The organism is Streptomyces sp. NPDC001222, assembly GCF_042896945.1.
In the GTDB taxonomy this organism is placed as follows: Bacteria; Actinomycetota; Actinomycetes; order Streptomycetales; family Streptomycetaceae; genus Streptomyces; species Streptomyces gibsoniae.
This window is the reverse complement of record NZ_JBIAXT010000020.1, coordinates 56,242-112,447: the sequence shown is the minus strand read 5'-3', so window position 1 is coordinate 112,447 and position 56,206 is coordinate 56,242. Positions and strand designations below refer to the sequence as shown.

Below are 56,206 nucleotides of genomic sequence, written 5' to 3'. Positions count from 1 at the left end.
TGGACCTGCTGGTCAGCAACGCGTTCACCGTCGATGTCACCCCCGCCCACGAGATGCCCCTCGCATCCTGGCAGCGGCAGCTCGCGGTCAACCTCACGGGCAGCTTCCTCGGCTTCAGGGCGGCGCTGCCCGATCTGCGCTCCCGCCGCGGAGCGGTCGTCCTCACCTCCTCCGTCCACGCCCACAAAGGCATCCCCGGGCATCCCGCCTACGCAGCCGCCAAGGGGGCCCTGCTGTCCCTGTGCGGGCAGCTCGCCGTCGAGTACGGGCCCGAGGTACGCGTCAACGCGGTCCTGCCCGGCCCGATCCTCACCGCCGCCTGGGGCAGGGTGCCGCCCGAGGAGCGGGAACGCAGCATCGCCGAGACGGCGGCCCGCCGCTTCGGCACCCCGGAGGAGGTGGCCGCGGCCATCGCGTTCCTCGGCGCGGACGAGGCCTCCTACATCACCGGGTCGCATCTCGTCGTGGACGGCGGCTGGAGCGTAGTGAAGGCCTCCGCTTGAGCACCGCCGCGCCCTCTCCCGAGCAGAAAGGCCGTACGACATGACGCCCTACGCCCGCCGCGGCGTCCACGGTCAGACCGTGGAAGCCCTCGCCCGCCGCATCCTGGGCGGTGACATCCCCGAGGGCGCCACACTCGACCTGGTGGCGCTGCAGAGCGAACTGGACGTCAGCCTCACCGCCCTGCGCGAGTCCCTCAAGGTGCTCGCCGCCAAGGGGATGGTCGACGCCCGTCAGAAACGCGGCACGTTCGTGCGGGCCCGCGCCGACTGGAACCTGCTGGACGCCGACGTCCTGCGCTGGCAGTTCGAGGGCGGCGACCACACCACCGACGCCGACCGCGCGCTGCTGCGCAACCTCGCCGAAGTACGCTCCATCATCGAACCGGCCGCGGTGCGGCTGGCCGCCGAGCGCCGCACCGACGCCGACCTCGCAGCCCTGGACGGCGCCCTCACGGCGATGGGGGAGCAGGACAACGACGCGGCCCACGCCGTCGAGGCCGACCTCTCCTTCCACCGCGCGCTGCTCATGGCGACGCACAACGAACTCCTCGAACGCATGGTGATGGTGATCGAGTCCGGCCTGGCGCACCGCGACCGCATCGTGCACAACTCCCCGCACAGCGAGGACCCCGTACCGGCCCACCGTGCCGTCCTGGAGGCCGTACGCGCCCAGAACCCGTCGGCCGCCGAGGCCGCCATGCACGCCCTGCTCGACCAGGCCGGCCGCGATCTGGACCGGATCGACGGCCCCGACGACACGAAAGGCACCGGCGGCAAGTGAAGATCACCCGCGTCGAAACCTTCCTCGTCCCGCCGCGCTGGCTGTTCTGCCGGATCGAGACCGACGACGGTGTGGCCGGCTGGGGCGAACCCGTCGTCGAGGGCCGGGCCGAGCCTGTCCGTGCCGCCGTCGACGTGCTGGCCGAATACCTGATCGGCCAGGACCCGCTGCGCATCGAGGACCACTGGCAGGTGCTCACCAAGGGCGGCTTCTACCGCGGCGGCCCCGTTCTCTCCAGCGCCGTCGCCGGCCTCGACCAGGCCCTGTGGGACATCGCGGGCAGAACCTACGGCGCCCCGGTGCACGCCCTGCTGGGCGGACCCGTACGCGACCGGGTCCGTGTCTACGCCTGGGTCGGCGGCGACGAACCCGCCGAACTGACCGAACAGGTGATCGCCCAGGTGGAGGCCGGCTTCACCGCGGTGAAGATGAACGCCGCCGGCCTGACGTCCCCGGTCGTCACGGCGGCCGAGACGGCGGCGGTCGTCGCCCGTGTCAGCGCCGCCCGCGAGGTGCTCGGCCCGGACCGCGATGTCGCGGTCGACTTCCATGGCCGCTTCAGCGCCGCGGCCGCCCGCCGTGTACTCGCCGAACTCGCCCCGCTGTACCCCCTGTTCGTGGAGGAGCCGGTCGTGCCCGAGCAGAGCCATCTGCTGCCCGGCCTGGTCGCGGCGAGCCCCGTACCCCTGGCCACCGGGGAGCGCCTGTACTCGCGCAGCGACTTCCTCGCCCCGCTCACCGCCGGCGTGGCCGTCGCCCAGCCCGACCTGTCCCACGCCGGCGGGATCTCCGAGGTGCACCGCATCGCCTCGCTCGCCGACGTCTACGGCGCCCACCTCGCCCCGCACTGTCCGCTCGGCCCGATCGCGCTCGCCGCCAGCCTTCAGATGGCGTTCGCGACCCCCAACTTCCTCATCCAGGAACAGAGCCGGGGCATCCACTACAACAAGGACGCCGATCTGCTGTCCTACGTGATCGACCCCGAGCCGTTCCGCTTCGTCGCCGGACACGCGCAGCGCGGCGACATACCCGGCCTCGGCATCACCGTCGACGAGGACGCCGTACGCGCCGCGGACCGCACCGGCCACGCCTGGCGCAATCCGGTGTGGCGGCGCGACGACGGCTCCTTCGCCGAATGGTGAGCCGATCGGCGGACGCCCGGCCGGACATCACGACCGACCCCGCGCACGGCGGCCGCTGGACCTCGCTGCGCGCGCACGGCCGTGAATGGCTGTGGCACCGGGCGGCACCCGAACGGGAGACGGTCCGGCCGGGCGACGCGTTCGTGGACGCGGGCGGGCTGGAGGAATGCATCCCCACCGTCCGCGGCACACCGGACCACGGCGACGCCTGGTCCCGCCCGTGGACCCGGGAGGGCGACACGGAGCGCGTCCGGTGCGACGACTTCACCCTCGCCCGCACCCTGCGCAGCACGGCCGACGGCGCCGTCGCCGACTACACCCTGACGGCAGAGCCGGGCTTCCGCTTCATCTGGGCCGCCCACGCCCTGCTCGCTCTGTCCGCCGACACGACCGTACGCATCCGCCCCGGAGCGACCACCCGCCTGTTCCCGGAGGCCGCCTCGCAGCTGGGAGGCGCCTGGCCCGCCGGCGCCCCGTGGATCGCGGACTCCTGGCCGGCCCCCCAGGGTTTGCCCCTGGACCGGTTCGGCCCCGACGACGGAACCGCGGTGGGGGCCGTCGTGGACGCCCCACGGGTCTGCGTCCACGACGGTCCCGACCGGCTGGCGCTGGAGGTTCAGGCGCAGGGGCAGCCGACCTCGATCGCCCTGTGGCGCAACCTCGGCGGCTTTCCCGCACCGCATCCCTATCGAAGTACAGGCGTGGAACCGATGCTCGGCCGCGTCTTCGACCTCGCCGACGCGGGCCCCGACGACGCGGCCGGTGTACCGGAGTCGGGCCTGGTGAGCTGGCGGCTCGCGCTCACCGCCGTCTGCCACTGCGCCTCGACCGATGCCCTGGACCAAGGAGATTCCGTCCGTGGAACTGCAAGCCGCCCTCGCAGCACGCCGCCTGGTCGCCATCGTGCGCGGGAGTGACGCCGACGCCGCGCTGCGCACCGTGCTGACCCTGGCCGAGGAGGGCATCGACCTCATAGAGGTGTCGCTCACCGGGACCGATGCCCTCACCGTCATCGAGCGCGCCCGCGAAGCGCTGGGCCCCGACCGGTCCTTGGGCGCGGGCACCGTGCTGACCGCCGACGACGCCCGCGCCGCCCACCGAGCGGGCGCCGCCTTCGTGGTCACCCCCGGCCTGGGAGCGGGCGTCGGCGCGGCACGCGAACTGGGCATGCCGGTCCTCGCCGGAGTGCTGACCCCCACCGAGATCGTCACCGCTCGCGCCCTCGGCGTCTCGGCGTTGAAGATCTTCCCGGCGGCCCAGGCCGGGGGACCGGCCTACCTCAAGGCCCTGCGCGGCCCCTTCCCCGACGCCCCGTTCGTCCCGGTGGGCGGAGTCGACGCGGACGCCGCTCGCGCCTACCTCGCCGCCGGAGCGATCGCCGTGGGCGTCGGCTCACCGCTCGTCGGCGACGCCGCCGACGGAGGCAGCCTCGACTCCCTCACCGAGCGCGCGCGTGCCTTCCGCGCCGTCGTGGAGGAGGCCGCACGGTGACCACTGACCCGCGCCCCACCCGCCCCGACCGCCTGGAACTGGGCGAGGGGATCCGCTGGACCGGCACCCGGCTCGTCCTGGTGGACCTCCTCGCCGGCCGCCTGCTCACCGCTCCCGACGATCCGGGCGCCGCCCTGCTGACACTTCTCCGACTGCCCGTCCCGCTGGGCGCGGTGGCACCCGTGGCCGGTCGCCCCGACCTCTGGATGGCCGCCGCGGACACCGGCATCTGTCTGCTGCGCGCCGACGGCTCCCTCGACTGGCTGGCCCGGCCCGAGGAGCACACGACACCGCGTATGCGCATGAACGACGCGGTCGCCGACCCGGCGGGCCGCTTCTGGGCCGGCAGCATGTCCTACGACGCCGACGAACGGGCCGGCTCCCTCTACCGGGTCGACCACGACGGGACGGTCCACCGGGTCCTGGAGGGCATCACCGTGCCCAACGGGCCCGCCTTCACCGGCGACGGCCGGCTGATGTATCTGGCCGACAGCGCCCGCGGCGTCATCCGGCGCTACCCCGTCGACCCGGTGACGGGCGCGCTCGGCACGCCCGAGACGTTCGCCGCCCTCGACGACGGCAGCCCCGACGGTATGGCGGTCGACGTCGAGGGTGCCCTGTGGGTCGCCGTGTGGGGCACGGCGACCGTGCACCGCTACCGGCCGGACGGCACGCTCGACGGTATGTTGCACCTGCCGGCGGCCCAGCCGGCCGGAGTGTGCCTGTGGGGCAGCACGCTCCACATCACCTCGGCCCGCGTGGGCCTGGCCGCACCCGGTCCGTCCGACGGCGCGGTCTTCGCGGTGCCGGTCGACGTACCGGGCCCGCCCACGCCCGCGTTCCGGCCCGATCCGGCCTGGCGCCTGCCCGCGCCGGTCGCGCAGGAGCCCGTATGACGCCCCCGTGGCGTCCGCGACCCGGACGCGTCGTGTGCGTCGGCGAGACCATGGCCGCCCTGACTCCCGACCCGCCCCGGCCGCTGGCCGACGCCGGGACCCTGCGCCTGTCCGTGGCGGGAGCGGAGTCGAACGTGGCGATGTACCTCGCCGACCACAAGGTACCCGTCAGTTGGCTCTCGGCCCTGGGGGACGATGCCCTGGGACACCGCGTCCGCACCACCGTCGCCAACGCCGGGGTCGATGTCTCCCAGGTCCGCACCGATCCCCACCGTCCCACCGGCCTCCTGGTGAAGGACCCGGGGCCCGGCGGAACACGCGTCCACTACTACCGACGTGGCTCGGCCGCCTCGGCGCTCGGCCCCGGGCTGCTGGACCAGGAGCCGGTGACCACGGCCGCGCTGTTGCACCTCACGGGCATCACTCCCGCGCTGTCCCCCTCCTGCCGGAGCCTGGTGACGCAGGCCCTGGCCGTCCCCGCGGACGAGCGGCCGTACGCGGTCAGCTTCGACGTCAACCACCGTGCCGCCCTGTGGCCGGGCGGCACGGCCGCGTCCGTGCTGCGCGAGCTGGCCGACCGGGCGGACGTAGTCTTCGTCGGCCTCGACGAGGCCCAGGTCCTGTGGGGCGCCGACGTGACGGTGCCGGGCATACGGGAGTTGCTCCCTCGTCCCCGGACGGTCGTCGTGAAGGACGGCGCCCGCGCCGCGACCGCCCTCACCACCGAAGGGATGTGCACGGTGCCCGCCCTGCGGACGACGGTGGTCGAGCCCGTCGGCGCCGGCGACGCCTTCGCGGCCGGATTTCTGGCGGGGCTGCTCCGGGGAACGACCACCGTGCGCGCGCTGCGACTAGGACACATCACGGCCGTCAGTGCCCTCCAAGTGACCGGTGACCACGGTCCGTTGCCCGACCCGGCCGAGATCGAACGCCTCCTCGGTCTCTCGGCCGGTGCGTGGGAGCGGCTCGATGAGCTCCGGGCGGACGCGTGAACGTCATCCGGTGCCCGGCACGCCCGCGGACCAGGTTCACGGGCACAGGATGAAGTCGGGAAAGGCGCGTCGAGCGGGCCGGTCACCGACCTCCGCGAGCGCCGCACGGATCTCACGCAGATGGCGTGTGGTCATCTGCAGCGGGGGCTCGTCGGGCTGGTAGGTGGTACGGATCGGGTAGTCCACGCCCGGCTCACGGGTCATCTCGATATGACAGCCGAGCACGTGGGTGACCGGCCTCCCGTCGCTGAACTCGATCAGGCGGTCGACGGTCCGGGTGAAGGCGGCCCGGTCCTGGATGTAGAGCCTGCCGGGGTAGACCGTGTCGCCCGTGAGCAGGAACCCGGTCCACGGGTCGTAGAAGGTGACCGCCGCGTCGTGATGACCCGGGGTGGCCAGACACTCCAGCACCCGACCGCCCAGATCGATGCGCACCACGGCGTCGGGGTCCTCGGTGAACCCGAAGTACTCCCAGGCGGTGGACCGGTCCGCGGCCACCACCGTGGTGGCGGGACGGTCGGCGAACTGGGCGTCGCCCGCGACGTGGTCGCCGTGCGGGTGGGTGTGCAGGACCAGCAGGCCGTATCCGTCCCGGGGGTTCCGGGTGAGCCACTCCGCGACGAGTTCGTCGACCGTCCGGCGCAAGGGGAAGTACTCCGCGGACGCGGTGGCACCGGTGTCGATCAACACCGCCTGATCATTGCCGAACAGCAGAAACAGAAAAGGCGCTTCATAGTTGACCGCCATGTTCTGCCGCAGGATGAACGTGTGCTCGTCGTAGCCGTGGACCTGGATGTCCGGGTCCGAGTTGTGCTTGGCCGACGGCGAACCATGGATCCACCGGACGTCGAGCGCACGCGGCTCGGGCATCCCTGCGGCGAAATCGACCCACGACATGCCCGTATCCATGACGACTCCTTCAGTGCGTCGTCTTGGCAGGCCGGGTACGGCGCACATCTCGTCCGGGGCAGGCACGGGTACGAGCCGCCGCGGCGAAGCTACCACGAGGCCGGGCCGACTGATCATGGCAATGACAGGCGGCGAGGCCGGTGCGGCGGTGGCGCACCAGAGCCGGCGCTTGTCAGTCCTTAATCGATACTAGTCGGTTCGATTCATAGGAGGACGAGATGTTCGCGGCTGCCGGTCGCCGCTCGTGTCAGTGCCACGTCAGCGTCCGCTCCGTAGTCGTCAGCATCGCGTCATGAGCCGGCGCTGGACCGGGGTGGGCGGGCATACCGTCAGCGATGCCCCGTCCCGCAGCCGCGTGTCCGGGGCCGTCAAGCGGTTCGACCTGGACCCACACGGGTCCCCTCGGAGGTATCCCATGGCACAACTCCCGTGCGGCGAAGACCCGGAACCCTCTGATCGGTTCCCGGCCGGGCCTCTGCTCGTTCCGGTCCGGCCGGGACCATCGGGGTGTGTGGCGCGTATCTTCCGCACACCTCTCGGCCACCGTACGGCCGTCGGCTTCACCTCCGAACACCGGCTGATCGCGGCACTCGGGCCCGAGCAGACATGGATCAGGCTCGCCGAGCCGGCGCTGCGTGCGCTGACCGCGTTGCTCGGCGTCACCACCGTCACGGTGGATCCCGCATTCACGGCCCGGGCCTCCCGGCCGCTGAAACCCGTCGTTCCCGCGCTCGCGCTGCGCGCCGGCTGAGCGGCGAAGCCCCCTGATCCGCCTCCGGGCGGGCGACGGCCCGGCCCTCGCCCGGAGGCGTTCCACCCATCCCCATTCCGTACGACATGTGAGGTCCCTGTGGCGGCCGAGAACATTGTCGGGCTGATCGTCTCGATCGGCCTGCTGGCCTACCTTGTGGTGGCCCTGATCCAGCCGGAGCGCTTCTGATGAGCGCGCCCGCACCCGTGAGAGAGAGAACCGAAGAGGCCGTACAACCCACCCTCCCGGGCCCCACTCGGCGGATCGGCGCCGGGCTGCTCGATCCGAAGCAACTGTGGCTCGCTCTGCCCGCCGCGTTGCGCAAGCTCAACCCGGTGACGCTGGCCCGCAACCCGGTCATGTTCGTCACCGAGATCGGCGCGGCGCTGACCACCGGCATCGCGGTCGTGCACCCGTCGCCGTTCGGCTGGCTGATCACTGTCTGGCTGTGGCTCACGGTCGTATTCGCGGGTCTCGCGGAAGCCGTCGCCGAGAGCCGCGGCCGCGCGCAGGCCGACAGTCTGCGCGGTATGCGCCGCCAGACCGTCGCCCGACGGCTCACCGGCTGGCGTCCGGGGGCCGCGGAGGGCGCGTACACCGAAGAGGCCGTCGGCGCAGGGGAGTTGCGCCGCGGTGATGTCGTGGTCGTCGAGGCCGGGCAGTCGGTGCCCGGCGACGGTGACGTCATCGAGGGTGTGGCCAGCATCGACGAGTCGGCCATCACCGGAGAATCGGCGCCGGTGATCCGCGAGTCGGGCGGCGACCGCTCGGCCGTGACCGGCGGCACTCGCGTGCTGTCGGACAGGATCGTCGTACGTATCACGCAGGACCCGGGCGAGTCGTTCCTGGACCGGATGATCTCCCTGGTGGAGGGCGCCGACCGGCAGAAGACGCCCAACGAACTGGCTCTGAACCTGCTGCTGGTGATGATGACGTTCGTCTTCCTGGTGGCGGTCCTCACGCTCCAGCCGATGGCGATCTTCTCCAAGAACTTCATGGCGGCGGCGCACGACACACAGGCGCTCACCGCCAACGGTGTCACCGGGATCGTGCTCGTCTCCCTGCTCGTCTGTCTGATCCCCACGACCATCGGCGGACTGCTCTCCGCGATCGGTATCGCGGGCATGGACCGGCTGGTGCAGCGCAACGTGCTCGCCATGTCCGGACGCGCGGTCGAGGCGGCCGGCGATGTCAACACCCTCCTGCTCGACAAGACGGGCACGATCACCTACGGCAACCGGCGCGCGAGCGAGCTGCTGCCGCTCGGTTCGGTGACCGGTCGGCAACTCGCCGACGCCGCACTGCTGTCGAGCCTCGCGGACGAGACGCCCGAGGGCCGCTCGATCGTCGAGTACGTGCACGAGCAGTTCTCCCTGGAGCGGGAGACGCCCGAGGACGCCGAGTGGGTGGCCTTCTCCGCCACCACCCGTATGTCCGGCGTGGATCTGCCCGGCCGCCGCCGGCTGCGCAAGGGCGCGGCCTCCGCGGTCGCGGGCTGGGCCGCGGACAACGGCGGCACCGTTCCGGTGGCCCTGGACGCCAGTGTGGAGCAGGTCTCGGCCTCCGGCGGCACTCCGCTCGCGGTCGCCGAGTGCGTCGGTGACGGACCGGCCCGACTGCTCGGTGTCGTCCACCTCAAGGACGTCGTCAAGCCCGGCCTGCGCGAACGCTTCACCGAGCTGCGCCGGATGGGCATCCGGACGGTCATGATCACCGGTGACAACCCGGTCACCGCGAAGGCCATCGCCGAAGAGGCGGGCGTCGACGACTTCCTCGCCGAGGCCACCCCGGAGGACAAGCTCGCCCTGATCAGGAAGGAACAGGCGGGCGGCCATCTCATCGCCATGACCGGCGACGGCACCAATGACGCGCCGGCCCTCGCGCAGGCCGATGTCGGCGTGGCCATGAACACGGGCACGTCGGCCGCCAAGGAGGCCGGCAACATGGTCGACCTCGACTCCGACCCCACGAAGATCATCGACATCGTCGAGATCGGCAAGCAACTTCTCATCACCCGGGGCGCGTTGACCGCGTTCTCCGTCGCCAATGACATCGCCAAGTACTTCGCGATCCTCCCGGCCATGTTCGGCGGGGTCTACCCGGCGCTCGACGCGATCAACATCATGCGGCTGCACTCGCCGACGTCCGCGGTCCTGTCGGCCGTCATCTTCAACGCCGTGATCATCGTCGCCCTGATCCCGCTGGCCCTGCGCGGCGTGCGCTACCGGCCCAGCGGCGCCGACGCCCTGCTCACCCGCAATCTGTGGATCTACGGCCTGGGCGGGCTGATCCTGCCCTTCCTCGCGATCAAGTCCATCGACGTCGCCGTCGTCCAGTTCATCCCCGGGATCTAGAGGGCCCGACCATGAACCTTCTGTCCAGAATGCACCCCTGGGTGGGCCACCACGTGGCCGCGATCCGGGTGGTCATCGTGCTCACGCTGGTCCTCGGACTCGCCTACCCGCTGGCGATGACCGCCATCGCCCAGATCCCCGGTCTGCACGACAACGCCCACGGCTCCCGGATCGCCGGGGGCGGCAGCAAGCTGATCGGGCAGTCCTTCCTCGACAAGAAGGGCGACCCGATCCCGTCCTACTTCCAGCCCCGGCCCTCCGACGCCGGTACCGGCTACGACGCCTCGGCGTCGGCGGCCGGCAACCTCGGCCCGGAGTCGACCGTCGACGTCCTGCCGGTCAAGGGGCAGCCCGACTCCGGGAAGCAGAGCCTGCTCACCCAGGTCTGCTCGCGCAGCAAGGCGGTGGGTGAGCTGGAGCACGTCGACGGCTCCCGCCCGTACTGCACGGCCGACGGAGTCGGCGCGGTCCTCGGCGTGTTCCGTGACGGCGGCACGACCGGGAAGGCCACCGGTGTGGTCAGCCTCGACCAGGCATGCCCGGCCAAGCCCTTCCTGGCCACGTACGAGGGGGTGACGGTCGAGTGCGCCAAGCCCGGCGCCGACTACAGCAAGGCTCTCGTCACCCCGATCCGCGGTGACGCCCCGGCGCACCCTGCGGTCCCGGCCGACGCGGTCACCGCGAGTGCCAGCGGCCTCGACCCGCAGATCAGCCCCGCCTACGCGGAGCTTCAGACGCCCAGGATCGCCCACGCCCGTGGGATGAGCGAGACGGCCGTGCGCAAGCTCATCGACCGGTACACCAGCGGACGCGGTCTGGGCATCCTCGGGGAACCCGCCGTCAACGTCGTGGAGCTGAACGCAGCCCTCGACCGCACCCAGCCCGTGAAGGGGGCCTGAACACCATGTACGGCTGGCTCCAGGCCACCCTGATCCTCGCGGTCGTCGTCGGACTCCATGTCCCGCTCGGCGACTACATGGCGCGCGCCCTCGACGGCGGCCCCCACAAGCGTGCCGAACGCGTTCTGTACAAGGTCTGCGGCATCGACCCGGACAGCGAACAGGACTGGCGGCACTATCTGTTCGCCCTGCTGGCCTTCAGCCTGGCGGGTATCGCCGCGCTCTTCGCCCTCTTCACCCTCCAGGCCGAGCTGCCCTGGTCCACCGGTCACGCGGGCATGCCGTGGCGGCTGGCGCTGCACACCGCGGTCAGCTTCACCACCAACACCAGCTGGCAGAACTACGCCGGCGAGTCCACCACCGGCCATCTCGCGGTGATGGCGGGCCTCGGCGTCCAGGCGTTCGCCTCGGCGGCCGTCGGCATCTGCGCCGCGCTCGCCCTCATCCGGGGGCTCGTGCGCCGCGACACCGATCGCCTCGGCAACTTCTGGGTCGACCTCATTCGCACGACCTTCCGGATCATCCTCCCCCTGTCGATCGTCTTCGGCCTCGTCCTGATCGCTCTGGGAGTACCGCAGAACCTCGACGGCGCCCACACCGCCACCACCCTCGCGGGCGGACAGCAGACGCTGCTCGGCGGCCCGGTCGGCTCGTGGGAGCCGCTGAAGCTGATGTCGGGCGACGGCGGCGGCATCTTCAACGCCAACAGCGCGCACCCCTTCGAGAACCCGACGGCGTACACCAACGCCCTCGAGATCGTGCTGATGCTGCTGATCCCGACCGCGTTCATCCGCACCTACGGCCGCATGATCGGCTCGCTGCGCCAGGCCTGGACCCTGCTGGCGGTCGTCGGCATCCTCTTCGGCCTGCTCCTGGCCGTCGGCAGCATCGCTCAGAGCGCCCACAACGGCACGGTGACGCAAGCCGTCGGCGGACAGTACGAAGGCACCGAGACCCGCGTCGGCATCCCCGGCTCGACCCTCTTCGGTGTCGCGGCCACCGGCTCGGCGGACGGTGCGGCGAACGCGTCGTACGACAGCTTCTCCAGCATCGGCGGCGGGGTGCTGCTGTCGGCGATGATGCTCGGCGAGATAGCCCCCGGCGGCACCGGCAGCGGACTGTACGGCCTGATCGTGGCGGTGATGATCGCGGTCTTCATCGGCGGCCTGATGGTCGGCCGCACCCCCGAGTACCTGCGCAAGCGGATCGGGTTCCCGGAGATGCGGTACGTCGTCCTGTACGCACTGGTGGCCCCGACGGCGATCCTCGGCTGCTCGGCGATCGCGGTGGCCCTCGGCGAGGGCCAGTCGTCCATGGGCAACCCCGGGCCGCACGGCTTGACCGAGCTGGTCTACGCCTACACCTCCAACGTCCAGAGCAACGGCAGCGCGATGGCGGGCTTCAACGGCGCCACCGACTTCCACAACCTGCTCATGACCGCGGCGATGCTGATCGGCCGATACGTCCCGATGGTGTTCCTGCTCGCCCTCGCCGGACGGCTGGCCCGCCGGCAGCCGGGGGTGGTCACGGTCGGCACCCTCCAGGCCCGCGGCGTCAACTTCGTGGCCCTGGCCACCGGAGCCGCCCTCATCCTGGCGCTGCTCAACTTCCTGCCGGCCCTCTCCCTGGGGCCGCTGGCGGAGGGGCTGCTCTAGCGTCCCTGACTCCCGGTCGGGTCGGCCCTCCCTCACTCACACCGGCCGACCCGACCGGGCTCACACCCTGGCGCACGCAAACGCCGGGCGGAGGACACCAGTGTCATGCGCCCGGCCGCTGCCTTTGTGGGACTCGCGAGATCAGGAAAGCCCCGACGCCCGGAGCACCGCCTCCATCGCCTCGTCGTCGATGCGCCGGCCCAGCCGTTCCAGTACGTCCGCACCGTGCCGCAGCGTTCCGCGCTCCAGGGAGCGGCGGACACCCGTGTCGAGCAGGTGCCAGAGCAGGGGGTTGGCCACGAGGACGCGGGGATCGAGTTGCATGCGGTGGCCGTGGACGTCCCGCAGGACGAGATGGCAGGAGACGCCGTCGTACTTCCGCACGGCTGCCAGCGCATCGGTGTGGACGATGTGCCGACGCCATGGGGTGCGTACCGCGATCCAGCCCGGACCCGCGCTCACCCGGTGCGGCAGCAGAACGGTGCACACCGCGGCCGACAGGGTGCCCCAGAGCAGGGCGCGCGGTGCCGTCAGGGTGCCGGCGTCCCAGTCGACGAGAAAGGCCAGCGCGCCGAACAGCACGGCGCAGCTCACCGCGAGCCAGGCGCTCCCACGCCAGTGGCGGTCGTCGGCCGGGTCCACAGGTCCACTCCATCGCATGTCGCGGAGGCTAAGGGGCCGTATGGGGCGCGGCGACCGCTGCTGACGGAGCCTGACGCCGTACGAGCCGTCCCTGACGGTTTCCATACGCACTTCCTCGACCCGGCCCGCCTCGACGCGCGGTCCGGTGGGCGCGGTCCGGTTCCGTCGGGCCCTAGACGCTGAGCCGGTCGTGTGACACAGGGCTGCCCACCGCGTAGTGGACGTACTCGCGGACCAGGCGGAAACCGGCGTTCCAGGCCAGGAGGCGGCTGGCGCGGTTGTGGAGCGAGCAGTTCCAGCTGGGCATGTGGCCGCGGGCCGCGATGTCCGCGCACAGGGAGGTGACGCAGGCCAGCGCGAGATGGTGGCGTCTGCGGTCGGGGACGGTGTAGACGGCCACGTCCTCATAGCGGCTGCCGCGGAAATAGGTGCAGGCCACCGCCAGGATGCGACCGCTGGGGCCCACGGCGGCCCAGGCGTGCCCGGAGGCGGCGAGGCCACGCGTCCCGCCCCAGCTGGCCGAGAGCCAGGACGCGTCCGGGCCGAGGGTGTGCACGGCGTCGGCGTCCGCCGGAACCAGGTGCCGTACGGTCACCGCGTGCGGCACGGTGGCGGGCTGGGGCGTGGCTTGGAGCGTCCAGACCATGCGCTCCCAGGGGGTGAGCCGGTCGAAGGCGGCCCCGAGGGCGGGCAGGAACCGTGGCGAAGCCTCGACACGGTTGCCGGCCAGTGGCGCGAAAAGATTCGGAGTCAGCTTCTCGGGGCTACCGCGCAACACGACATGGCCGGCGCAGGAGACGGCGACCGCGCTCGGCCGGACGGGGTGGTCGGCCCACCAGCGGCCGATGCTCGTCTCCGCGACGTGCTCGCCGATCGTGGCGGGACCGGGGGACCCCGAGGGGAACCAGTGTGCGAGCGCCCGGGGGTCCGGCGGCGAGATCTCGATCATCAATGCCTCGTGAGGTCGGGGAGGGGATACGGATCGGGCGGGCGACCCGGACATCGCTGTCCCCGGTCGCCCGCCCCTCACATGGACGGCGTGCGCCGCCGCGTTCGGTCAGCCCCCGTTGGCCTTGTTGCCGTGGTTGGCCTTCTTCTTGCGGCGGGCCTTCTTCTTGCGTGCGCGCTTGGACACGTACAACTCCTTCTGTTCGAAAGGCGCTTCAGATGGCGCTTCGGCCGACCAGCAGGTCCGCCAGCTTGTTCAGACGCTTGACCGTGCGGTCCTCGGTCGCGGCCGGCGCCGGTTCGACCCGCTCGTCACGGTCGTAGTAGGCGCCGTTGACGATCTCCACGGCCGGGTCGCACAGCCGGACCATGTGCCCGGCACCCACGGCGGCGGAGACACCCTCGTGCGCGTAGAGCGGCAGCAGGGCGGTGTCGCAGACACCCGGGTGCACGGAGACGGCGGTGACCCGCGGGTCGGCCGCGAAGACCGTGAGGGCGAGCTGCGACTGGGCGTAGGCCGCGATACGGGAGTAGCGGCGGGCGCGGTTCGGGTCGGCCCACTGGATGGAGGCCGTGCGGTGCAGGGAGGACGAGACGTTGACGACGCGGCCGCCCGGCTCGGAGATCAGCGCCGGCTCCAGCAGACAGGTCAGCAGGTAGTGGGCGAGGAAGTTGACCTGGAAGGCGATCTCGTTGCCGTCGTCGGTGACCGTGTGCCGCTCGGGCGCGGCCATCCCCGCGTTGTTGACGAGGACGTCGAGGTGCGGGTGTGCGGCGACGATCGTGTGCGCCAGCGACTCCACCTCGTCGAGGTGCGCGAAGTCGGCCCCGTACGGGCGCAGTTGGCCCTCCGGGACACCTGCCGTGGCGACCAGGCGGTCCGCCGCCGCGTGCGCCTCCTCGGCGGTACGGCCGTGCACCAGCACGGTGGCGCCGCGCTCGGCGAGCTGACGGGCGGTCTCGTAGCCGATGCCTGAGGTGGCGCCGGTGACCAGGACGGTACGGGAGGAAAGGGTGGAGTCGGGCATGATGCCATCCGTAGTTGCGGGCACGCCTGCACGGCCCCGGCGCGGGGCGGTGGGCGTGCGGTGAGAAAGGAAGAACGAGGAGCGCCGGAGCCGATCACGGCGCCCCTCGGGTTCACGGAAAGCGGCGTCCCTGGGACGCGGGGGTCGGCGGGACGCGGACGCTTCCGGTCAGCGCGGCGCGCGACACGACGGCCGAGTGGGACTCGGCGGTCGGTCGAAGAGAAGCCAGGCGCTGTTCACGAGAACCATGGAAACCGGGGCGCACGGTCCGGGCAAGAAGAAACGCCGTGCCCTGACACAGCTCTGACGTGCGCTTACGGCTCCTTGACAGGTGGGTCGGGCCATCGGGCGCGGCTCAGCCGAGGCCGGGCGCACCCGAGATCAGCAGGTCGATCAGCTTGATGCCCACGAAGGGCAGGACGAGGCCGCCGAGGTCGTAGACGAGCAGGTTGCGGTGCAGCAGGTGGTGCGCGGACGCGGGGGTGTAGCGGACGCCGCGCAGCGCCGGCGGGATCAGCGCGCCCGGTCTTCGCCCTCAAGGCGTGACGCCGGGGCCTTCTCGGGGGCAGCGGGAAGTATGGACACCTTCGTGTCTGGAGGGTGACAAGGACAGCGGCCGGGGTCCGTGCGGTGCCGGGGCCCCGGCACCGCACGGTGACGCACGGACGCCGCGCGGGACGACGACAGACGCCGTGCACGGGCCTGCCCCGCGGACACGCGGCGGACCGGCTGCGTGCCGCTACGGAGTGACGACCTCTCACTCGGGGGCCGCTGACGTCCGCGGCCCCCGTGGGCGGCCGACAGCGAATCTAGCCCCCTTCCCCGTCACGACCGTCCTGCTCGGCAGGGAATTCGCGGCACCTGTACGGGCCCGCGCCGAGGCCGTCAAGGGCGCGTCAAACGAACCTGTCACGGCGTCAGGAGCACATCAACGCGGGCCGTTGACGGCCTGAACCCGTCGCAGACTGATCGGCAACGGGGGACGGGCGACCGTCCGTGGCGTGATGTTGGAGGGACCGTGACTCTCACGGCCGGAACAGCGCAGGGTCCTCGGACCGAGGGGAGCGCGTCGCCACGGCAAGGGCTGGTCGCCTCGTCGGGGGGCGGCCCCGGACCGCTCAGAAGAGGGAGTTCGCGGACGGGCGGACGCGGTCCGGGGCACCGCCTCCGACAGCGGGCCGTGGCCGCGCGGGCCGCTCTGCGCCGCCGCTACTGGGCATCCGTGCCCGCGCGGCTGCGCCTTCTGCGCGCGGTCACGGTACTGCTCGCCGCCGCCCTCGCCGTCCTGCTGACGGGGGCCGGGTTCGCCGTTCTGGGTGCGTGGAGCAGCGTCGCCGATCGCGACGCGCCCCGCACCACCAGCGCCGCCGATCTCGATCTGGCCCTGAACGACATGGACGCCCAGGCCGCCAACATCCTGCTGTCGAACGGCGATGCGGGCAAAGGGCGCCTGCAGACGCCGTACACCAAAGCCGTCGGCCACTACGGCGACGCCCGGCGCGAGATCGGCCACGATCTGCGCACCCTGGCCGTCGCCGCGCAGGGCAGCCGCGCCGACGAGCGGACCGTGGAATCGCTGACCGACGACTTCGCCGAGTACCAGGAGCTGATCGGCCGGGCTCTGGAGAACGACGGCCACAGCGGAGGCAAGGCCGCCGCTCTCGCGGACCACCGCCGCGCGACCGACCTCCTGCGGACGCAACTCCTGCCCGCCGCAAGCACCCTGGTGTCCTCGAACAACGCGGCCTTCGGCACCGAGTACGCCTCGGCCCGCTCCACCCTGGACACGCAGCTCGCCGCCGTCCTCGCCCTCGGCGCGCTGCTGCTGGCCGTGCTCGGCGTCCTGCAGTGGTACCTGACCCGCCGCTTCCGGCGCATCCTCAGCCCCGGGGTGCTCGCCGCCACCCTCTGCACCCTGCTCGCAGTGATCCTTGGCTCCCAGATGCTGTCCGCCTCCGCCGCACATCTGCGTGTGGCCCGGCACGACGCCTTCGACTCCGTCGTCGCCCTCTCCCGCGCCCGCGCCATCGCCTACGACGCCAACGCCGACGAGAGCCGCTATCTGCTCGATCCGCAGCGCCGCGCGCAGTACGAGGAGTCGTTCCTCGCCAAGTCCCAGCAGCTGTACGGCCTGAAGGACACCACGCTGTCGACGTACAACGCGAAACTGGACACCACCTGGCAGGCGTACCGCACCGATCATCACGCCCTCCGCTTCGCCGGCGAGTTCCGCCGCGAGCTGGACAACATCACCTTCCCCGGCGAGCGGGCCGCGGCCGAGCAGACGGTGGAGACGTACGCGGTCTACCAGCGCGACGACCGGAAGATCCGCGCGCTGCTGGCGGCCGGCAAGGAGCGGGAGGCGGCCGAGTTCTGCATGGGCTGGGAGCCGGGCACCTCCAACGCGCACTTCGGAGAGTGGATGGCCGCCCTGGACAAGGTCGCGGGCATCAACCGCGCCCACTTCACCTCCTCCGTCAGCGAGGGCCGTTCGGCGGTGAACGGCCTGCTTCCGTGGGCCGCCGGGTTGTCGGTGGCGGCTGCCCTGCTGTGCGTGCTCGGGCTGCGCCCCAGGCTGGCCGAATTCGCCTAGGCGTCCGTCAGCCGGGCCTCCTCCAGGTCCAGGGCGCGCTGGAGCCGTCGGCGGGTGGTGTCGCTGATGCGGTGTGCGTCGTACAGGCTCTGCAGTTCCGCCGTCTCCACCGCTATCAGGTCGCGGCGCAGCTGGCGGTAGACCCGGTCGGCGGACTCGGTGGCCACGCCGGCGGTGCCCTCGCTCTCCGTGAGGCGGTCGCGGGCGTCCTCCAGGCGGGCGGCCAGGCCTCGGCGGAGCCGGTCGAGGACGACATCCGGTACGACCTCCAGCTCCGCGAGTTCCTCCAGACGGGCAAGGCCGGCATGGGCCAGTCGGGAACGGGCCTGGGCCTCCTCGCGCGCTGTGTGGGCGGGCTCCAGGGCGATGCCGGAGGCATGGACGACCGGGGCGAGGGTGAAGCCCTGGACGACGAGGGTGACGACCACGACCGCGGTGGTCAGGACCAGCACCAGCGGCCGCCCGGCGAGCAGTGTGCCGTTCCCGGCGATCTCGGGGATGGACAGGGCGGCGGCCAGCGGCATCACCCCGCGAGTACCGGCCCAGGTCAGCACGACCGGGACACGCCAGTTGGGCCGGCCGATCCCACCTTTGCGCTGCACGACCGCCGACAGGGGAGCGAGCCACAGCAGGCGTACGGCGACGAGCGTGGCGGCGACCGCGAGGGCGTACAGCGGCCAGGACCGGTCACCGTCCGCCAGCGCCCGCACCTGGGAGGGGAGGGCCAGCCCGATGAGGCTGAACACCACGCTCTCCAGAAGGAACACCACCGTGCCGTAGACCGCGTGCAACTGGAGCCGTATGCGGGCGTTGGTGAGCCGGTCGCCGCGTCCGCCGAGGACCACGCCGGCCACCACGCACGAGGTGACGCCGGAGGTGTGTGCCGCCTCGGCCAGCAGATAGGCGGCATACGGGGTGACCAGCGCGATCACCGTCTCCAGCACCGGGTCCTCGGTACGGCGCCGGATCAGCGCGATCACCCCCGCCACCGCCGCCCCGATCACCGTGCCGCCGCCCGCGAGCACCAGGAACTGCGAGCCTGCGGCGCCCCAGTTCGCGGCCGTCGAGGCCACGGCGATGCCCGCCGCCACCCGGACCAGCACCAGCGAGGTGGCGTCGTTGAACAGGCTCTCCGCCTGCACCAGGACCTGCACCCTGGGCGGGAGGGCGAGCCGGCGGCCGAGTGCGGTCACCGCCACCGGGTCGGTGCTGGCGAGCACGGCGCCCAGCACGAACGCCATCTGCCAGGACAGGGGAGTCGCGAGCGCCGCCACCGCTCCGACGGCCGCCGCGGAGGCGAGGACCAGACCGATGGCGAGGATGCCGACCGGTTTCCACACCGCGCGCAGCTCCCGCCAGGGCATGTCCTCCGCGCTCGCGTACAGCAGCGGCGGCAGTACGACGAGGCCGATGACCTCGGGGCTGATCCGGATCTCGGGGGTGCCCGGGAGCAGGGCCACGGCGAGACCGGCGACCACGAGTAGAGAGGGGGCGGGGATGCGCCATCGGCGCGCGAAGGTGGATACCACCGTGGCGAGCACCACGAGGGCGAGTACCGTACCGACGCTGCGCATGCCGTCCCCCTGGGAATACGGAAGCCACCCTGGCCCCCGGCCGACCAGACTTCCCGGCACACCGGCCCCCACCCTATCGGGCCAAGCCATATCAAGACAGTGTCAAGGTCGCCGGGACCGGCGCCAAGGAACCGCTAACAACCGCACCGACCGCCCGGCGGAACGGCTTCCTTGAGAGGAGGAGCCCTCCCGCGAAGGGGAGTTGGATCAGTGAGCGGAGCGCGTCGGCGGCGATGAGTGACGTACGGCCCGGACGACTGAAGGTCTACCTCGGGGCGGCCCCGGGGGTGGGCAAGACCTATCGGATGCTCGACGAGGGGCGGCGCCGTGCCGCCCGCGGTGCCGACGTGGTGATCGGTTTCGCGGAGTGCCACGGACGCCCGCACACGGAGGCGATGCTGGACGGCCTGGAGACGGTCTCCCGGGCCTCCTGCACCTACCGGGGCGGGCAGTTCCAGGAGATGGACGTGGCCGCGGTGCTCGCCCGGCGTCCGCAGGTCGCGATCGTGGACGAGTTCGCCCACAGCAACGTCCCCGGCGAGGGCCGCAACCCCAAGCGCTGGCAGGACATCGAGGAACTCCTCGCGGCGGGCATCGATGTGATCACCGCGCTGAACATCCAGCACCTGGAGTCCCTCAACGACGTGGTCGAGAAGATCACCGGGGTGCCCCAGCACGAGACCGTGCCGGACGAGATCGTACGACGGGCCTGGCAGATCGAGCTGGTGGACATGCCGCCCGAGGGGCTGCGCCGACGTATGGCGCACGGCAACGTCTACGCCCCGGAGAAGATCGACGCGGCCCTCGCCAACTACTTCCGGCCGGGCAATCTCACCGCCCTGCGACAGCTGGCGCTGCTGTGGGTGGCCGACCGGGTCGACGAAGCGCTCCAGGAGTACCGGTCGCAGCACGGCATAGGCCGGGTGTGGGAGACACGCGAGCGGGTGGTCGTCGCCCTGACCGGCGGCCCGGAGGGCGACACCCTGGTCCGCCGTGCCGCACGGATCGCGGACCGGTCGGCCGGCGGGGATCTGCTCGCCGTGCATGTGGCGCGCAGCGACGGGCTCGCGGCCGGTGTCTCGCACGCCTCGCTGGCCCGCCAGCGCAGGCTCGTGGAGGACCTCGGCGGCAGCTACCACTCGATCGTCGGCGACGACGTCGCCACCGCCCTGGTGGAGTTCGCCCGCGCCGAGAACGCCACCCAGCTCGTGCTGGGCACCAGCCGCCGCAGCCGGCTGGCCCGGTTCCTCACCGGGCACGGCACCGGGGAGACGGTCACCGAGCTCTCCGGAGACATCGACATTCATCGCGTCACGCACGAGCGGGCCGGACGCGGCACCCTGCTGCCGTCCCGACGGCGCACGCTGTCGACCGCCCGGCTGATCGCCGGCCCGGTGGCCGGCCTGGTGCTGCCGCTGCTCCTCACAGCCCTCCTCGCCCAGCTGCGCGGCACGCTGAATCTGACCAGCGAGGCCCTGCTGTTCCTGCTCGCCGTGGTGGGCGTGGCCTGTATAGGCGGCGTCGCCTCGGCGGTGATCGCCTCGGTGACGGCGTCCCTGCTTCTGAACTACTGGTTCATCCCGCCCGTCGGACAGTTCACCCTGGACGACCCGAACGCGCTGGTGGCCCTGTCGGTTTTCGCGATCGTGGCGGCGACCGTGGCCGCGGTCGTCGACCGGTCCCTGCGCCTGTCGCGCCGCTCCGCCCGGGCGACGGCCGAGGCGGAGACCATGTCGTCCCTGGCCGGCAGCATCGTGCGCGGAGAAGCCACCATCCCGGCCCTGCTGGACCGGACGCGCGAGACCTTCGGCATGGAGTCGGCGGACCTGGTGGAAGAGCCACCCGATACGGCCGGGGTCACGGCCGTACCCGCGGGCCCCGGTGCCTACCTCGCGCTGCGCGGCCGTACTCTCTCCTCCTCCGAACGGCGGGTGCTCGCCGCGTTCGCCGCACACGTCGGCTCCGCCGTCGAGCGGGCCCGGCTGGCCGAGGCGGCCGCCGAGGTCGAACCCGTGAAGGCCGCCGACCGGCTGCGCACGGCCCTGCTGCGGGCCGTCGGCCACGATCTGCGCACCCCGCTCGCCGCCGGCTGGGCCGCCGTCACCTCCCTGCGCAGCCGCGACGTCGCCTTCTCCGAACAGGACCGCGACGAACTCCTCGCCACCGCGGACGAGTCCATGGCCAAGCTCAATCGCCTGGTGGAGAACCTCCTCGACCTCAGCCGCCTGGAGGCCGGCGTCCTCACCCTGAATCTTCGGGCGACCTTCCTGGAGGAGGTGCTGCCCCCGGCCCTGGCGGACGTGCCGGAGGTCGAGGTGGCCGACATGGAGGAAATCCCGCCGGTGGTGACCGACCCGCCCCTGCTGGAGCGCGTGATAGCCAACCTGGTCGGCAACGCCGCCCGCCACACACCGCCCGGGAAGAAGGTGCTGGTCACCGCCAGCGCCCTGGCGGGCAGGGTGGAGCTGCGGATCGTGGACCGGGGGCCCGGTCTGCCCGTCGACGGCCGGGAGCGGCTCTTCGAGCCGTTCCAGCGGCTGGGCGACACCGACAACACCACCGGCCTCGGCCTCGGCCTCGCGCTCGCGCGAGGCCTCACCGAGGCGATGAACGGCACTCTCAGCCCCGAGGACACCCCCGGCGGCGGCCTCACGATGGTGGTGTCGCTGCCGTTCGCGGGACCGACGACGGGTGCCGAACCGACCGGGCAGAGCGTAGGACATGCATGATGGTCCCTCGCGGGACCAGCACGCTGAGGCCTGTCGTCAAACTCCCGCCTGCCCTGCGACGCCATGCACGCCCCCCCACGCTCGGCGTCGCTCGCGCGGGCGGTGCCCCCACCGCCGCACCGGGCGAAGCCCCACGTACGTCCAGTACGACGGCTTCCGCCCGTCACTCCCGCAAGCTCTTCGAGCAGGGGGTACCCCCAGAGCACGCACCTGACGCCGCAGGGCCGCCCTCCGGGCGACGACGCGAGTTCGACGACAGGCCCTAGGGGCGCCGGGCACGAGGGGTGTTCCTTACGCGATCCTGACACCGGACCGGCCGCCCGCCGGGAACCATGCACAGCTCCGGCCGTGCACTTTCTGATGTGACGTCAACTCATCATCAGGATCGGCAGCTTGGCCGGCGTTCGCACCACATGGTGATCTGCGGTGACGACGGGCTCGCGCACCGGCTCGCCTTCGAACTGGACGCGGTGTGCGGTGAGGTCGTCACCGTGGTGCTGCCGTCCCGGGACGACGAGTACGGTGCCGGGATCGCCGCACTGCACGACGACCCGCGGTCACCGGTCGAGCTGCTCGTCTCCGCGCGCCCGGACGAACGGACCCTGCGGGCCGCCGGTGTCGAGCGGGCCGCCGCGCTCGCCCTCACCTACGGCGACGACCAGGTCAACATGACCGCCGCCCTGCTGGCACGCACCCTCAACCCGTCCGTGCGGCTGGGGACGCGGATGTTCCACCGCGAGCGCGGTCGCCGCGAGGCCGTATGGAGCGTGGGTCACCGACTGTCACGATCCGCTACCCATCGGTATGGACAGAGGCCGTAAGAATCCCGTCAAAGCCGTAGGGGCGGCCGTAAGGGACGCATCAACGGCGACCAGATCCGGCCAGCGGGGCGGTTTCCTCTAACCGTCCCGTTTCAACCGAACCTCATTCCAGGAGTTCACGATGGCCGATGTGGCCTTCGTCGTCACCGTGCTCGCGGCTTTCGCGCTGGTGGCTGTTGTCGCCAAGGGGGTGACGAAGCTGTGACTGCCGAGAACATCGTCGGTCTGGTCGTGGCCGTCGCCCTGCTGGGCTATCTCGTCCTCGCCCTGATCTTCCCGGAGAGGTTCTGAGCACAGACATGGGTCCCGAACTTGCGGCTCTTCTCCAGCTGCTGGCGCTGATAGGCGCTCTCGCGCTGGTCTATGTCCCCGTCGGCAACTACATGGCCCGGGTCTACTCCTCGGACCGGCATCTGCGTGTCGAGAAGTGGATCTACAAGGGTATCGGCGCCAATCCTGATGCGGAGATGCGCTGGCCGGCGTATCTGCGTGGTGTGCTGGCCTTCTCGGCGGTCAGTGTTCTCTTCCTCTATCTGCTGCAGCGGCTGCAGGGTGTGCTGCCCGGTTCGCTGGGTTTCTCCTCGGTGAACCCGGCGCAGTCGTTCAACACGGCTGTGTCGTTCGTGACGAACACGAACTGGCAGTCGTACTACGGCGAGCAGACCATGGGTCATGTCGTGCAGACGGCCGGTCTGGCGGTGCAGAACTTCGTGTCGGCCGCGGTGGGTATCGCGGTCGCGGTGGCTCTGGTGCGTGGCTTTGTGCGTTCGCGCACGGGCGAGCTGGGCAACTTCTGGGCCGATCTGGTGCGGGGCACGCTGCGGATCCTGGTGCCGGGTGCGGTGGTCGCCGCGGTGATCCTGGTGGCGTGTGGTGCGATCCAGAACTTCTCCGGTGTCCATGCGGTCGGCCAGTTCATGGGCGGCTCGCAGCAGTGGAACGGCGGTGCGGTGGCCTCGCAGGAGGCGATCAAGGAGCTCGGCACCAACGGTGGCGGTTATTTCAACGCCAACTCCGCTCATCCTTTTGAGAACCCGACGCCGTTCACGAACCTGTTCGAGATCTTCCTGCTGCTGGTGATCCCGTTCTCGCTGACCCGCACGTTCGGTGTGATGGTGGGTTCGGTGAAGCAGGGGTATGCGATCCTCGCCACGATGGCCACGATCTGGCTCGGTTTCACCGTGCTGATGATGTGGACGGAGTTCGCCCATCACGGTCCGGCGTTGCAGGCCGCGGGTGGGGCGATGGAGGGCAAGGAGGTCCGCTTCGGGGTCGGCGGTTCGTCGATCTTCGCGGTGTCGACCACGCTCACCTCGACCGGTGCGGTCGACTCCTTCCATTCCTCCTTCACGGGTCTGGGTGGCGGGATCACGATGCTGAGCATGATGCTCGGCGAGATCGCGCCGGGTGGTACGGGTTCCGGCCTCTACGGCATTCTGATCATGGCGGTCATCGCGGTGTTCATCGCGGGTCTGATGGTGGGGCGTACTCCGGAGTATCTGGGCAAGAAGATCGGGGCCCGGGAGATCAAGCTGGCGGCGATCTACATTCTGATCACTCCGGCTCTGGTGCTGGTGTTCACGGCGGCCTCGATGGCTCTGCCGACGCCGCCGCACTCGATGCTCAACTCCGGCGCGCACGGTTTCTCCGAGGTGTTGTACGCGTTCACCTCGGCGGCGAACAACAACGGTTCGGCGTTCGCGGGTCTGAATGCGAACACCGACTGGTACAACACGATGACCGGTCTGGCGATGCTGCTGGGCCGTTTCCTGCCCATGGTGTTCGTCCTGGCGCTGGCGGGTTCGCTGGCGGAGCAGAAGCCGGTCCCGGTCACCGCGGGCACCCTGCGCACGGAGAAGCCGTTGTTCACGGGTCTTCTCGTGGGCGCGATCCTGATCATCACCGGTCTGACCTACTTCCCGGCTCTCGCGCTGGGTCCGCTGGCCGAGGGGCTGGCGTCATGAGTACCCGTATAGAGAAGTCAGAGGACTCCATGTCCACAGCCACTCCCACTCGGGCGCCGCACACGGACGCCCCCACCGGGCACAAGCCCGCAGAGGGCCGTGTCGGCGCGGGCCTCTTCGACCCCAAGCAGTTGGTCAGGTCGCTGCCGGATGCTTTCCGCAAGCTCGATCCGCGGGTGATGGTCAAGTCGCCCGTGATGTTCGTGGTGTGGATCGGCTCGGTGCTGACCACCGTCTTCTCCTTCAAGGACCCGGGCGACTGGTTCGGCTGGGCGATCAGTGCCTGGCTGTGGCTGACCGTGATCTTTGCGAACCTGGCGGAGGCGGTCGCCGAGGGCCGTGGCAAGGCGCAGGCCGACACGTTGCGCAAGGCCAAGACGGACACGATCGCGCGGCGTCTGGCGGGGGGCACGGAGGAGCAGGTTCCGGGTACCGAGCTGAAGATCGGAGACCTGGTGGTCTGCGAGGCGGGTGACATCATCCCCGGTGACGGTGACGTCATCGAGGGTGTCGCGTCCGTCGACGAGTCCGCGATCACGGGTGAGTCCGCTCCTGTGATCCGTGAGTCCGGTGGTGACCGTTCCGCGGTCACCGGCGGCACGAAGGTCCTGTCGGACCGGATCGTCATCAAGATCACGACGAAGCCCGGTGAGACGTTCATCGACCGTATGATCAGCCTGGTCGAGGGTGCGGCGCGGCAGAAGACGCCGAACGAGATCGCGCTGAACATCCTGCTGGCCTCGCTGACGATCGTCTTCCTCCTGGCGTGTGCGACGCTGCCGCCGTTCGCCGACTACGCCGGCACCCATCTGACGATGGTGGTGCTGGTGGCGCTGCTGGTGTGTCTGATCCCGACCACGATCGGCGCGCTGCTGTCCGCGATCGGTATCGCGGGCATGGACCGCCTGGTCCAGCGCAATGTGCTGGCCATGTCCGGTCGTGCGGTCGAGGCGGCCGGTGACGTCTCCACGCTGCTGCTGGACAAGACCGGCACGATCACCCTGGGCAACCGTCAGGCCGCCGAGTTCGTGCCGGTGCGCGGGACGACGGAGGCGGAGGTCGCGGACGCCGCGCAGCTGTCGTCGCTGGCGGACGAGACGCCCGAGGGGCGTTCGATCGTGGTGCTGGCGAAGGAGAAGTACGGGCTGCGTGAGCGGCACCAGGGCGAGCTGGCGCACGCGCAGTGGATCGCCTTCACCGCCCAGACCCGTATGTCGGGTGTGGACGTGGACGGCAGGAAGATCCGCAAGGGCGCCACGGCCTCGGTCATCGCCTGGGTCCAGGAGCAGGGCGGCACCGTCGCCGACGATGCGGACGGCATCGCCAACCGCATCTCCGAGGCGGGTGGTACCCCGCTGCTGGTCGCGGTCCAGGACGGCGAGGGCGCCCGGGTGCTGGGTGTCATCCACCTGAAGGACGTCGTCAAGGACGGCATGCGGGAGCGGTTCGAGGAACTGCGCCGGATGGGTATCAAGACGGTCATGATCACGGGTGACAACCCGCTGACCGCGAAGGCCATCGCCGAAGAGGCGGGTGTGGACGACTTCCTGGCGGAGGCCACGCCCGAGGACAAAATGGCGCTGATCAAGCGGGAGCAGGCGGGCGGCAAGCTCGTCGCGATGACCGGTGACGGTACCAACGACGCTCCGGCGCTGGCGCAGGCGGACGTCGGTGTGGCGATGAACACCGGTACGTCGGCCGCCAAGGAGGCCGGCAACATGGTCGACCTGGACTCCAACCCGACCAAGCTGATCGAGATCGTGGAGATCGGCAAGCAGTTGCTGATCACGCGTGGTGCGCTGACGACGTTCTCCATCGCCAACGACGTCGCGAAGTACTTCGCGATCATCCCGGCGCTGTTCGCGGCGGTCTACCCGGGCCTGGACAGGCTGAACATCATGCATCTGTCCTCGCCGGACTCCGCGATCCTGTCCGCGGTGATCTTCAACGCGCTGATCATCATCGCGCTGGTGCCGCTGTCCCTGCGGGGCGTGCAGTACCGGCCGGTGAGTGCGGACAGGATGCTGCGGCGCAACCTTGGGATCTACGGTCTGGGCGGCCTGGTCGCCCCCTTCATCGGGATCAAGATCATCGACATGCTCATCTCCCTCATCCCCGGAATCGGCTGATCGCCATGAACAACTCGGTATCCGCCACGGTGCGGTTGCTGTGGGCGGGGCTGCGTGCCCTTCTCGTGCTGACCCTGGTGACCGGTGTCGTCTATCCGCTGGTCGTCACCGGTATCGCCCAGGGGCTGTTCCCCGGCAAGGCGAACGGTTCGCAGATCGAGGCGGACGGCAAGGTCGTCGGGTCGTCCCTGATCGGGCAGGCCTACAACCTGCCGTTGAAGAAGGGGCAGCAGACCCCGGACGCGGACCTGAAGTGGTTCCAGGGCCGGCCTGCCAACGGTCTCGGTGCGAACAGTGTGAACACCCGGTACAAGCTGTTGCTGTCGGGTGCCACCAACCTCTCCGCCGACAACAAGAACCTCATCAAGCAGGTGCAGGACGCCAAGGCCGCGGTCGTGAAGGACAACTCGGTCTCCGGTTACACGGTGCGGCCCTCGCAGGTGCCCGCGGACGCGGTGACCTCCTCGGGCTCGGGTCTGGACCCGGACATCTCCACGGCCTACGCCGACCTCCAGGTCCACCGCGTCGCGGCGAAGAACCATCTGCCGCTCGCGCAGGTGGAGAAGCTGGTCGAGGACCACACGAGCAGCCGCACCCTCGGCTTCATCGGTGAGCCCCGGGTGAACGTCCTGGAGCTCAACATCGCGCTCAAGGACCTCGCCGCGAAGCACTGATGGAGTTGTGCTACCCACACGGGAGTCGGGGTCCCGGGAGGCATCCCGGACCCCGACTCCCGCAGCCATGAAGGCGGTTGCCCCGCTTCCGGCGCACACGGCCCGACGCACGACAGGAGAGACGCACACCCATGACCCGGGTGCTCGTGGTGGAGGACGACCCGCAGCTCGTACGGGCCCTCGTCATCAACTTGCAGGCACGTCACTACGGCGTGGACCCGGCCCCGGACGGGACCACGGCCCTTCGACTCGCTGCCGCGGGCCGGCCCGACGTCGTGCTGCTCGACCTCGGCCTGCCCGACATGGACGGCGTCGACGTCATCAGAGCGCTGCGCGGCTGGACGCGGGTGCCGATCCTGGTGCTGTCGGCGCGTCAGGCGTCCGACGAGAAGGTGGCCGCGCTCGACGCCGGTGCCGACGACTACGTCACCAAGCCTTTCAGCATGGACGAGTTGCTGGCCCGGCTGCGGGCCGCCGTCCGCCGTACCGAGGACACCCCGCTCGCCCGGGAGACGACCGTGGTCGAGACGGAGCACTTCACCATCGACCTGCTCGCCAAGAAGGTCGTCAGGGACGGGCGGGACGTCCGGTTGACACCGACCGAATGGCACCTGCTGGAGATCCTGGTCACCAACCCCGGCCGGCTGGTCGCCCAGAAGCACCTCCTCCAGGAGGTATGGGGCGTATCGCAGAGCAGCAAGACCAACTATCTGCGGGTCTACATGGCTCAGTTGCGCCGCAAGTTGGAGACGGACCCCTCCCATCCCCGCTATCTGATCACCGAGCCCGGCATGGGCTACCGCTTCGAGGAATGACATGGCACGCGGCAAGCTCCGGATCTACCTCGGCGCGGCACCCGGCGTCGGCAAGACGTACGCGATGCTGTCGGAGGCACACCGTCGTATCGAGCGGGGGACCGACTGCGTGGTCGCCTTCGTGGAGCACCACCACCGGCCGCGCACGGAGGTGATGCTGCACGGCCTGGAAGAGGTGCCGCGCAAGGAGATCGAGTACCGCGGCGGCACGTTCACCGAGATGGACGTGGACGCCGTCCTCGCGCGCCGCCCTCAGGTGGCCCTGGTGGACGAGCTGCCGCACACGAACATCCCCGGCTCACGCAACACCAAGCGCTGGCAGGACGTCGAGGAGCTGCTCGCGGCCGGGATCGATGTGATCTCGACCGTCAACATCCAGCACCTGGAGTCGCTGGGCGACGTGGTCGAGTCGATCACCGGCATCCGGCAGCAGGAGACCGTCCCCGACGAGGTCGTACGGCGCGCCGACCAGATCGAACTGGTCGACATGTCACCCCAGGCGCTGCGCCGCCGTATGGCGCACGGCAACATCTACAAGCCGGACAAGGTCGACGCGGCCCTGGCCAACTACTTCCGGCCCGGCAACCTGACCGCGCTCCGGGAACTGGCGCTGCTGTGGGTGGCCGACCGGGTCGACGAGTATCTGAACGAGTACCGCAGCGAGCACCGGGTGTCGGCCATCTGGGGTTCGCGTGAGCGGATCGTGGTAGGCCTGACCGGCGGTCCCGAGGGTCGGACCCTGATACGGCGTGCCGCGCGGCTCGCCGAGAAGGGCGCGGGCGGCGAGGTGCTCGCCGTCTACATCTCCCGCAGCGACGGCCTGACCAGCGCCTCGCCGAAGGAACTTGCCGTACAGCGCACGCTGGTCGAGGATCTGGGCGGGACCTTCCATCACGTCGTCGGTGATGACGTCCCGGCGGCCCTGCTCGACTTCGCCCGCGGTGTGAACGCCACCCAGATCGTCCTCGGGGTCTCGCGCCGCAGGAGCTGGCAGTACGTTTTCGGGCCCGGTGTCGGTTCCACGGTCGCCCGCGAGTCCGGTCCCGATCTGGACGTCCACCTCATCACGCACGACGAGGTGGGCAAGGGCCGCGGACTGCCGGCGGCACGCGGGGCACGGCTCGGACGGTCGCGGCGCATCTGGGGCTGGGTCGCCGGTGTGCTCGGCCCCGCCCTCCTGACCTGGCTGCTCACCAGCCTCACTCCGGAGGTCGGACTCGCCAACGACATGCTGCTGTTCCTGGCTCTTACGGTGGCGGCGGCCCTGCTGGGCGGGCTCTTCCCCGCGCTCGCCTCCGCCGTGGTGGGCTCCCTGCTGCTCAACTGGTACTTCACCCCGCCCATCCACACCCTGACGATCGCCGACCCGAAGAACATCGTCGCCATCGCGATCTTCGTCGGTGTCGCGGTGTCGGTGGCCTCGGTGGTGGACCTCGCGGCCCGGCGCACCCAGCAGGCCGCCCGGCTGCGTGCCGAGTCGGAGATCCTGTCCTTCCTCGCCGGGAACGTGCTGCGCGGCGAGACCACGCTGGAGGCGCTGCTGGAGAGGGTCCGCGAGACCTTCGGCATGGAGTCCGTGGCGCTGCTGGAGCGCACCGGCGAGACGGCGCCCTGGACCTGCGCCGGGAGTGTGGGGCCCGAGCCCTCGGGCGTCCCGGAGGACGCGGACGTCGACGTACCCGTCGGCGACCACATGGCGCTGTCCCTGCGCGGCCGGGTGCTGCCGGCCTCCGATCGTCGGGTGCTGGCCGCGTTCGCCGCGCAGGCCGCCGTCGTCCTGGACCGCCAGCGCCTGCAGCACGAGGCGGACCAGGTCAAGGAACTGGCCGAGGGCAACCGTATAAGGACCGCGCTGCTCGCCGCCGTCAGCCACGACCTGCGCACCCCGCTCGCCGGCATCAAGGCCTCGGTGTCCTCGCTGCGCTCCGACGACGTCGAGTGGTCCGAGGAGGACCGGGCGGAGCTGCTGGCCGCGATCGAGGAGGGCGCCGACCGCCTCGACCACCTCGTCGGCAACCTGCTGGACATGTCCCGTCTCCAGACCGGCACCGTCACCCCGATCATCCGGGAGACCGACCTCGACGAGGTCGTGCCCATGGCGCTCGGCGGGGTGCCCGAGGGCAGTGTGGAACTGGACATCCCCGAGACCCTGCCCATGGTCTACGTCGACCGGGGGCTGTTGGAGCGGGCCGTCGCCAACGTCGTCGAGAACGCCGTCAAGTACAGCCCACCGGGGGAGAAGGTCCTGGTGTCGGCGAGCGCCCTCGCCGACCGGGTGGAGGTGCGGGTCATCGACCGGGGACCCGGGGTCCCGGACGAGGCCAAGGGCCAGATCTTCGAACCCTTTCAGCGGTACGGCGACTCGCCTCGCGGTGTCGGCGTGGGCCTCGGTCTGGCGGTCGCGCGCGGGTTCGTCGAGGCCGTGGGCGGCACGGTGCATGCCGAGGACACGCCCGGCGGCGGCCTGACCATGGTGCTCACGGTGCCGACCTCACCGGAGGGGCGGCCGGAGCGTCCGAGCGTGTCGGCGGCGGCGATGTCCTGAGGAGCTGGCGTCGGGCGGCACGTCTGACGCCCCGTTCCCTGCCCTCCCGTCAGACGTGTCAGCACCCCTCAAGGCCGCCCGGGGCACGCCGGGCACCGCGGGCGTAAGCCTGCGACCGGCCTGCTCCCTCCCGGCTCCCGGGTGGGAGCAGACCGCTCCTCCCGTATCCACACCGACCGACGCCCCGGGCCGCACCGGGAAGCGGACGCCCGCCCCACGACGGAGACTGACTGCGACCGTTCGACTGTCCGACCGGCCCTGACGAGGTCCCGATGGCGTATGGCCTGGCACGACGTGAGCTGAGACCGAGGGTCCCGCTGCGTCCCGGCGAGGGAGAGAAACACCACCTCACCAGCCTGGAAGGGCTGGCCGCGCTGTCACTGGACGCGCTCAGCTCGGTGGCGTACGGCCCTGAGGCGATCGTGCTGGCGCTCGTGGCCGCGGGCACCGGGGCGCTGAGTGCGACCCTGCCCATCACGCTGGCGATCACCTTCCTGCTCGCGGCACTGGTCATCTCCTACGGCCAGGTCATCGCCGTACACCCGGACGGCGGAGGCGCCTACGCCGTCTCGAAGGCCGAACTGGGCCCGACCGCCAGCCTGCTCGCCGCCGCCAGCCTGGTCGTCGACTACGTGCTCACCGTGGCCGTCAGCCTGGCCGCCGGCGCCGACGCGCTGGCCTCCGCGTTCCCCGTCCTCGCCCATGACAAGCTGCTCGTCTGCCTGGTGGGCCTCGCCCTGCTGACGGGCGTGAACCTTCGCGGCGTCACCGAGAGCGCCCGGGTGCTGATGCTGCCCACCGTGCTGTTCATCGTGGCCATCCTCGGAATCGTCGTCCTCGGCCTGCTCCGCTCACATCCCGCGGCCGTCGTCGGCACGGCCCAGTCCCTCCCGGCGCACGAGACGCTGGGTCTGCTGCTCGTCCTCAAGGCGTTCTCCTCCGGCTGCTCGGCCCTGACCGGTGTGGAGGCCATCGCCAACGCCGTGCCGACCTTCCGTACCCCCAGGTTCAGGCGCGCCCAGCGCACCGAACTCATGCTCGGTGCCCTGCTGGGGATCATGCTGGTCGGCCTGGCCGTGCTGATCCGCCGCGACCATGTGGCCCCGCGCGGCGGCGTCACCGTACTGGCACAGCTCACCGCGGGCGCCTACGGCACCGGCTGGGCCTACTACGCCACCGACATCATCGTCACCCTGGCGCTGCTTCTCGCCGCCAACACCAGCTTCGGCGGACTGCCGGTGCTGATGAGCCTGCTGGCCCGCGACCACCGGCTGCCCCACCTGTTCGGGCTGCGCGCCGAACGCCCCGTCTATCGCTACGGCGTCGTCGCCCTGGCCCTGATGGCCGCCCTGCTGCTCATCGCGGTCAACGCCGACACCCACCGGCTGATCCCTCTCTTCGCCATCGGCGTCTTCATCGGCTTCACCCTCAGCCAACTCGGCCTCGTCAGGCACTGGGCCAGGCAGAAGCCCGAGGGATGGAAGCGGCGCGCGCTGATCAACGGTACCGGGGCACTGCTGACGACCCTGGCCGGCGTCATCCTGCTCACCACGAAGTTCCTGGAAGGCGCGTGGGTCGTCGTCATCGCCGTCCCGCTGATGATGCTGCTGTTCGCCCGGATCCAGCGCTACTACACCGAGGTGGGGAAGGAGCTGGGACTCGGCCGTATCCCCGGTCCGCCCGACCGGCGTACAGCGAGCCTGGTCATCGTTCCGCTCGGCGACGTCAGCAGACTCGCGCGGCACGCCATCGGCGCCGCCCTCGCCCTGGGGGACGAGGTGATCGCCGTCGCCGTCCAGGCCGACCCCGACAGGACCCGCGCTCTGCGGGAGACGTGGGAGCGCTGGGACCCCGGTGTCCGGCTCGACATCATCGACAGTCCGCACCGCTCCCTCGTACAGCCGATCGTCGACTATGTGCAGCGCGCGGCCCAGGACGGAGACGGACGCCAGATCGCCGTCCTCATCCCGGAGGTGGAACCCCGCCACCGCCGCTACGAGATCCTCCAGAACCAGCGCGGACTGCTCCTCGCCACCGTCCTACGAGCGCGCACGGACGTGGTGGTGTGCATGCTCCCCTACCGACTACGTGTCTGAGCCTGGCGACGCCGCGGACTGCCCCCTGGCAACTGGATCACCCTGTCGGCACTCGCCCAGGCGACGCGACGACTGCGTCTGGGCACGCTGGTCACCGGCATTCACCATCGGCATCCAGCGCTGCTCGCCAACATGGCGGCCACGCTTGACGTCATCTCAGGCGGTCGGCTGGAACTCGGCATCGGGACCGGCTGGAACCAGGAGGAGTCCCACGCCTACGGCATCGAACTCGGCAGCCCACGACCGCGCAGCGGCCGCTGCGAGGAGGCCTGTGAGGTGTGACCGCCCTGCTCCTCCCGTTGCCCTACTCGCCGCACGTCCTCGAGCCGCTGGCGGACGAACTGGCCGGCATGGGCCGACCGGGAACGCCGTCCGTCACAGCTCGCGCAGCGCCCGGCCCATTCTGGTCAGGGCCTCACGCAGTACGTCTGGTGACGTCGCGAAGTTGAGTCGTACGCACCCCGCCCCGCCGGAACCGAAGACATGGCCGGAACTGAGGGCCACTCCGGCCTTGTCCAGGAACATCCTCGCCGGCCCGGCCACATCACTCACCACCCCGGGACCATCGGACCGCTGGTCGCCGTGCAGTCCCAGCTCCGTACAGTCCAGCCAGGCGAGATAGGTGCCCTGCGGCGGCCGGTAGCGAACGCCGGGGAGGTGTTCCTCGACGAGTTGACCCAGCAGACGCCGGTTGGCGTCGAGGCCGAGGAGCAGTTCGTCGAGCCAGTCCCCTCCGTCGCGAAACGCCGTGGCGTGGGCGATGACCCCCAGATGGCTGGGGCCGTGGCTGACCTCTTCGGGCATGCGGCGCAGGTCGTCGGCCGCCTCGCTGCCGGCGATCGCCAGCGCGGCCTTGAGACCGGCGAGGTTCCACGCCTTGGACGCCGAGATCAGCGCGAAGGCGTTCTCGGCGCCCGGAACGCAGAGAAAGGGCGTGAAGGCGGCCCCGGGCAGCACCAAAGGGGCGTGGATCTCGTCGGACACCACCCGTACGCCGTGCCTCCGGGCCAGCTCGGCGACGTCTCTAAGCTCCTCCCGGGTGTGGACGACACCGGTCGGGTTGTGCGGGTTGCTCAGGAGGAACGCCGCACGGCGGCCCCGGCTTCGGGCTCGTACGAAGGCGTCTTCCAGGGTGCCGAGATCGATCCTGAGATCCTGTCCGAGCCTTGCCTCGACGACCTCCCGGTCGGCGTGCGTGATGAACGCGTAGAAAGGCGGATACACCGGTGAGCACACGACCACGGCGTCACCCGGGTCGGTTGTCAGCCGGAGCACTTCGACGATCCCCATCATGACGTCCGGCACGATCGCCGTATGGGCGATACGCAGGTCCTCCCAGCCCCATCGCGCGCGGGCGAACTCCGCGAGCGCCTCGGCATAGGCGCTTCCATGCGGGTACCCGGTGTCGCCGAGGTCGATCGTCGTGTGCAGCGCTTCGACGATGGGAGGCGCGAGAGGCACGTCCATCTCCGCGACCCACAGCGGGAGCACATCCTTGGGGTACACGCGCCACTTCATGCTCGTACGCTTCTGCAGTTGCTCAAGAGACAACTGTGTGAGGGGATTCGCGCGACCGCTCTTCGCGTCGTCGGGACCCGCCCTCTCCCTGCGATCCATTGGTCTGCGCTCCCGTGGCCGTGTAGAAGCGTGCTCCTGAGTTCGTGGGCACTCTCATAGTGGCTCTGCTCGGCGCCTTCTGCTCCTCCGCGTGCGGGCACCTCTCCGCCGAACGCATCCGCAGTATGGGACATGTGTCCTTTAGTGTGGCGTTTGTGCAGGCGGGATCTTCGTGGGCGGGAGGGAGCCGGGGACGTGGCGTACGCGGAGTCGGCCGATGGCGGTGAGCCCCCGCCCCCTCCTGTGTCGGTCCCGCAGGCCGGGCGGCGGTCCCCGGCACCGCTGCTGGCGGTGTGCTCCGGGTACTTCATGGTGATCCTGGACGTGACGATCATCAACGTCGCCGTGCCGGTGGTGGGCCGGGACCTGTCCGCCTCGCTCACCGGTATCCAGTGGATCACGGACGGGTACACCATGGTCTTCGCCGGGTTGCTGATGACCGGCGGCGCGCTGGGCGACCGGCTGGGCAACCGTCGGATCTTCTGTTCGGGCGTGGCGGTGTTCACCGTGTCCTCCGCCGCGTGCGCGTTCGCGCCGACGGCCCCCTTTCTGGTTGCGGCCCGGCTGGTGGAGGGGCTCGGCGCTGCGCTGATCGTGCCCGGCTCCCTGGCCCTGCTCCAGCAGGCCTACCCGGCGCCGGCCGCACGCTCACGAGCCTTCGGTCTGTGGGGATCGATGGCCGGTATCGCGGCCTCGGCCGGGCCGCTGCTGGGCGGGCTCCTGGTCTCGACCGTGGGCTGGCGCTGGGTCTTCCTCATCAATCTGCCCGTCGGCGTGGCCTGCCTGCTGCTGACGCTGCGGCACGTGGCGCCCTCGCCCCGGAACGCCGACCGGGCTCTGGACCGGCCGGCCCAGTGCGCCGTCGTGGCGGCCGTGGGGTTGCTGACGGCCGCGCTCAACGAGGCCGGACGACGCGGCTGGTCCGACCCCGCCGTTCTCGCCGGGCTGGGCCTGGCCGCCTCAGCCGCCGTGGCGTTCGTGCTGCGCGAGCGGCTCGCCCGGTCGCCCGCCCTCCCGCTGAGCCTGCTGCGCTCACGCGCGATGAGCGGCGGGGCCGGCATCGGTCTGCTGTTCAACTTCGCCTTCTACGGGATGGTGTTCACCGCCAGCCTCTCCTTCCAGCACCAGCGCGGCTTCAGCGCCCTCGTCACCGGGGCGGCCCTGTTCCCGGCGGTGGCGATGACCATGTTCGCCTCCGTCCTGTCCGGGCGGCTCAGCCGCCGCACCGGCGATCGTCCGCTCGTCGTCTCCGGCATGCTGCTGGCCGCCCTCGGACTGGCCGGCTGGGCCGCGGCGGGAGCAGCTCCCGCCTACCCGTTGCTGGTGGCACCCATGATGGCCGCCGGGTTCGGTACGTCCTTCGCCCTCACCGGCTCGACCGCCACCGTGATGGGTGCCGCGTCACCGGCATACGCCGGGGCCGCCTCCGCCCTGTTCAACACCACCCGCCAGGTCGGCAGCGCCACCGGCGTGGCACTCGGGGGAAGCCTCCTGGCCACGCACACCGACTACGGCGCCGGGCTGCGCACCAGCATGGCCATCGGCGCACTTGCCTATCTGAGCGCCGCCTGCCTGGCATGGCGGTGCGTGCCGACGGACTCCGAAGCCGCGTAGGCCGTACCAGGGCTGCCGAACGGGCCGGAGCGGTCCCCGTCTGCGCGTAGGCCGTGCGGAGGAACCGGCCGCTCCAGGGGCACCAGGGCCGCCCGGCCGGGAAAGCACACAGGGGGAGGACCGGCAGACCCACACGGACGAGACGGAGACAGGGCGATGGCGACCACCACCGCGAGCGGGGCCCGGACCAGTCTGGAGCCGGCCAGTCTTCAGCTGCCGGGCATCGTGCTGGGGGTGGGGCTGGGCGGGTTCCTCGACGGCATCCTGCTGCACCAGCTCCTGCAGTGGCACCACATGCTGAGCAGCACCAACCACGACCGCATCGGCGTCAAGTACTACAACCCCCACACGGTCTCCGGGCTGGAGATGAACACCCTCTGGGACGGCATCTTCCACGTCGTGTGCTGGATCGCCGTCCTCATCGGCCTCGCGATCCTGTACTCCCGGGTCACCCACAACCGCCGCCGGATGTGGACGTCTCGGGTGCTGTGGGGCTGGATCCTGGTGGGCTGGGGCCTCTTCAACCTCGTGGAAGGCGTCCTGGACCACCACATCCTCGGTATCCACCATGTCCACGGCGGCCCCTACCAGGTCTGGTGGGACATCGGCTTCCTCGTCCTGGGCGCCCTGCTGGTCGCGGGCGGCTGGCTCCTTCAGCGCAGTGGGCAGCCCTTCGACCCCGACGCCCCCACCCCCCGCCTCGCGGGATCACCCGCGTGATGGGCCACGACACACATCACCTCCACCACGGCGCCGGAAGCGGCCTGCCGGAGACCCTGCTGCCGGCGCTCGCCCTGCTGGCGTGCGCCGGCGTCTACCTTCGCCTCGCCCGCCTGGCCCGGCTCCGGAACCCGGTGCGGGGCTGGAGCCCCTGGCGTACGGCCTGCTTCACCATGGGCCTGGTCCTGCTGGCGGTGGCGATCCTGCCGCCGATCGCACCCCTCGCCCACACCGACTTCCGCGGCCATATGGCCCAGCACCTGCTGATCGGCATGTACGCCCCGCTCGCCCTGGTGCTCGGCGCCCCCGTCACCCTTGTGCTGCGGACGCTGCCGGCACACCGCGCCCGCCAGGTCACCGCGGTCCTGCACAGCCGGGCCGCCCGCCGGTCGGCCCATCCGGCAGTCGCCCTGCTGCTGTCCGCCGGCAGTCTCGCGGTCCTCTACTTCACACCGCTCTACGACGCCGCCATGGCCCGTCCGGCCGGGCACTGGCTGCTGCACGCCCACTTCCTGGTGTCGGGCTGCCTGTTCGCCTACGTCATCGCCGGCCCCGACCCGGCCCCCGCCCGCCCCGGCGTCCGCGCCCGGCTGGTCTACCTCGGCTGCGCCGTCGCCCTGCACGCCGCCATCGCGCAACTGATGTACGGGGGCATCTGGGTCGACATCCACGCCCCCATCCCTGAGGTCCAGGGTGGTGCGGAAATCATGTACTACGGCGGTGACATCGCCGAGCTCCTTCTCGCCGCCGCCCTTGTGACCACCTGGCGCCCCGAACGCCGCTCCCAGCCGGCCGCGCAGGACCACCCGTCCTACCGTCCCGCGCGGACGTGACGCCCACGGGCTCGCGGCGTCCGGCACGGACGTTGATGCCCTCAGCCGTGATCTCCTGCACAAGTGGCGGGATTCGCCTGGCCGCCATCTTCGAGCCACTCCCAGGACGTGTCCGGCTGTGACGGTCGGAGAAGTTGGCTATACAACTTTGCCCGAGGAGTGAATGTGTCCCCTCTGCCCGCTTTCCCGATCGGCGACCTGCCGGTGATGTGGCTCCGCGACAACTGCCCCTGCACCCGGTGCCGCGATCCGCGCTCCGGCCAGAAGCTGTTCCAGATCGGGTCCCTTCCCGACGGGCTGCGGGTCGCTGCGGTGGCTGCCGCCGACAGCACCGGGGAGCCGGCCGTCGAGGTGACCTGGGACCCCGACGGGCACCGATCGACGTACCCGCAGGCCTGGCTGGAGGCCCATCGGCCCGGGGGACCGGAGCACCGGGACCGGCGCACCGAAGCCGGCAAGGAACTGTGGACGGCACGCGATCTGACCGGCCGGGTGCCCACGGCGGCCTGGGACGAGTACCTGGCCGAGCCGGCCCTGCGGGCGCGGTTGCTGGAGTCCGTGCTGCGGCTGGGCTTCATGGTGCTGCGCGGGGTGCCCGCGCGCGAGGGCCAGGTGCTCGCCGTGGCGGAGACCTTCGGCTACGTTCGTGAGACCAACTACGGCAAGCTCTTCGACGTACGCGTCGAGCCCGACCCGAACAACCTCGCCTTCACCTCGGTCGCCATCACACCGCACACCGACAACCCGTACCGGGACCCGGTTCCGACCCTGCAGCTGCTGCACTGCCTGGTCAACGACGCGGCCGGCGGGGACTCAGGCCTCGTCGACGGGTTCGCCGCAGCCGCGCTGCTGCGGCGCGAGGACCCGGAGGCGTTCAAGGTGCTCTCCCGTACACCCGTACCGTTCGTCTTCCGTGACGCGGGGACCGAACTGCGCGCCGACCGTCCGCTGATCGACACAGACCCGCTGGGCCGCGTACGCGAGGTGCGCTACAACAACCGTTCGATCGGCACCCTGCGGCTCTCTGCCGACGCACTGGAGGCGTTCTACGCGGCCTACCGCACCTTCGCGGAGCTGCTGCTGCGCCCGGAGCTGCGTCTGGACCTGCGCCTGGTGCCCGGTGACTGCCTGGTGTTCGACAACACCCGGCTGCTGCACGCCCGTACCGCGTTCGCCCAGGACGGGGCGCGTCACCTCCAGGGCTGCTACGCCGACCTGGACGGGCTGGCGAGCACCCTGGCCGTACTGCGCCGCGCGGACACCCTGGAACAGCTGGCCGAACTGTTCGCCGGGGCCGGGGCGACGGAGTACCTGGGCGAGCCGGTCTCCATGGCCCAGCACATGCTGCAGGCCGGGGCCAGGGCCGAGGCCGCGGGTGCCCCGCCGCATCTGGTGGCCGCCGCGCTGCTGCACGACGTCGGGCATGTCGAGGATGACGTCGTCACCGGCCGGGAGCTGATGTCCGGCAACGACAACCGGCACAGTCACACCGGTGCCGACGTGCTGGGCCGCTGGTTCGGGCCGGAGGTCACCGAGCCGGTTCGGCTGCACGTGGCCGCCAAGCGCTATCTGTGCGCGGTGGAACCGGGCTACCACGACCGGCTGTCGGAGGCGTCGAAGTACACGCTCGCGGTCCAGGGCGGCGTGATGACCGCTGCGCAGGCGGCCCAGTTCGCCGCGCTGCCGGGCGCGGCCGACGCGGTCGCCGTCCGCCGCTGGGACGACGAGGCCAAGGACCCGGACGCGGTCACCCCGCCGTTCGAACACTTCCTCCCGCTGCTGACCGCGCTGCTGCGCGGCTAAGAGCTCCGGACAAAATGGGGGTCCGATCAGCTCGCGGCGTCTGGTGCGTGCGAGCGTGCGTGCCAGACGCCGCGAGCCGGACTCCCAATTTGTCCGGAGCTCTAAGCACCAGGGGTTGCCGTGCCGGGCCGGTGGCGGCGGCCCAGGGTGGAGGTGGCCACGGAGTTGTGCACGGTGAAGGCGATGGTGCCGGGCAGGTAGCGGTCCTCGGACCACTCCACCGGCACCCCCGCCGGATCCGTCGTGCGGCGCCGCTCGCGCAGCAGGACCTGCCCGGGCGGACACTCCAGCAGCCGGGCGTCATCACCGTCGGCCCACGCGAGATCGATGGTGTGGTCGGCGTCGGTGAAGAGCACTCCGTGGGTGACAAGGGCCTCGGTGTGCGAGACGACGTCCGGCGGCAGCTCCGCCACCAGTGCGCCCACCCGGGCCGGGTAGAGGGACCGTTCGACCATGACCGGCTCCCCGGACAAGGTCCGCAGCCGCAGCACCAGATACACCTCCGCCCCCGGCTCCAGGCCCAGCTGCCCGGCTTCGAAGGGCTCGGCCGACCGGCGCACCACGCGGTCCAGCCGGCCGCCCGGCGTCTCGCCGATGGAGCGCGCCCAGTTGGTGAAGCTCAGCAGCTCCGAGAAGCTCTGCGCCCGGGGACCGCCCAGCACCGTGCGCGGAGTGCCGCGCCGGGAGGTGACCAGACCGTCCGAGCGCAGCACGGCCAGCGCGTGCCGGATCGTGCCCCGGGAGACGCCGTAGCGCTCGGCCAGCGTCCCCTCGGGAGGCAGCTTCGCACCGGTGGCGTACTCGCCCGCGATGATCGCCTCGCGTAGTTCGGCCGCGACCCTCCGGTAGCGCAGCTCGCTGTCCGGGCTGCCGTGCTCCTGCCGCACCGTGTCTCCTGGGCCGCTCATGGTCGTGCGGGCCGGAAACCCGGCCCCCAGCAGACCCTACCGGCCGAGGAGGGGCCGGATCGGGGTCGTAGCCGATGAGCGGTCATGCCACGTCGTGCCTCATCCAGGGTGCGCGGTGCCGCTCACTGGGCGGTGCCGAAGTCCTGGGTCCAGTAGCTGTTGGGCTGGGCGAGGCCGACGCCGATCTCCTTGAAGTCGCAGTCGAGAATGTTGGCCTTGTGGCCGGGGCTGGCCATCCAGCCCGCCATGACCTGCTCGGGAGTGGCGTAACCGTAGGCGACGTTCTCGCCGTAGGTGCGCCAGCTGTAGCCCGCCTGGCTGATCCGGCCGCCCGGGGAGGAGCCGTCGGAACCGGTGTGCGACATGTTCTGGTGGGCCGCCATGTCGTCGCTGTGGGCCTGCGCGACCTTGGTGAGGGTCGCGTTCACGGTCAAGGCCGAGCATCCGACCTTGGCGCGCTCGGCGTTGACGAGTTGGACGACGCGGGCGGTGACCCCGGAGGCCGTGGCGGTGGCCGCGGGCGCCGTGGGGGAGGCAGCAGCTGCCGTGGCGGTCGCCGTCGGGGTGGGGGTCGCCGTGGCCTTGGGGGTGACGGCGGTCGTCGTCGCCCGGAGCTGCTGGGCGGCCTCGCTCTGCGTGGGGCGGGGACGCACGGGAGCCTTGCGCTTGGGCGCGGCCTTCCGAGTGCGCTTGATGGTGGTCGGAGACTTCGACGGCGTCGTGCTGGGCACGACGTTCACTTCGCCGTAGAGGAGGTGCGGCCGGTCCGGGTGGCTCCAGGAAACCGAGGTCGAAGCCTTCGCGTCGTTGTGGGTCTGCTTTCCACCGCCGCCCTGCCAGTCGACACACGCCAGAGCGGCGCTCGGCGCGCCCACGACTCCCACGGCGACGGTAGCCACGATTATTCGCCGGTAACGGCTGTCCTTGCGATGCTTTCCCATGCGTGACCTCAAGATCCGCTCCTGATCTGCGGCGACCTCCTGCCGGGTCGATTCTTAGGAGCGCGCCGCAGAGAGAGCAAAGAGCCTTCTTACTACCCCGCTTAGTAGGTCAGGACGGCCCTTGCGGCGGGCGTGAGGGCATGCTGGTCCGGCCGGAGTGGCCTTGAGGCAAGTCTGTTGTCGCGTCAGAAGGCTGCGGCCTTTGCGAAATGTGCGAAGGGGCCGAGCACGCGGAACACCTCAGGGCCCGGCCTGTCATACGTGGGGATCAAGCCGGACAAATTCCGTTTTGTCGGCAAGGTGCTTTCTACTATCGGGCACGTCTAGATCGCGCATTGCTGTGAGGGATATCACCGAACCTTCAAGCCTGTCCCGAAGAAGTCGTTCAGTGTCCCGCAGCCCGGGCCAGGGCGTGGTCGGCCGGAGCGGCCGGTGCGGCGACGCGATCGGCTGGGGGAGGCCGGCCGGCGACGAGGTCGACACCCTCACCGGCCCACACCGGCAGCGGCGGCACATCGCCTCGTGCCACATCCGCCCGGGGGCCTGCCGGGCCCGGGGGTCCGCGGCGAGTTCCGCTTCCCGGCCCCGCGAGCGATCGAGGTAGGGATGGCCGAGAGTGGGAGCCAAGAGCCATCGGGACGATCCAGTTGGCGGACCGGTGCTCCTACACACTGACCACCGTGCACAACACGGGTCCCAGCCTCGACGCCAACGGGCCGCCCGTCATCACCACCCCCATCACCCTCAGGGGCGGCAGGAACACTGCGCGGGAGGTCTACCAGAGTTCCATCATGGGGGCGCATTCACGGGCGTGGGCAGGACACGGAAGGCCCGGAGCCCGTACCGTACGCACGACCGGATCCCGCACGGTCCGCGCGCGGAGCCTGCACGGCCCACGCACACGGACCTCGTACCGGGGCCCAGGGCCAGGGCGGCACCGAGGCCGCTTGCGCTCGACATGAATTTCGTGGGGCTACTCCGCAGGTGGGCGAGGACCAGCACCGCACCGTAGACATCTGCGGCACACGTACACATGCCGACACCACCGCGATGAGCGCGGCACCCCACTGATGCCTCATCACCACCCGATCGAACAGACGGGTCGGACCAGGTGGGGGCAATGCCGGAACGCCTCAAGCACCCCTTCCAATCTCGGTTGCGAGCAGAACCCGTCCTGGAGCATCGTCTTGGCATGATCGAACTGACTTCTCCGGGACCGGATGACTGGCCGCTGTGGCGCGCGCTGCGGCTGGCGGCGCTCACCGAGGCGCCGTATGCCTTCGGCTCGACGTTGGCGGAGTGGCAGGGGCACGGCGACCGGGAGGAGCGCTGGCGGGCCCGTCTCGGCATTCCCGGCGCTCGCAACGTCGTCGCAGTCTCGCAGGACGGCCCGGTCGGTATGGTCAGTGGCGTCCCGGCCGAAGATCCGGATGTCGCAGAGTTGATCTCTTTGTGGGTCAGTCCCACGGTTCGCGGTCAGGGGGTGGGAGACCTCTTGGTCGAAGAGATCGCGCGGTGGGCTGTGCTGAGAGATGCCAAGACCTTGCGGTTGTCGGTGATGCCGGACAACCGTGCCGCCATCGCGCTCTACGAGCGTCATGGTTTCAAGGACACCGGAGAGCCGGGCGACCTGTCGCCGGACGGCGTGCGCAGGGAACTGGTCCTGGCGAAGGTTCTTGATTCCGCGTAGTCACGTCACGGTTCGGTCGGCGTCGTAGTGAGGTGCGCAGGTGGGTCGGGGTGACGGTTCCACCGCATGCTCGGCCTGCTGGGCGAGAACAACGGACCGTGCGACACGGAACCCCGGGCTGTGTGGATCCCTCTCACCCCCCGAAGGGGGACACACATGAAGATCACAATTCGGCGGATGCCCGTAGTCGCGGCACTCGTCTGCCTCTGCCTGCCGCTGGTCTCCTGCGGTACGGAACACGCAGGGGCGCGAGCGGTCGCCACATCTGGACCGGGATCGTCTGCGGCGGGCGACACGAGCGACGATCAGACGCTGCCGGACACGACCTCCGACGACCAGAACCTTCCGGACGAGACGAGCGACGATCAGACGCTGCCGGACACGACCTCCGACGACCAGCAGGACCCCGGCCCTCCCATGGGGGACACCACGGACGACGACGGGGGCGTGCCGACGGCCGGTCCGCACCGCTGGTTCCCGATGCTCCGCGAATTCCGCGCGTACCTCTCAACGGACGCTCCAGAAGCGGACGCCGCCATCGCCGCCCACGTGACGGGCGCCTACATCCGCACGCCCGCGGACAGCACCCGCAGCACCGCCGTGGTCCGGGTCGACTACGGGGTGATGGAACAGGACGACGCGGACCGCACAGCCGAAGTGTTCGCCCACTGGCGGGATTCCGTCTACGGCGATCACGGCCACGTGGATGTCCTGGGCCCGGCGAAGACCACCGCCCAACGGGACTGGTAGCCGTCGACCGCTGAGGGCGAGGGCATTGCTGGACGCGTGAAGTGGCATCAGAAATCGAGACGCGGCTGTAAGCCGGCTGTGGCAGGGTGGCGGAACGTCCCTGGGCCCGTTCGACACAGGAGCGTCGATGACGACACCGCCCCGACTGCATCCCCTGCTGGAGCAGTTCGACTTCGCCCGCAAACGCCTCGCCGACCGTATGACAGGGCCGGTCATGGACAGCGGCGACGGGACGGACACGGAGGTCGGCGGCCCCATGACCGACGACGAGTACCTCTGGGAACCGGTGCCCGACTGCTGGTCCGTACGGCGGCGCGTGGACGGGCCGGGGTCGCGCGCGACTCTCCTCGCGGGCACCGGCGACTGGGGACGCGACGCCGCCTCCTACCCGCACCCTTGGCCACCGCCCTTCACCACCATCGCGTGGCGCCTGAGCCACCTCAGCGAAATGCTGGCCCTGCGCGCCGACCACACCGTCGGCAACCGCGCGCTGACCCGGGACGACTACCCCGTCAGCGGGGACGCCGCGGGGGCGGTCGCGGCCTTCGACACCGCTGCCGCGGCTTGGCGGACGGCCCTGCTGAGCGTTGACGACGCCGCACTCGACACCGTGGGGTACTGCACCTACCCGCACGGCAGCGACCCGGAGGAGCCGTTCGTCGACATCGTGTGGTGGGTCAACCAGGAATTGCTGCACCACGGGGCTGAGATCGCCCTGTTGCGCGACCTCTACCGAGCCCGACCGCAGTGACCCCGTCGCCGGCGGATTGCTTGCTGAGCGATGCCCAACTGGAGTGGGGGCGGGCAGAGGACCACGCTGAGGTGTGAAGTGGGGGATGGTGTGGTGACGGCCCGCGCGATCGCTGTCCTGGCAAGATAGGCACATGGAACGAGTGCTTGGAATCGGCGGATACTTCATGCGAGCCGCCGACCCGGTGGCCTTGAATGCGTGGTATCGCGAATGCCTGGGCCTGGACGCCGATGAGCACGGCCTGTGGCGTCAGGAAGCCGGGGCGACGGTGTTCGCGACGTTCGAGTCCGAGACCGACTACTTCGGGTCTCGCGCCCAGCAGACCATGCTCAACTTCCGAGTTCGCGACTTGGACGCGATGCTCGCGCAACTGCGCGCCAAGGGAGCGGACGTGGCCCAAGACACTCAGGAGATGGAGGGTGTCGGTCGATTCGGCTGGGTGACCGATCCTGAAGGCAATCGGATCGAGCTGTGGCAGCCCGCCTGACCATGACTGACGTGTTCGCGTGCGCCGAGGTCCAAAACGTCAGGCTGCCCATCGAGGGCGCCAAGGCCCACCAGCGCTCGGCCGGAGGTTCCCAGCCGAGCGCGAGTCGGTGTCGATGGAATCCTGCGCTCGACGAATGAACAGCCGGCGCTGAAATCGACGCAGTGAGTGGCGTTTTGAGGGGGCTGCTTACGCGCCCACTGCGGCAAGCGACAGCGCCCAAAGACGCTCGGCGGCGTCCGGATCGAGCGCGAACGGGGCTACGCCGCCGGAGGAGGTCCCCACGGCCTCAAGCGTCAGTGTCTCCGCCTCGTTGCAGTCCTCGAAGTAACGACCACCGATGCCCTCCAGCACGGCGGAGGTCGCGACCGCCACGCTCGTCGCGGCGCCCTGGGCGGTCGTCTTGAACCGGAAGGGCGCGCCGAGGATTTCTCCGGCTTCCCCGGCTGCCGCAGCGGCGCGCAGCTGTGCGGCCTGCTCCGGGTCCATGTAGCGAGAAAGGTTGGTCTCCATGATCACGCCGGGGTGGACGGCGTTGGCGGTGATCCCGTCGGCCGCCCAGTGACTGGTGGCTCCGACCGCGAAGAGCACGTTGGCGGTCTTCGACTGTCCGTAAGCGAGCCACGGGTCATAGGCACGGGAGCTGAAGTTGATGTCGTCGAATTCGACCGGCGAGGCGTGGTGGCCTCGGGAACTCAGCGACACGATGCGCGCGTTGCCGGCAGCCGCGAGTGCGTCGTGGAGGCCGAGCGCGAGTGCGAAGTGGCCGAGATGGTTGGACGCGAACTGCATCTCCCAGCCGTCCGGTATACGGTCGAGCGTGGGCAGAGCCATCACTCCGGCGTTGTTGACGAGGATGTGCAGCGGCCCGGTCCAGGCGCTCGTGAAGGCGGCGATCGACTCCCGATCGACGAGGTCGACCGGCCTGACATGCACGGCGTCATTGCCGGTCGTCTTACGGATGTCGGTCGCGGTGTGCTCACCGGCGTCCGTGTTGCGGACCGCGAGCGTGACCGAGGCCCCGGCACTCGCGAGGGCGCGGGCGGTCTCGGCGCCGAGCCCCGACGAGGCACCGGTGACGACTGCGTGTTTACCGGAAAGGTCGACGCCTTCGACCACCTCGGCGGCCGTCGACTCTTCTCCGAACGGGGTGTGGATGCGTTGGGTGGATGTCATGATCTCAAGTCCTGATAACTGATCGACTATCTGTCTCTCACCTGAACAAGTGAGGGGATTTCGGTCCGGCGGACCGATGGAGGATCGCGCGGTGCGCCTCCTCAGGCAGGGGTCTTTGCGTTCTTCGCGGTGAGGCTGGTGACGGCCGCGTCACGCCGATGGTCCTGAAGTTCCGGACCTTCGGGGCGCGGTTCATGGCTGAGGATGCCGAGGCGACCCAGGGCGTGCTGCTGTGGCGCAGCGCGATGTGCGGCGTGCACCACCGGCCGCAGACGCGGTGCGCGGGCCGGGCGGCGGCGGTGCGGGCCTGGTGTTCCGGGCCGGGCGAGTTCGAAGAGGTAACCGCGCTCGGTGTCGTCCAGACGCAGAGCGTGGGCGACGGCCTCCAGCACCGCGTCCGAGACGTGGGGGTGGCGGCCCTGTTCGAGGCGGGCGTAGTAGTCCGTGCTCACCCCGGCCAGGCGTGCGACCTCCTCGCGGCGCAGCCCCGGCACCCGGCGCGCGCCGCCGCTGAAGGCGCCCCCCGCGTCCTCGGGGCGCAGACGGGCCCGCCGCGAGCGCAGGAAGTCACCCAGTTCGCCGTTCTGCTTCATGTCGCCAGTGTGTCGCCCGCAGGGCCGTGACGGGCCGGTGAAGGTGGACCAGCCAGACCTAGGTTCAGCAAGGCGTACGTACGGGCTCCGCACCCTCGCAAACGGCGCAATGCTGCACGGCAGGGCAGCTGCCTCGCCGGCGACGAGGGCGGAAAACCTCCCCTGACCTGCAACTCGTCACCCAGGGGTGATCAACACGATGTGTGTGGGTGACGAAGAAGGGTGTCGTGCTGGTGGACGCCTCGCCGTTCCTGGGGGGCAGGCTGCTGGCGGCGATCGAGGAGCAACCCAGGCGCTCCGCTCGGCTGATTCACGGCCGCTCCTCGTACGAGGAAAGTCCGTTTCCCGTCGGAGGCCATCTGCGAGGCGGCGCTGCCCTCCTGGTTCGCATCCGGCGTCGCGTACTGCGGGTGTCTGCGGGCGCCCTGCGCCCGCCCTGTTGAACCTGGGGCCGGGGGGTCCACCTTCGCTTAACTGCCGTGCCACCGCGGCGGGATGCATGGACCCGAAGGCGAACTGGGCGACTCCCTGGACTCCGTACACCCGCTTCGAGCCTTGTTCAGGGTCGGCGCCCCCGAGACAGTCCCCAAGGCGACGCCCGGCCGCCCCGTTCGGGCCACCCGCGGTGCTCGAACCAGTCCGGCGCGAGGATCGACATCACGACGGCGTCCACCCGCTCGCCCTCCCACAACAGCGCGTCCCGGAGAACCCCCTCGGGAACGAAGCCCACCTTCTCGTAGACGCGGCGGGCTCGCGGATTGAACGCGTACACCTCGAGCGAGATGCGGTGCAGCCCCAGCCTCTCGAAGCCGTAACCGACGATCAGCCGGGTCGCCTCGGTTCCCAGCCCGCGTCCGTGGGCACCGGGCACGAAAGCGATACGGAAGTTGCAGCTCTCGTTGCCCGCGTCCCAATCGTTGAGGACCGCCTCGCCGACGACGTCCCCCGTCGGCTTCTCCATCACCGCGAGGTCCAGACGGTCATCGTGGTCAGCACGCGTGCCGTACCACGTCCGTAGCCGTGCTTCGTCGGGCTCGCCCTCGGCGTGGTAGCCGGTCAGCCGCATCGTCTCCGCGTCCTGGAACATGGGCATGAGCGCGTTCGTGTCGTTCACCGTGACCGGTCGCAGCGCAACCAGCTCTCCGTCCAGCGTGGGCTTGAAACGGAACCCGGCTACCGGAAACGTCCCCATCATGATCAGTCATTCCCGCAGTGTGTCCGGCCCACGGACCTGCCGTCACCGAGTTGTCGGTAGAGCGTCCTGGAGGGAGACGTCACATCCTCGGACCGCGGCGGATGCGGTAGAGCACGTTCGAGCGCAGCGGTCCTTCGGGTGCGGTGGGGTCGTCGAAGTCGTCGGCCGGGTTCCGGGTCATGCCGATCCGACGCATCACCGCCTGTGAACGGAGGTTGGCGGCTGTGGTCACGGCGAGGATCTCGGGAAGCTCAAGCGCCTCGAAGCCATGGGCCAGGACCGTCCGTGCGGCCTCGGTGGCGTACCCCTGGCCCCAGGCCGGGCGGGCGAGCCTCCAGCCGATCTCCACTCCGGTGAACGGCATGTCGTCGTCCACCTGGTCCAAGCCCGCAAAGCCGATGAACTCGCCCGTGGCCTGCACCTCGACCGCCCACCATCCGTAGCCTCGTCGGTCGAACTCGGCCTGGAACCGCGCCACGGAAGCATCGCTCTGTTCGCGGGTGAGCAGGTCGCCCAAGTGTTCCCGGACCTCGGCATCGGCATTCATCGACGCCCATGGTGCAAGGTCCGAGTCACGCCATCCGCGCAGGGTGAGGCGATCGGTGTGCAGTTCTGTCATGCGCTCAGCCAACGTGAGCCCCGGGCCTCGAGGCAATCTCTTTTCTTCGCTCCGAGGTCCGGACGGGACAATCTTCAGGCGAACGGTCCGTCGTCGACGAAGCGCCGGAGGTGGGCGGCGAAGGTTCGGGCTTCGTCGGCCGACCATGAGGCGAGGCCGGCCTCGATGTGGGCGGACAGGCGCTGGCGCAGGACTTCCACCGTCCGCTCGCCCTCGCTCGTGAGGGCGAGCAGCGTCGCACGCCGGTCCGCGGGGTCCGGTTCACGTCGTACGAGCCCTGCCTCCTCGAGCCTGGAGGCGCGACGGGTGACGCCGGAGCGGTCGAGTCCGGCATCGGGGGCCAGCTCGGCGGCGCTTCGCGGCCCGGTCCTGGCCAGCCCGCTGAGCACCGGGTAGGTCAGTTCGTCCACGGCATCCCCCAGACCGGCGGTCAGGGTCCGGTACAGCTCCACACGGGTGCTGCGTTTGAGCAGTACGCCCAAGGCGTCGGCGATCTCATGCCCCACATCGTTCTTCATGCCTCCCAGATTAGCGTGCGTGGCGCACGCGCATGGGCTACAGTGATGCAAGAAGCGTGCGCCGCGCACGCACTTCCGGTCGGGGCACCCCTGGGAGGCCCCTTGGACACCACAAAGGATCGCGTGATGAATCGCACCGGCATCGCCACCGCACTGACCGACCTGCTCTTCGACTCCGGTCTCGACCTCCGTGAGGCGGCCGACCGGCACTTCGCCCCCGACTACCGGCAGCGCACGGACGGCCGGTGGGACGACCGCGACGGCTTCCTGGAGCACATCGCCCACCTCCGTACGGTCGTCGTCGAGGGGTCCGTCGAGGTCCACGACGAGATGTACGACGGCACTCGCTACGCCGACCGTCACACCGTCCACGTCACGAAGCGGGACGGATCCACCGTGCGCACGGAGGTCTACCTGTTCGGCGAGTTCGCATCCGACGGCCGTTTTCGCCGTATCGAGGAAGTCACCCTCATGCTCGAAGGCTCCGATGCGGATCGGAACCTGGGCAGCGCTCGCTGAGGAGGGGATTCGGTCCGCACCCCGGGCGAGGTGCGGACCGATGGCTCAGCCGGTGACGCTGGCCGCACCCGTCTCGATGTGGCCCACGAAGCGCCGCGAGAAGGAGCTGTCGGCGTTGACGGTGACGGTGAAGTCGTACCAACCGCCGTTGTACGCCACGGCGTTGAAGTAGTCGTCCGTGAACTGTCCGGCGGTCACCCGATAGGTCCAGGGTCCGTCGCCCCGGTAGTTGTTCGACGTGATGGTGAAGGTCACGTCCGCGGCGGTCTGGTTCGTCATACGGAACCAGACCGCCTGCTTACCGGTGTTCGGGGCCGGGGCGTAGAAGCAGCCGACCTCGATGCCCTTGGCCGGCCCGAGGGCATTGCCGGTGAACCGGCGCAGGAAGCGGTTGGGGCCGACGACACTCAGGTCGTAGAGGCCGTCGCCGTAGCCGCTGCCGACGTTGATGTAGTCCTCCACCTGGCCGTCGGTGTGCGTGGCGGCGTCGTAGGGGTCGACGGTGTACTGCCACGGGCCACCGCTGCGGTAGGCGTTGGCGTAGACCGAGAAGTGCACCGCCTCGGTGGCCTGGACGCCCTGGTTCGCCAGGTCGATCCAGGCCAGGACCTGGCCGTTCGCGTTGTAGTCGAACCGGCCGATGTAGGCGTTCGGCTGGTACGGCAGGGCCCGGGCCGGCTTGGTGCCCGGCTCCTGCGCGGGCAGCGCGTTGGTGTTGGAGCTCGGGTTCGGCAGCAGATAGCAGTGGACCTGGCCGATGACCGTGCTGGTGGAGGGCAGGGACGGCATCCCGTAGACGGGGGAGGTGAAGTCGAAGCAACTGGTCAGGTCGCCGGTCACCTTGCGGCGCCAGGCGCTGATGCTCGGGCAGCGCGCGGGGGTGCCGAGTGCCGTCGTCCAGGTCTCCAGGAACTGGATGACCGACGTGTGGTCGGTGACCTGGGAGTTGACCCAGCCACCGCGGCTCCAGGGCGAGACCACGAACATGGGCACCCGGAAGCCGAGACCGATCGGCGCCCCGTTGACGAACTCGTCCGAGGTTCCGGCCGGCGGGACCGGCGGCGGCACATGGTCGAAGAAGCCGTCGTTCTCGTCGTAGTTGACGAACAGAACGGTGGAGTTGAAGACGGCCGAGTCCGCGTTGAGTGCCTGCATCACCAGGTTGATGAAGTGCGCGCCGTCGTTCGGCGGGGCGGAGGGATGCTCCGAGAAACCCTGGTTGGCGACGACCCAGGAGACCTGCGGAAGGGTGCCGTTCAGTACGTCGTGCCGGATGGCGGCCGCGATGTCGTCGGGCGTCGAGCCGGTGGCTCGCGGCACCGACGCCATGCCCCGGTCGTACAGCGGGTTGCCTGCCGAGGCGTTGGCGAACGCGGAGAAGTAGGCGAGGCCGTTGTCGCCGAAGTTGTCGCCGGCGTTCTGGTAGACCTTCCAGCTCACGCCCGCGTTCTGCAGTGCCTCCGCGTAGGTCTGCCACTTCAGTCCGGACTCGTCCGCGCCGTCGTACGCGGGACCGCCGGCGGTGCCGTTGGGGTCGATCATGCCGCCCCACAGATAGGTGCGGTTGGGGCCCGTCGCGCTGAGGATCGAGCAGTGGTACGCGTCGCACAGGGTGTAGGCGTCGGCGAGGGCGTAGTGGAAGGGGATGTCACCGCGGTTGAGGAACCCCATGGTGCGGTTGGTGCCCTTGGCGGACACCCAGCTGTCCATCTTGCCGTTGTTCCAGGCCTTGTGCTGTGAGGACCACCCGTGGTCGAGCGAGCCGTCGCACTGGGCGAGCCGCTCACCGTCGACGCCGAGCCAGGGCGATGTGGCGCTCATCGACCACGGGTACTGGCGTCCTGCTCCGGACGGCTGGTTGAAGACCGAATAGCCGCCCGGCAGCGTGATGGCGCTGCGGTCGGCGAAGCCCCGGACGCCCTTGAGCGCGCCGAAGTAGTGGTCGAAGCTGCGGTTCTCCTGCATCAGGACGACCACGTGCTTCACATCGGTGATCCCCCCGGATACGGCCGATGCCGTTGCGTGCTCCGTGGTGGGCAGGGCGTCCAGCCCCAGAGCAGTGCCGACGACGGCTGCTCCTCTGAGGAACGTACGGCGGTCGAGCGGTGACACATGGACCTCCGAAGGGCGGGTGGACGAGAGGACAGGCAGGGTTACCTTCGATCCGTTGCGTGGCCGAGGGCCGAGGGCCAGCCAACATGGGCATGAACCTTTCAAATCCCTCTTGGACCAGACTCGTTATCCAATCGAGATGAAGAGTGTTCGTGCACAATCGGGGCGCGGCCGTCGCCGGACCGGGGCTCCTCGGCCGGGCGTCGGCTGTCCCTGGCGGTGCTGCGAGGATCACGAGTCGATCGATCACGACGGACGCGTAGGTCCGCCGTTCTCCCCCTTTTCGCCCCCGTCGACGGGAGGCGCCGACGGCCCGCCGGTGTCGGGTGCGATCCGTGCCGTCATCTCGGCCAGCCGCCTACAGGTTTGTTCGATTTTCTCCTGGGTCTGGTTCCGTTCGGTGATGGCTGCGGAGAGCAGCAGCGCGGTCATCGCGGCGGCTCCGTTGAACGCCTGTAGGGCGATCATGTCGGTGAGAACGGTGTGCCCGGCGAACGAGCCTGATCTGCGGGTGGCGGCGAGGATCGCCCCGGTGGATGCGGCCAGCGCACAGGGTGCGGCTCCGGAGAGCTGGAAGCGGAAGGCGGCCCAGGTCACCAGCGGGAAGGCCAGGAAGATCAGCGGGACCGGAGCGTTTTCGAGGAAGCCGACGCCGATGGCGGCCGTGACGAGCAGCGCTCCCTCTTCCCAGCGGATGGGTGGGGCGTGCTTCGGCCAGTGTGCCGAGCGAAGGACGAGCAGCACGGGGGTGACCACCAGAACGCCCATCGCGTCACCGGTCCACCAGACCCACCACGTGGACCAGAATCCGTTGGCGGGCAGCGCATGGGCGAGGCGCAGGGCGACGCTGCCCACCGTCGCGCTGATCAGCATGCTCGTGAGCCCGCCGAGGAAGACCAGTGCGAGCGCGTCGCGGAAGCGGTCGACAGCGGTGTGGAACCCCGCGCGGCGCAGGAGCGCGTACGAGCACAGGGGCGCAAGGGTGTTGCCCGCCGTGATCGCGAGCACGGCGGGGACCGATGGCCCGAGCGAGATGTTGATCAGGAACGCGCCGAGTGTGACTCCGGGCCAGACCCCCAGGCCGACCAGGAGCAGGCCGGCCACGGCGATGCCGGTCGGCGGCCACAGCGGGGTGACCTGGCCGCGTACGAGTTCCTGGAGCAGCCCCAGCCTGCCGGACGCGTAATAGAGCGCGGCGACGGCGCAGATCTGCAGAACTTTCATGCCGCCGCGCCGGAGCCCGTCACGGTGAACGGCGGTCATCGGGGGGTCCGCAGGGCGAGGACGGCCATGTCGTCGTGCCCGTCGCTGGGGTGGTGGTCGGCCAGTGCCTGGACGAAGTCCTGCAGGGGCAGGGCTGCGTACCTGATGGACAGTTCGGCCAGTGCGTCAAGGCTTTCGTCGATGGGGTGGTCGGGGTGTTCGATGAGCCCGTCGGTGAAGAAGACCACGGTGGAGCCCGGAGGCAGGGGATGGGTGTGGTCCGGGCGGTCTTGGGCGTAGGAGACGTTCAGCGGCAGTCCGGGCTCGGCGGACAGGTACTGCGCCCGGTGGTCGGGGGTGATCAGCAGAGGTGGGACGTGGCCCGCGGTGCTCCAGTGCAGCCTCCAGGCGGACCCGGCGGGTTCGATACGCGCCAGGCTCGTGGTGGTGACGGGGTTGTCGGTGATGGCCTGCAGGGTGCGGTCGAGCTGGGCGAGGATCTCGCTGGGCGGAGTGCGTAGATGGAACAGCAGAGCGCGCAGCATGTTGCGGGTGGAGGCCATGGCGGCCGCGGCAAGCAGGTCATGGCCGACCACATCGCCGATGACGACCGCGGCAGCGCCGTCGGGCAGCAGGATGGCGTCGTACCAGTCGCCGCCGAGCGGGCTGGGTTCGGCGGCGGGGCGGTAGATGGCGGCGGCGTCAAAAGGCCGCATGTCGGACAGCGTCGGCAGCAACAGCCGCTGGAACTGTTCTGATCCGGCACGAACCTGTTCGAAGAGGCGGACGTTGTCGATGGCGACGCCGGCGGCACTGGCGAGGGCGACGAGGATGTTCTCGTCGTAGACGTCGAAGGGCTGTCCGTCGCGTCGCTCGGAAAGGTAGAGGTCGCCGTAGATTTTGCCGCGAATGCTGACGGCGACGCCGAGCAGGGTGCTCAGTTGCGGGTGGCCGGGCGGGAACCCGACGGAGGCCGGGTGGCAGGCGATGTCGTCGAGCCGCAGGGGCTCTGGGTGGCGGATGAAATGTCCGAGCACGCCCATGCCGCGCGGAAACCCCACTTCGGCCAGGGCCGCGCGTTCCCCCTCGGACAGGCCGACGGCGATGAACTGCTCAAGGTACTCACCGGACTCGTCGAGTACGCCCAGTGCCCCGTAGCGGGCGCCGACCAGATCCATGGCGGTGGTCACGATGCGGTGCAGTACCGAGGGCAACTCCACCTCCCTGGTGATGGCCACCACCGCATCCAGCAAGCCCTGGATCCGGTCCTTCGCCGCGGCCAGGGCGCGCAACTGCTCGTCGATCCGGCTCAGTTCGGCGTCCAGACGCAGCAGCAGGTCAGGGTGGGGCGGACGCCTCGGCGCCTGCCCCTCCTCCCCGCCCGCCATCACGTCGTCCCGGCGGCGCGGTACACGCTCCCGGTGGCCTTCTCCTCCGGGGCCACGCAGCCGAACTCGTCCAGGCACAAGGAGCCCACCGTGCTGAAGCGGGCGATCGCCGAGCTGAGGTGCATGGCGGCCGGGGCCTGCTTCGTACGTGAAAACTGCGCGGCCCGCACCGACGCGGTCTCGGGGTGCTCGGCGGTCCTCGCGGGGCTCATGCGCTCGTGCCCTTCTGGTTCACGGTTCTGGTGGTCGGCTTCGACTGCCGGTCGTACGGGGCCCGGTCCGGCAGCGGACGGACGCGGAACCGCCGATGGACGGCGCCTCGCACGCAGCGGGACCACCTTCGCCGCGACCCCGCCTGTGCTTCACGGAGGTGCGGACGGCCTCATGCTCGCGGGCGCCGAGGTCCGTCTCCAGGGTTTGGTTCTCGACGACCTTGCGGGCTCGGAGGGCCACCGGGTCGGTGCCGACCGATCCGAACTCGAGTGCGTCCTGCATCCCGGCGATGACAGCGGTGGCCAAGAACTGTCCGTAGCAGCGGAACCTGTGGCTGATGCGTACGCCGCCCGGCACCTCGAACGCCTCGGCCTGCCCTCGTCCGCCGACGCCCGCGCCTTCGTCACGGCGTTCCGGGGCACTCGGTGGTTCCGGACCGACGTCTGAGTCGAGACCTCGGGGTCCGCCCTGCGGGCACGGCGCATCCGCATGTACAGCCACTCATGGGAGCGGTACACCCCGGCCTCCTGACACGACCGTGATCAAACGAGGCCACAGCGTGACACGGCCGAACAGTCCAACCCGCTCATTACTCCGCGAGTGGCATGCCCTGACCACCGCCCGGGCGACACATGGCCTCCGCCTGCCACGGTGGCTGTCAGCACCTTCGGGTCGCCTCGGTGAGGTGGTGCGGTCTCTTTCGCCTGCCCCGCAAGCTGTCCACTTCCTCCGACGCGTCATCAGGAGGGCGCGCCGTCCAGGACCTCCACCTTGCCGGTGTCGAGCGAGTAGTAGGCGCCGACCACGGCGAGGGCGCCCTTGTCCACGAGCGGTGCCAGGTCCTGGTTGGAGCGCAGCGCCTTCGCGGTCAACCTGACCTGAGCACGGGCCATCGTCTCGACCGGGTCCGTGCCCCCTTCCCGTACCGCCTGCTGGTACGCCGGCCGCAGAGCCCTGGCGATCGCCTGCAGACTGCCGGGCAGCCGCTTGCCGTCCTGCAAGGCGCCGTACGCCGCCTTGACCGCGCCGCAGCGCTGATGCCCGAGGACCACGACGAGCGGAGTGCCACTCGTCATGGGGCCGTACTCGACGGAACCGGTGACGACCGGGCCGACCGCCGTCCCGCCCGTGCGCATGACGTAGAGGTCACCCAGTCCGGTGTCGAAGAGGAGTTCGGGGGGCACGCGGGAGTCGATGCACGAAAGGATCGCTCCGAAAGGCTCCTGCTCCTGTGCCACGAACTGACGCCGGTCCGGGTCCCGGTCGGGGTGTCGTAGATCTCCGCTCACCCAGCGCTTGTTGCCTTCCACCATTCTGGCGAGGGCGGTGGCGGGCGAGGTCGGGCGTGCTTGCGGCTCCGGCGAAAGGCCTTTCGCGGTCGGTTCCGTCCTCGTCGATGAACAGCTCGCGAGCACGGTCGTCGCGCCCACAAGCCCGCCGGCGAGCAGGGTTCTCCGGTCCGGGCGTCCTGCTGTGTCCATCGGTCGTTCTCCTCAGCCGCTCCGACACGTCCGTACGTCTTGGCCGGGGTGATTGTGCAGGGTGGCGCGGGTGCCCCCGAGGCAGGCGCGAGCGGCTGCGGGCCACGTCGCCACCGACGGCCCACAGAAAACGGTGCCATCGGC

At 70.5% G+C, this 56,206-nt stretch carries 50 protein-coding genes, 1 pseudogene and 1 riboswitch (1 of these 52 cut by a window edge); of the genes and pseudogenes, 33 read left to right on the top strand and 18 right to left on the bottom strand.

Going from position 1 to position 56,206, the window contains the following annotated elements:
* The 7 genes in view from ACFY2Z_RS25360 to ACFY2Z_RS25330 are tightly spaced (at most 40 nt apart) and all read left to right on the top strand, a layout consistent with a single transcriptional unit that may run on beyond the window.
* Positions 1 to 503 carry the 3' portion of an SDR family NAD(P)-dependent oxidoreductase gene (locus ACFY2Z_RS25360; RefSeq protein WP_390746392.1) on the top strand. The gene continues 268 nt to the left of window position 1, outside the view, so only the last 503 of its 771 coding nucleotides appear in the window; its start codon lies off the left edge, out of view; the stop codon is at positions 501 to 503.
* Positions 504 to 543: 40 nt separating this feature from the next.
* Complete coding sequence (locus ACFY2Z_RS25355) at positions 544 to 1,284, top strand: FadR/GntR family transcriptional regulator (protein ID WP_390746391.1); 741 nt, start codon at positions 544 to 546, stop codon at positions 1,282 to 1,284.
* Positions 1,281 to 2,426, top strand: coding sequence for a galactonate dehydratase (gene dgoD / locus ACFY2Z_RS25350; protein WP_390746390.1), 1,146 nt, complete (start codon positions 1,281 to 1,283; stop codon positions 2,424 to 2,426). The genes ACFY2Z_RS25355 and dgoD overlap by 4 nt, the downstream gene beginning before the upstream one ends.
* Entirely contained in the window at positions 2,420 to 3,343 is a 924-nt protein-coding gene (locus tag ACFY2Z_RS25345) for a hypothetical protein (protein WP_390746389.1), read from the top strand. Before dgoD ends, ACFY2Z_RS25345 begins: the two co-directional genes overlap by 7 nt.
* Positions 3,285 to 3,917 carry a bifunctional 4-hydroxy-2-oxoglutarate aldolase/2-dehydro-3-deoxy-phosphogluconate aldolase gene (locus tag ACFY2Z_RS25340; protein WP_390746388.1) on the top strand — a complete coding sequence of 211 codons (633 nt, stop codon included), beginning with the start codon at positions 3,285 to 3,287 and terminating at the stop codon, positions 3,915 to 3,917. The genes ACFY2Z_RS25345 and ACFY2Z_RS25340 overlap by 59 nt, the downstream gene beginning before the upstream one ends.
* Positions 3,914 to 4,813, top strand: coding sequence for an SMP-30/gluconolactonase/LRE family protein (locus ACFY2Z_RS25335; protein ID WP_390746387.1), 900 nt, complete (start codon positions 3,914 to 3,916; stop codon positions 4,811 to 4,813). Before ACFY2Z_RS25340 ends, ACFY2Z_RS25335 begins: the two co-directional genes overlap by 4 nt.
* Positions 4,810 to 5,805 (top strand): sugar kinase, encoded by a 996-nt coding sequence (locus ACFY2Z_RS25330; RefSeq protein WP_390746386.1) that lies wholly within the window; start codon positions 4,810 to 4,812, stop codon positions 5,803 to 5,805. The genes ACFY2Z_RS25335 and ACFY2Z_RS25330 overlap by 4 nt, the downstream gene beginning before the upstream one ends.
* Positions 5,806 to 5,841: 36 nt before the next feature.
* Here ACFY2Z_RS25330 and ACFY2Z_RS25325 read toward each other — a convergent pair whose 3' ends face one another.
* Entirely contained in the window at positions 5,842 to 6,714 is an 873-nt protein-coding gene (locus ACFY2Z_RS25325; RefSeq protein WP_390746385.1) for an MBL fold metallo-hydrolase, read from the bottom strand.
* Between the two features lie 12 nt (positions 6,715 to 6,726).
* A riboswitch (guanidine-III (ykkC-III) riboswitch) is annotated at positions 6,727 to 6,796 on the bottom strand.
* 333 nt (positions 6,797 to 7,129) lie between these two features.
* On the opposite strand from ACFY2Z_RS25325, the gene ACFY2Z_RS25320 reads away from it, so the two are divergent.
* The 5 genes from ACFY2Z_RS25320 to kdpA (ACFY2Z_RS25300) all read left to right on the top strand — a co-directional run bounded on the left by ACFY2Z_RS25320 (position 7,130) and on the right by kdpA (ACFY2Z_RS25300) (position 12,373).
* Positions 7,130 to 7,465, top strand: a complete 336-nt coding sequence (locus ACFY2Z_RS25320; protein WP_390746384.1) for an SAV_915 family protein — start codon at positions 7,130 to 7,132, stop codon at positions 7,463 to 7,465.
* A gap of 99 nt (positions 7,466 to 7,564) precedes the next feature.
* Entirely contained in the window at positions 7,565 to 7,654 is a 90-nt protein-coding gene (kdpF, locus tag ACFY2Z_RS25315; RefSeq protein ID WP_311698337.1) for a K(+)-transporting ATPase subunit F, read from the top strand.
* Positions 7,654 to 9,819: a potassium-transporting ATPase subunit KdpB gene (gene kdpB / locus ACFY2Z_RS25310; RefSeq protein ID WP_390746383.1), complete on the top strand. Its 2,166-nt coding sequence runs from the start codon at positions 7,654 to 7,656 to the stop codon at positions 9,817 to 9,819. Before kdpF (ACFY2Z_RS25315) ends, kdpB (ACFY2Z_RS25310) begins: the two co-directional genes overlap by 1 nt.
* An 11-nt stretch (positions 9,820 to 9,830) precedes the next feature.
* Positions 9,831 to 10,718, top strand: coding sequence for a potassium-transporting ATPase subunit C (locus tag ACFY2Z_RS25305; RefSeq protein ID WP_390746382.1), 888 nt, complete (start codon positions 9,831 to 9,833; stop codon positions 10,716 to 10,718).
* 5 nt (positions 10,719 to 10,723) lie between these two features.
* The gene (gene kdpA / locus ACFY2Z_RS25300) at positions 10,724 to 12,373 is read left to right on the top strand and encodes a potassium-transporting ATPase subunit KdpA (protein WP_390746381.1); all 1,650 of its coding nucleotides are present in this window, start codon (positions 10,724 to 10,726) and stop codon (positions 12,371 to 12,373) included.
* Positions 12,374 to 12,514: 141 nt separating this feature from the next.
* On the opposite strand, the gene ACFY2Z_RS25295 is transcribed toward kdpA (ACFY2Z_RS25300), so the two are convergent.
* From ACFY2Z_RS25295 to ACFY2Z_RS25285, 3 genes are all read right to left on the bottom strand, one after another.
* On the bottom strand, positions 12,515 to 13,033 hold the full coding sequence (locus ACFY2Z_RS25295) for a hypothetical protein (RefSeq protein ID WP_390746380.1): 519 nt from the start codon (positions 13,031 to 13,033) through the stop codon (positions 12,515 to 12,517).
* 154 nt (positions 13,034 to 13,187) lie between these two features.
* The gene (locus tag ACFY2Z_RS25290; protein WP_390746379.1) at positions 13,188 to 13,964 is read right to left on the bottom strand and encodes a GNAT family N-acetyltransferase; all 777 of its coding nucleotides are present in this window, start codon (positions 13,962 to 13,964) and stop codon (positions 13,188 to 13,190) included.
* 214 nt (positions 13,965 to 14,178) lie between these two features.
* Positions 14,179 to 14,991, bottom strand: a complete 813-nt coding sequence (locus ACFY2Z_RS25285) for an SDR family NAD(P)-dependent oxidoreductase (protein ID WP_390746378.1) — start codon at positions 14,989 to 14,991, stop codon at positions 14,179 to 14,181.
* Between the two features lie 1,180 nt (positions 14,992 to 16,171).
* Here ACFY2Z_RS25285 and ACFY2Z_RS25280 point away from each other — a divergent pair.
* Positions 16,172 to 17,584, top strand: coding sequence for a hypothetical protein (locus ACFY2Z_RS25280; protein WP_390746377.1), 1,413 nt, complete (start codon positions 16,172 to 16,174; stop codon positions 17,582 to 17,584).
* On the opposite strand, the gene ACFY2Z_RS25275 is transcribed toward ACFY2Z_RS25280, so the two are convergent.
* Positions 17,581 to 19,158: a Na+/H+ antiporter gene (locus tag ACFY2Z_RS25275; protein ID WP_390746376.1), complete on the bottom strand. Its 1,578-nt coding sequence runs from the start codon at positions 19,156 to 19,158 to the stop codon at positions 17,581 to 17,583. The genes ACFY2Z_RS25280 and ACFY2Z_RS25275 overlap by 4 nt on opposite strands.
* Positions 19,159 to 19,391: 233 nt before the next feature.
* Between ACFY2Z_RS25275 and ACFY2Z_RS25270 the strand changes: the two genes are divergently transcribed.
* The 10 genes from ACFY2Z_RS25270 (at position 19,392) to ACFY2Z_RS25225 (ending at position 33,213) form a co-directional block, all read left to right on the top strand.
* Positions 19,392 to 21,887: an ATP-binding protein gene (locus tag ACFY2Z_RS25270; RefSeq protein ID WP_390746375.1), complete on the top strand. Its 2,496-nt coding sequence runs from the start codon at positions 19,392 to 19,394 to the stop codon at positions 21,885 to 21,887.
* A 413-nt stretch (positions 21,888 to 22,300) separates the two neighbouring features.
* Positions 22,301 to 22,708 (top strand): NAD-binding protein, encoded by a 408-nt coding sequence (locus ACFY2Z_RS25265; protein WP_390746374.1) that lies wholly within the window; start codon positions 22,301 to 22,303, stop codon positions 22,706 to 22,708.
* Positions 22,709 to 22,909: 201 nt separating this feature from the next.
* Positions 22,910 to 22,999 carry a K(+)-transporting ATPase subunit F gene (kdpF, locus tag ACFY2Z_RS25260; protein WP_016434100.1) on the top strand — a complete coding sequence of 30 codons (90 nt, stop codon included), beginning with the start codon at positions 22,910 to 22,912 and terminating at the stop codon, positions 22,997 to 22,999.
* 8 nt (positions 23,000 to 23,007) lie between these two features.
* Positions 23,008 to 24,672: a potassium-transporting ATPase subunit KdpA gene (kdpA, locus tag ACFY2Z_RS25255; RefSeq protein ID WP_390746373.1), complete on the top strand. Its 1,665-nt coding sequence runs from the start codon at positions 23,008 to 23,010 to the stop codon at positions 24,670 to 24,672.
* Positions 24,669 to 26,801 carry a potassium-transporting ATPase subunit KdpB gene (kdpB, locus tag ACFY2Z_RS25250; RefSeq protein WP_390746372.1) on the top strand — a complete coding sequence of 711 codons (2,133 nt, stop codon included), beginning with the start codon at positions 24,669 to 24,671 and terminating at the stop codon, positions 26,799 to 26,801. Before kdpA (ACFY2Z_RS25255) ends, kdpB (ACFY2Z_RS25250) begins: the two co-directional genes overlap by 4 nt.
* Before the next feature lie 5 nt (positions 26,802 to 26,806).
* Positions 26,807 to 27,475, top strand: coding sequence for a potassium-transporting ATPase subunit C (locus ACFY2Z_RS25245; RefSeq protein ID WP_390746371.1), 669 nt, complete (start codon positions 26,807 to 26,809; stop codon positions 27,473 to 27,475).
* Between the two features lie 131 nt (positions 27,476 to 27,606).
* Complete coding sequence (locus ACFY2Z_RS25240) at positions 27,607 to 28,290, top strand: response regulator (RefSeq protein ID WP_390746370.1); 684 nt, start codon at positions 27,607 to 27,609, stop codon at positions 28,288 to 28,290.
* A gap of 1 nt (position 28,291) precedes the next feature.
* Positions 28,292 to 30,835, top strand: coding sequence for a DUF4118 domain-containing protein (locus ACFY2Z_RS25235; protein WP_390746369.1), 2,544 nt, complete (start codon positions 28,292 to 28,294; stop codon positions 30,833 to 30,835).
* A gap of 272 nt (positions 30,836 to 31,107) precedes the next feature.
* Positions 31,108 to 32,931: an APC family permease gene (locus ACFY2Z_RS25230; RefSeq protein ID WP_390746368.1), complete on the top strand. Its 1,824-nt coding sequence runs from the start codon at positions 31,108 to 31,110 to the stop codon at positions 32,929 to 32,931.
* Positions 32,932 to 32,949: 18 nt separating this feature from the next.
* On the top strand, positions 32,950 to 33,213 hold the full coding sequence (locus ACFY2Z_RS25225) for an LLM class flavin-dependent oxidoreductase (RefSeq protein WP_390746435.1): 264 nt from the start codon (positions 32,950 to 32,952) through the stop codon (positions 33,211 to 33,213).
* A gap of 93 nt (positions 33,214 to 33,306) precedes the next feature.
* Here the strand turns inward: ACFY2Z_RS25225 and ACFY2Z_RS25220 are convergent, their stop codons facing one another.
* Positions 33,307 to 34,548: a MalY/PatB family protein gene (locus tag ACFY2Z_RS25220; RefSeq protein ID WP_390746367.1), complete on the bottom strand. Its 1,242-nt coding sequence runs from the start codon at positions 34,546 to 34,548 to the stop codon at positions 33,307 to 33,309.
* Positions 34,549 to 34,743: 195 nt separating this feature from the next.
* Here ACFY2Z_RS25220 and ACFY2Z_RS25215 point away from each other — a divergent pair, with 195 nt between their 5' ends.
* The 4 genes from ACFY2Z_RS25215 (at position 34,744) to ACFY2Z_RS25200 (ending at position 39,518) form a co-directional block, all read left to right on the top strand.
* On the top strand, positions 34,744 to 36,162 hold the full coding sequence (locus ACFY2Z_RS25215; RefSeq protein WP_390746366.1) for an MFS transporter: 1,419 nt from the start codon (positions 34,744 to 34,746) through the stop codon (positions 36,160 to 36,162).
* A gap of 156 nt (positions 36,163 to 36,318) precedes the next feature.
* Positions 36,319 to 36,882 (top strand): DUF2243 domain-containing protein, encoded by a 564-nt coding sequence (locus ACFY2Z_RS25210; protein ID WP_390746365.1) that lies wholly within the window; start codon positions 36,319 to 36,321, stop codon positions 36,880 to 36,882.
* Entirely contained in the window at positions 36,882 to 37,715 is an 834-nt protein-coding gene (locus ACFY2Z_RS25205) for a cytochrome c oxidase assembly protein (protein WP_390746364.1), read from the top strand. The genes ACFY2Z_RS25210 and ACFY2Z_RS25205 overlap by 1 nt, the downstream gene beginning before the upstream one ends.
* 165 nt (positions 37,716 to 37,880) lie before the next feature.
* Positions 37,881 to 39,518: a TauD/TfdA family dioxygenase gene (locus ACFY2Z_RS25200; RefSeq protein WP_390746363.1), complete on the top strand. Its 1,638-nt coding sequence runs from the start codon at positions 37,881 to 37,883 to the stop codon at positions 39,516 to 39,518.
* A 101-nt stretch (positions 39,519 to 39,619) separates the two neighbouring features.
* Here the strand turns inward: ACFY2Z_RS25200 and ACFY2Z_RS25195 are convergent, their stop codons facing one another.
* Together ACFY2Z_RS25195 and ACFY2Z_RS25190 are read right to left on the bottom strand one after the other, a co-directional pair.
* Positions 39,620 to 40,405 (bottom strand): GntR family transcriptional regulator, encoded by a 786-nt coding sequence (locus ACFY2Z_RS25195; RefSeq protein ID WP_390746362.1) that lies wholly within the window; start codon positions 40,403 to 40,405, stop codon positions 39,620 to 39,622.
* Positions 40,406 to 40,548: 143 nt separating this feature from the next.
* Positions 40,549 to 41,367, bottom strand: coding sequence for a CAP domain-containing protein (locus ACFY2Z_RS25190; protein ID WP_390746361.1), 819 nt, complete (start codon positions 41,365 to 41,367; stop codon positions 40,549 to 40,551).
* A gap of 1,192 nt (positions 41,368 to 42,559) precedes the next feature.
* On the opposite strand from ACFY2Z_RS25190, the gene ACFY2Z_RS25185 reads away from it, so the two are divergent.
* The 4 genes from ACFY2Z_RS25185 to ACFY2Z_RS25170 all read left to right on the top strand — a co-directional run bounded on the left by ACFY2Z_RS25185 (position 42,560) and on the right by ACFY2Z_RS25170 (position 45,045).
* Positions 42,560 to 43,057, top strand: coding sequence for a GNAT family N-acetyltransferase (locus ACFY2Z_RS25185; RefSeq protein WP_390746360.1), 498 nt, complete (start codon positions 42,560 to 42,562; stop codon positions 43,055 to 43,057).
* Positions 43,058 to 43,213: 156 nt separating this feature from the next.
* Entirely contained in the window at positions 43,214 to 43,807 is a 594-nt protein-coding gene (locus ACFY2Z_RS25180; protein ID WP_390746359.1) for a hypothetical protein, read from the top strand.
* 127 nt (positions 43,808 to 43,934) lie between these two features.
* Complete coding sequence (locus ACFY2Z_RS25175) at positions 43,935 to 44,558, top strand: DinB family protein (RefSeq protein WP_390746358.1); 624 nt, start codon at positions 43,935 to 43,937, stop codon at positions 44,556 to 44,558.
* A 133-nt stretch (positions 44,559 to 44,691) separates the two neighbouring features.
* Positions 44,692 to 45,045, top strand: coding sequence for a VOC family protein (locus tag ACFY2Z_RS25170; RefSeq protein ID WP_390746357.1), 354 nt, complete (start codon positions 44,692 to 44,694; stop codon positions 45,043 to 45,045).
* A 189-nt stretch (positions 45,046 to 45,234) separates the two neighbouring features.
* Here ACFY2Z_RS25170 and ACFY2Z_RS25165 read toward each other — a convergent pair whose 3' ends face one another.
* Positions 45,235 to 46,221 carry an SDR family NAD(P)-dependent oxidoreductase gene (locus tag ACFY2Z_RS25165; protein ID WP_390746356.1) on the bottom strand — a complete coding sequence of 329 codons (987 nt, stop codon included), beginning with the start codon at positions 46,219 to 46,221 and terminating at the stop codon, positions 45,235 to 45,237.
* A gap of 257 nt (positions 46,222 to 46,478) precedes the next feature.
* Positions 46,479 to 46,814 (bottom strand): annotated as a pseudogene (locus ACFY2Z_RS25160) (helix-turn-helix domain-containing protein); the annotation flags it as partial.
* Between the two features lie 209 nt (positions 46,815 to 47,023).
* On the opposite strand from ACFY2Z_RS25160, the gene ACFY2Z_RS25155 reads away from it, so the two are divergent.
* On the top strand, positions 47,024 to 47,257 hold the full coding sequence (locus ACFY2Z_RS25155; protein ID WP_390746355.1) for a hypothetical protein: 234 nt from the start codon (positions 47,024 to 47,026) through the stop codon (positions 47,255 to 47,257).
* Between the two features lie 116 nt (positions 47,258 to 47,373).
* Here ACFY2Z_RS25155 and ACFY2Z_RS25150 read toward each other — a convergent pair whose 3' ends face one another.
* From ACFY2Z_RS25150 to ACFY2Z_RS25140, 3 genes are all read right to left on the bottom strand, one after another.
* Positions 47,374 to 48,006 carry a GNAT family N-acetyltransferase gene (locus ACFY2Z_RS25150; RefSeq protein ID WP_390746434.1) on the bottom strand — a complete coding sequence of 211 codons (633 nt, stop codon included), beginning with the start codon at positions 48,004 to 48,006 and terminating at the stop codon, positions 47,374 to 47,376.
* A gap of 82 nt (positions 48,007 to 48,088) precedes the next feature.
* Entirely contained in the window at positions 48,089 to 48,628 is a 540-nt protein-coding gene (locus ACFY2Z_RS25145) for a GNAT family N-acetyltransferase (protein ID WP_390746354.1), read from the bottom strand.
* Positions 48,629 to 48,702: 74 nt separating this feature from the next.
* Positions 48,703 to 49,146, bottom strand: coding sequence for a MarR family winged helix-turn-helix transcriptional regulator (locus ACFY2Z_RS25140; RefSeq protein ID WP_390746353.1), 444 nt, complete (start codon positions 49,144 to 49,146; stop codon positions 48,703 to 48,705).
* 126 nt (positions 49,147 to 49,272) lie between these two features.
* Here ACFY2Z_RS25140 and ACFY2Z_RS25135 point away from each other — a divergent pair, with 126 nt between their 5' ends.
* Positions 49,273 to 49,665 carry a nuclear transport factor 2 family protein gene (locus ACFY2Z_RS25135; RefSeq protein ID WP_390746352.1) on the top strand — a complete coding sequence of 131 codons (393 nt, stop codon included), beginning with the start codon at positions 49,273 to 49,275 and terminating at the stop codon, positions 49,663 to 49,665.
* A 45-nt stretch (positions 49,666 to 49,710) separates the two neighbouring features.
* Here the strand turns inward: ACFY2Z_RS25135 and ACFY2Z_RS25130 are convergent, their stop codons facing one another.
* From ACFY2Z_RS25130 to ACFY2Z_RS25110, 5 genes are all read right to left on the bottom strand, one after another.
* Entirely contained in the window at positions 49,711 to 51,777 is a 2,067-nt protein-coding gene (locus ACFY2Z_RS25130) for a phosphocholine-specific phospholipase C (protein ID WP_390746351.1), read from the bottom strand.
* A gap of 246 nt (positions 51,778 to 52,023) precedes the next feature.
* Positions 52,024 to 53,040, bottom strand: coding sequence for an MASE1 domain-containing protein (locus ACFY2Z_RS25125; protein ID WP_390746350.1), 1,017 nt, complete (start codon positions 53,038 to 53,040; stop codon positions 52,024 to 52,026).
* Entirely contained in the window at positions 53,037 to 54,368 is a 1,332-nt protein-coding gene (locus ACFY2Z_RS25120; protein ID WP_390746349.1) for a PP2C family protein-serine/threonine phosphatase, read from the bottom strand. Before ACFY2Z_RS25120 ends, ACFY2Z_RS25125 begins: the two co-directional genes overlap by 4 nt.
* The gene (locus tag ACFY2Z_RS25115) at positions 54,368 to 54,580 is read right to left on the bottom strand and encodes a hypothetical protein (protein ID WP_390746348.1); all 213 of its coding nucleotides are present in this window, start codon (positions 54,578 to 54,580) and stop codon (positions 54,368 to 54,370) included. The genes ACFY2Z_RS25120 and ACFY2Z_RS25115 overlap by 1 nt, the downstream gene beginning before the upstream one ends.
* 741 nt (positions 54,581 to 55,321) lie before the next feature.
* On the bottom strand, positions 55,322 to 55,894 hold the full coding sequence (locus tag ACFY2Z_RS25110) for a carbonic anhydrase (RefSeq protein WP_390746347.1): 573 nt from the start codon (positions 55,892 to 55,894) through the stop codon (positions 55,322 to 55,324).
* Positions 55,895 to 56,206 lie beyond the last annotated feature (312 nt).

Bases quoted from the DNA above. Each gene is read 5' to 3' on its own strand.
- ACFY2Z_RS25355 (WP_390746391.1), top strand. From the start codon at position 544: ATGACGCCCTACGCCCGCCGCGGCGTCCACGGTCAGACCGTGGAAGCC.
- ACFY2Z_RS25345 (WP_390746389.1), top strand. From the start codon at position 2,420: ATGGTGAGCCGATCGGCGGACGCCCGGCCGGACATCACGACCGACCCC.
- ACFY2Z_RS25330 (WP_390746386.1), top strand. From the start codon at position 4,810: ATGACGCCCCCGTGGCGTCCGCGACCCGGACGCGTCGTGTGCGTCGGC.
- ACFY2Z_RS25325 (WP_390746385.1), bottom strand. From the start codon at position 6,714: ATGGATACGGGCATGTCGTGGGTCGATTTCGCCGCAGGGATGCCCGAG.
- ACFY2Z_RS25320 (WP_390746384.1), top strand. From the start codon at position 7,130: ATGGCACAACTCCCGTGCGGCGAAGACCCGGAACCCTCTGATCGGTTC.
- kdpB (WP_390746383.1), top strand. From the start codon at position 7,654: ATGAGCGCGCCCGCACCCGTGAGAGAGAGAACCGAAGAGGCCGTACAA.
- ACFY2Z_RS25305 (WP_390746382.1), top strand. From the start codon at position 9,831: ATGAACCTTCTGTCCAGAATGCACCCCTGGGTGGGCCACCACGTGGCC.
- kdpA (WP_390746381.1), top strand. From the start codon at position 10,724: ATGTACGGCTGGCTCCAGGCCACCCTGATCCTCGCGGTCGTCGTCGGA.
- ACFY2Z_RS25295 (WP_390746380.1), bottom strand. From the start codon at position 13,033: ATGCGATGGAGTGGACCTGTGGACCCGGCCGACGACCGCCACTGGCGT.
- ACFY2Z_RS25290 (WP_390746379.1), bottom strand. From the start codon at position 13,964: ATGATCGAGATCTCGCCGCCGGACCCCCGGGCGCTCGCACACTGGTTC.
- ACFY2Z_RS25285 (WP_390746378.1), bottom strand. From the start codon at position 14,991: ATGCCCGACTCCACCCTTTCCTCCCGTACCGTCCTGGTCACCGGCGCC.
- ACFY2Z_RS25275 (WP_390746376.1), bottom strand. From the start codon at position 19,158: ATGCGCAGCGTCGGTACGGTACTCGCCCTCGTGGTGCTCGCCACGGTG.
- ACFY2Z_RS25270 (WP_390746375.1), top strand. From the start codon at position 19,392: ATGAGTGACGTACGGCCCGGACGACTGAAGGTCTACCTCGGGGCGGCC.
- ACFY2Z_RS25265 (WP_390746374.1), top strand. From the start codon at position 22,301: ATGGTGATCTGCGGTGACGACGGGCTCGCGCACCGGCTCGCCTTCGAA.
- kdpA (WP_390746373.1), top strand. From the start codon at position 23,008: ATGGGTCCCGAACTTGCGGCTCTTCTCCAGCTGCTGGCGCTGATAGGC.
- kdpB (WP_390746372.1), top strand. From the start codon at position 24,669: ATGAGTACCCGTATAGAGAAGTCAGAGGACTCCATGTCCACAGCCACT.
- ACFY2Z_RS25245 (WP_390746371.1), top strand. From the start codon at position 26,807: ATGAACAACTCGGTATCCGCCACGGTGCGGTTGCTGTGGGCGGGGCTG.
- ACFY2Z_RS25240 (WP_390746370.1), top strand. From the start codon at position 27,607: ATGACCCGGGTGCTCGTGGTGGAGGACGACCCGCAGCTCGTACGGGCC.
- ACFY2Z_RS25235 (WP_390746369.1), top strand. From the start codon at position 28,292: ATGGCACGCGGCAAGCTCCGGATCTACCTCGGCGCGGCACCCGGCGTC.
- ACFY2Z_RS25230 (WP_390746368.1), top strand. From the start codon at position 31,108: ATGGCGTATGGCCTGGCACGACGTGAGCTGAGACCGAGGGTCCCGCTG.
- ACFY2Z_RS25220 (WP_390746367.1), bottom strand. From the start codon at position 34,548: ATGGATCGCAGGGAGAGGGCGGGTCCCGACGACGCGAAGAGCGGTCGC.
- ACFY2Z_RS25210 (WP_390746365.1), top strand. From the start codon at position 36,319: ATGGCGACCACCACCGCGAGCGGGGCCCGGACCAGTCTGGAGCCGGCC.
- ACFY2Z_RS25205 (WP_390746364.1), top strand. From the start codon at position 36,882: ATGGGCCACGACACACATCACCTCCACCACGGCGCCGGAAGCGGCCTG.
- ACFY2Z_RS25190 (WP_390746361.1), bottom strand. From the start codon at position 41,367: ATGGGAAAGCATCGCAAGGACAGCCGTTACCGGCGAATAATCGTGGCT.
- ACFY2Z_RS25185 (WP_390746360.1), top strand. From the start codon at position 42,560: ATGATCGAACTGACTTCTCCGGGACCGGATGACTGGCCGCTGTGGCGC.
- ACFY2Z_RS25180 (WP_390746359.1), top strand. From the start codon at position 43,214: ATGAAGATCACAATTCGGCGGATGCCCGTAGTCGCGGCACTCGTCTGC.
- ACFY2Z_RS25175 (WP_390746358.1), top strand. From the start codon at position 43,935: ATGACGACACCGCCCCGACTGCATCCCCTGCTGGAGCAGTTCGACTTC.
- ACFY2Z_RS25170 (WP_390746357.1), top strand. From the start codon at position 44,692: ATGGAACGAGTGCTTGGAATCGGCGGATACTTCATGCGAGCCGCCGAC.
- ACFY2Z_RS25165 (WP_390746356.1), bottom strand. From the start codon at position 46,221: ATGACATCCACCCAACGCATCCACACCCCGTTCGGAGAAGAGTCGACG.
- ACFY2Z_RS25150 (WP_390746434.1), bottom strand. From the start codon at position 48,006: ATGGGGACGTTTCCGGTAGCCGGGTTCCGTTTCAAGCCCACGCTGGAC.
- ACFY2Z_RS25145 (WP_390746354.1), bottom strand. From the start codon at position 48,628: ATGACAGAACTGCACACCGATCGCCTCACCCTGCGCGGATGGCGTGAC.
- ACFY2Z_RS25140 (WP_390746353.1), bottom strand. From the start codon at position 49,146: ATGAAGAACGATGTGGGGCATGAGATCGCCGACGCCTTGGGCGTACTG.
- ACFY2Z_RS25135 (WP_390746352.1), top strand. From the start codon at position 49,273: ATGAATCGCACCGGCATCGCCACCGCACTGACCGACCTGCTCTTCGAC.
- ACFY2Z_RS25125 (WP_390746350.1), bottom strand. From the start codon at position 53,040: ATGACCGCCGTTCACCGTGACGGGCTCCGGCGCGGCGGCATGAAAGTT.
- ACFY2Z_RS25120 (WP_390746349.1), bottom strand. From the start codon at position 54,368: ATGGCGGGCGGGGAGGAGGGGCAGGCGCCGAGGCGTCCGCCCCACCCT.
- ACFY2Z_RS25115 (WP_390746348.1), bottom strand. From the start codon at position 54,580: ATGAGCCCCGCGAGGACCGCCGAGCACCCCGAGACCGCGTCGGTGCGG.
- ACFY2Z_RS25110 (WP_390746347.1), bottom strand. From the start codon at position 55,894: ATGGTGGAAGGCAACAAGCGCTGGGTGAGCGGAGATCTACGACACCCC.